The organism is Carboxylicivirga caseinilyticus (assembly GCF_050589785.1).
Classification (GTDB): domain Bacteria; phylum Bacteroidota; class Bacteroidia; order Bacteroidales; family Marinilabiliaceae; genus Carboxylicivirga; species Carboxylicivirga caseinilyticus.
In genome coordinates this window covers 115,344-171,787 of the sequence record NZ_JBNGOX010000008.1, presented here as the reverse complement: position 1 = coordinate 171,787, position 56,444 = coordinate 115,344, and the positions used below count along the sequence as shown (strand labels likewise).

The 56,444-nt window shown below is 36.0% G+C and carries 32 protein-coding genes and 3 tRNA genes (1 of these 35 only partly in view); 8 read left to right on the top strand and 27 right to left on the bottom strand.

Annotated elements, in window-relative coordinates; genetic code table 11:
• Nucleotides 1-435: 435 nt before the first annotated feature.
• Nucleotides 436-2,604 (top strand): catalase/peroxidase HPI, encoded by a 2,169-nt coding sequence (gene katG / locus ACRD62_RS06570; protein ID WP_430819336.1) that lies wholly within the window; start codon nucleotides 436-438, stop codon nucleotides 2,602-2,604.
• A gap of 175 nt (nucleotides 2,605-2,779) precedes the next feature.
• On the opposite strand, the gene ACRD62_RS06565 is transcribed toward katG, so the two are convergent.
• The 9 genes from ACRD62_RS06565 to ACRD62_RS06525 all read right to left on the bottom strand — a co-directional run bounded on the left by ACRD62_RS06565 (nucleotide 2,780) and on the right by ACRD62_RS06525 (nucleotide 22,814).
• On the bottom strand, nucleotides 2,780-4,432 hold the full coding sequence (locus ACRD62_RS06565) for a C2 family cysteine protease (protein WP_430819335.1): 1,653 nt from the start codon (nucleotides 4,430-4,432) through the stop codon (nucleotides 2,780-2,782).
• 287 nt (nucleotides 4,433-4,719) lie between these two features.
• Nucleotides 4,720-7,056 (bottom strand): GH92 family glycosyl hydrolase, encoded by a 2,337-nt coding sequence (locus ACRD62_RS06560; RefSeq protein WP_430819334.1) that lies wholly within the window; start codon nucleotides 7,054-7,056, stop codon nucleotides 4,720-4,722.
• Between the two features lie 167 nt (nucleotides 7,057-7,223).
• Nucleotides 7,224-8,672: a basic secretory protein-like protein gene (locus ACRD62_RS06555; protein WP_430819333.1), complete on the bottom strand. Its 1,449-nt coding sequence runs from the start codon at nucleotides 8,670-8,672 to the stop codon at nucleotides 7,224-7,226.
• 174 nt (nucleotides 8,673-8,846) lie between these two features.
• Nucleotides 8,847-10,238 (bottom strand): discoidin domain-containing protein, encoded by a 1,392-nt coding sequence (locus ACRD62_RS06550; RefSeq protein WP_430819331.1) that lies wholly within the window; start codon nucleotides 10,236-10,238, stop codon nucleotides 8,847-8,849.
• Nucleotides 10,239-10,346: 108 nt separating this feature from the next.
• On the bottom strand, nucleotides 10,347-12,143 hold the full coding sequence (locus ACRD62_RS06545; RefSeq protein ID WP_430819330.1) for a RagB/SusD family nutrient uptake outer membrane protein: 1,797 nt from the start codon (nucleotides 12,141-12,143) through the stop codon (nucleotides 10,347-10,349).
• A 51-nt stretch (nucleotides 12,144-12,194) separates the two neighbouring features.
• Nucleotides 12,195-15,305: a SusC/RagA family TonB-linked outer membrane protein gene (locus tag ACRD62_RS06540; protein ID WP_430819329.1), complete on the bottom strand. Its 3,111-nt coding sequence runs from the start codon at nucleotides 15,303-15,305 to the stop codon at nucleotides 12,195-12,197.
• A gap of 984 nt (nucleotides 15,306-16,289) precedes the next feature.
• Entirely contained in the window at nucleotides 16,290-17,453 is a 1,164-nt protein-coding gene (locus tag ACRD62_RS06535; RefSeq protein WP_430819328.1) for a glycoside hydrolase family 76 protein, read from the bottom strand.
• Nucleotides 17,454-17,467: 14 nt separating this feature from the next.
• A complete protein-coding gene (locus ACRD62_RS06530) occupies nucleotides 17,468-20,383 on the bottom strand; it encodes a GH92 family glycosyl hydrolase (protein WP_430819327.1) in 2,916 nt (971 codons plus the stop codon).
• A 118-nt stretch (nucleotides 20,384-20,501) separates the two neighbouring features.
• The gene (locus ACRD62_RS06525; protein WP_430819326.1) at nucleotides 20,502-22,814 is read right to left on the bottom strand and encodes a GH92 family glycosyl hydrolase; all 2,313 of its coding nucleotides are present in this window, start codon (nucleotides 22,812-22,814) and stop codon (nucleotides 20,502-20,504) included.
• A 363-nt stretch (nucleotides 22,815-23,177) separates the two neighbouring features.
• On the opposite strand from ACRD62_RS06525, the gene ACRD62_RS06520 reads away from it, so the two are divergent.
• The 3 genes from ACRD62_RS06520 (at nucleotide 23,178) to ACRD62_RS06510 (ending at nucleotide 29,593) form a co-directional block, all read left to right on the top strand.
• The gene (locus tag ACRD62_RS06520; RefSeq protein WP_430819325.1) at nucleotides 23,178-27,230 is read left to right on the top strand and encodes a hybrid sensor histidine kinase/response regulator transcription factor; all 4,053 of its coding nucleotides are present in this window, start codon (nucleotides 23,178-23,180) and stop codon (nucleotides 27,228-27,230) included.
• A gap of 208 nt (nucleotides 27,231-27,438) precedes the next feature.
• Nucleotides 27,439-28,554, top strand: coding sequence for a basic secretory protein-like protein (locus ACRD62_RS06515; protein ID WP_430819324.1), 1,116 nt, complete (start codon nucleotides 27,439-27,441; stop codon nucleotides 28,552-28,554).
• Nucleotides 28,555-28,666: 112 nt separating this feature from the next.
• Nucleotides 28,667-29,593, top strand: coding sequence for an endonuclease/exonuclease/phosphatase family protein (locus ACRD62_RS06510; RefSeq protein ID WP_430819323.1), 927 nt, complete (start codon nucleotides 28,667-28,669; stop codon nucleotides 29,591-29,593).
• A 420-nt stretch (nucleotides 29,594-30,013) separates the two neighbouring features.
• Here the strand turns inward: ACRD62_RS06510 and ACRD62_RS06505 are convergent, their stop codons facing one another.
• The 15 genes from ACRD62_RS06505 to ACRD62_RS06435 form a co-directional block, all read right to left on the bottom strand.
• The gene (locus ACRD62_RS06505; protein ID WP_430819322.1) at nucleotides 30,014-33,223 is read right to left on the bottom strand and encodes an alpha-mannosidase; all 3,210 of its coding nucleotides are present in this window, start codon (nucleotides 33,221-33,223) and stop codon (nucleotides 30,014-30,016) included.
• A gap of 356 nt (nucleotides 33,224-33,579) precedes the next feature.
• Nucleotides 33,580-35,220 (bottom strand): RagB/SusD family nutrient uptake outer membrane protein, encoded by a 1,641-nt coding sequence (locus ACRD62_RS06500; protein WP_430819321.1) that lies wholly within the window; start codon nucleotides 35,218-35,220, stop codon nucleotides 33,580-33,582.
• A 22-nt stretch (nucleotides 35,221-35,242) separates the two neighbouring features.
• Nucleotides 35,243-38,455 (bottom strand): SusC/RagA family TonB-linked outer membrane protein, encoded by a 3,213-nt coding sequence (locus tag ACRD62_RS06495; RefSeq protein ID WP_430819320.1) that lies wholly within the window; start codon nucleotides 38,453-38,455, stop codon nucleotides 35,243-35,245.
• A gap of 611 nt (nucleotides 38,456-39,066) precedes the next feature.
• The gene (locus ACRD62_RS06490; RefSeq protein ID WP_430819319.1) at nucleotides 39,067-41,358 is read right to left on the bottom strand and encodes a GH92 family glycosyl hydrolase; all 2,292 of its coding nucleotides are present in this window, start codon (nucleotides 41,356-41,358) and stop codon (nucleotides 39,067-39,069) included.
• A 368-nt stretch (nucleotides 41,359-41,726) separates the two neighbouring features.
• Nucleotides 41,727-42,965, bottom strand: coding sequence for a methyl-accepting chemotaxis protein (locus ACRD62_RS06485; protein WP_430819318.1), 1,239 nt, complete (start codon nucleotides 42,963-42,965; stop codon nucleotides 41,727-41,729).
• On the bottom strand, nucleotides 42,958-43,365 hold the full coding sequence (locus tag ACRD62_RS06480; RefSeq protein WP_430819317.1) for a response regulator: 408 nt from the start codon (nucleotides 43,363-43,365) through the stop codon (nucleotides 42,958-42,960). The genes ACRD62_RS06485 and ACRD62_RS06480 overlap by 8 nt, the downstream gene beginning before the upstream one ends.
• Nucleotides 43,366-43,496: 131 nt before the next feature.
• On the bottom strand, nucleotides 43,497-44,147 hold the full coding sequence (locus tag ACRD62_RS06475; RefSeq protein ID WP_430819316.1) for a response regulator: 651 nt from the start codon (nucleotides 44,145-44,147) through the stop codon (nucleotides 43,497-43,499).
• On the bottom strand, nucleotides 44,144-45,730 hold the full coding sequence (locus ACRD62_RS06470) for a PAS domain-containing sensor histidine kinase (RefSeq protein WP_430819315.1): 1,587 nt from the start codon (nucleotides 45,728-45,730) through the stop codon (nucleotides 44,144-44,146). The genes ACRD62_RS06475 and ACRD62_RS06470 overlap by 4 nt, the downstream gene beginning before the upstream one ends.
• Before the next feature lie 123 nt (nucleotides 45,731-45,853).
• Nucleotides 45,854-45,928: transfer RNA gene (locus tag ACRD62_RS06465), tRNA-Pro, on the bottom strand.
• Between the two features lie 54 nt (nucleotides 45,929-45,982).
• Nucleotides 45,983-46,057, bottom strand: a tRNA-Pro gene (locus ACRD62_RS06460).
• A 14-nt stretch (nucleotides 46,058-46,071) separates the two neighbouring features.
• Nucleotides 46,072-46,158, bottom strand: a tRNA-Ser gene (locus tag ACRD62_RS06455).
• Between the two features lie 210 nt (nucleotides 46,159-46,368).
• A complete protein-coding gene (gene floA / locus ACRD62_RS06450) occupies nucleotides 46,369-47,358 on the bottom strand; it encodes a flotillin-like protein FloA (RefSeq protein ID WP_430819314.1) in 990 nt (329 codons plus the stop codon).
• Nucleotides 47,355-47,831: an NfeD family protein gene (locus ACRD62_RS06445; protein ID WP_430819313.1), complete on the bottom strand. Its 477-nt coding sequence runs from the start codon at nucleotides 47,829-47,831 to the stop codon at nucleotides 47,355-47,357. Before ACRD62_RS06445 ends, floA begins: the two co-directional genes overlap by 4 nt.
• A gap of 6 nt (nucleotides 47,832-47,837) precedes the next feature.
• Nucleotides 47,838-48,113: an ATP-dependent Clp protease adaptor ClpS gene (locus tag ACRD62_RS06440; protein WP_430819312.1), complete on the bottom strand. Its 276-nt coding sequence runs from the start codon at nucleotides 48,111-48,113 to the stop codon at nucleotides 47,838-47,840.
• Nucleotides 48,114-48,163: 50 nt separating this feature from the next.
• Nucleotides 48,164-50,629 carry a hypothetical protein gene (locus tag ACRD62_RS06435; protein ID WP_430819311.1) on the bottom strand — a complete coding sequence of 822 codons (2,466 nt, stop codon included), beginning with the start codon at nucleotides 50,627-50,629 and terminating at the stop codon, nucleotides 48,164-48,166.
• A gap of 270 nt (nucleotides 50,630-50,899) precedes the next feature.
• On the opposite strand from ACRD62_RS06435, the gene bcp reads away from it, so the two are divergent.
• Nucleotides 50,900-51,364: a thioredoxin-dependent thiol peroxidase gene (gene bcp / locus ACRD62_RS06430; RefSeq protein ID WP_430819310.1), complete on the top strand. Its 465-nt coding sequence runs from the start codon at nucleotides 50,900-50,902 to the stop codon at nucleotides 51,362-51,364.
• A 46-nt stretch (nucleotides 51,365-51,410) separates the two neighbouring features.
• Nucleotides 51,411-52,430, top strand: a complete 1,020-nt coding sequence (recA, locus tag ACRD62_RS06425) for a recombinase RecA (protein ID WP_430819308.1) — start codon at nucleotides 51,411-51,413, stop codon at nucleotides 52,428-52,430.
• Between the two features lie 65 nt (nucleotides 52,431-52,495).
• On the opposite strand, the gene ACRD62_RS06420 is transcribed toward recA, so the two are convergent.
• The 3 genes from ACRD62_RS06420 to ACRD62_RS06410 form a co-directional block, all read right to left on the bottom strand.
• Nucleotides 52,496-52,990, bottom strand: a complete 495-nt coding sequence (locus ACRD62_RS06420; RefSeq protein WP_430819307.1) for a hypothetical protein — start codon at nucleotides 52,988-52,990, stop codon at nucleotides 52,496-52,498.
• Nucleotides 52,991-53,190: 200 nt separating this feature from the next.
• The gene (locus ACRD62_RS06415; RefSeq protein ID WP_430819306.1) at nucleotides 53,191-53,634 is read right to left on the bottom strand and encodes a DUF4395 domain-containing protein; all 444 of its coding nucleotides are present in this window, start codon (nucleotides 53,632-53,634) and stop codon (nucleotides 53,191-53,193) included.
• A gap of 215 nt (nucleotides 53,635-53,849) precedes the next feature.
• The gene (locus ACRD62_RS06410) at nucleotides 53,850-54,206 is read right to left on the bottom strand and encodes a hypothetical protein (protein WP_430819305.1); all 357 of its coding nucleotides are present in this window, start codon (nucleotides 54,204-54,206) and stop codon (nucleotides 53,850-53,852) included.
• 87 nt (nucleotides 54,207-54,293) lie between these two features.
• Here ACRD62_RS06410 and ACRD62_RS06405 point away from each other — a divergent pair, with 87 nt between their 5' ends.
• Both ACRD62_RS06405 and ACRD62_RS06400 read left to right on the top strand, forming a co-directional pair.
• A complete protein-coding gene (locus ACRD62_RS06405) occupies nucleotides 54,294-55,463 on the top strand; it encodes a metallophosphoesterase (protein ID WP_430819304.1) in 1,170 nt (389 codons plus the stop codon).
• A 59-nt stretch (nucleotides 55,464-55,522) separates the two neighbouring features.
• Nucleotides 55,523-56,444, top strand: the 5' end (the start) of a protein-coding gene (locus ACRD62_RS06400) for a TonB-dependent receptor plug domain-containing protein (protein ID WP_430819303.1). Its footprint extends 1,487 nt past the window's final position; 922 of the gene's 2,409 nt are visible here — the first part of the coding sequence; the start codon lies at nucleotides 55,523-55,525; its stop codon lies off the right edge, out of view.

Below are 56,444 nucleotides of genomic sequence, written 5' to 3'. Positions count from 1 at the left end.
GAATCAATATATTATTATGAAAAACAAAGAGGCTAATCGGTAAAGATTAACCTCATATATTTTCCTTTTTAAGTATTACTTCTGAAATCGCCTAACTAAATTACCTAGAACAGTCAATAACCTTATTAAGCGTTGGTCTTATCTTAAATTTAAAAGGTTAAAGCCCAACACCATTTAAAGGCAAAGAATAGGAAGTAAAGAATATATCAGGTCTTTCTCATTTTGCCTTCCTCCCTTCTTATAGTATTAAAGAGGTCTGTAATCATTTTTCTATATCTATTGTACAAATTTTCATCAACATTTAAGCTCAATCACTGGAATTAATTGACTCATAGATATTACCAATATCACTATAGATATTTTCAATTTTACATTGCCTTTCATTTGCCATACATTTACATTATAATCAAAAACAATAATTTAATACTCAATAACATGGATAGTAAAAACAATCACGGTGGCAAATGTCCGGTAATGCACGGAGGCAACACATCTGCTGGTTCTTCAGTTATGGATTGGTGGCCCAATGCTCTTAATCTAGATATATTACATCAGCACGATACAAAAACAAACCCAATGGGTAAGGATTTCAACTATCGTGAAGAATTAAAAAAATTAGATGTTGAAGCCTTAAAAAAGGATTTGAAAGAATTAATGACTGACAGTCAGGATTGGTGGCCTGCCGATTGGGGTCACTATGGTGGCCTGATGATTCGGATGGCCTGGCATGCCGCCGGTTCCTATCGTATTGCCGACGGACGTGGTGGAGGTGCAACGGGTAATCAACGCTTTGCTCCGCTTAATTCATGGCCTGATAATGTGAGTTTGGATAAGGCTCGTCGTTTGTTATGGCCTCTTAAAAAGAAATATGGCAACAAAGTAAGCTGGGCCGATTTAATTATTCTGGCAGGTAATATGGCCTATGAAAGTATGGGTCTTAAAACTTTTGGTTTTGCTTTTGGTCGAGAAGATATCTGGCATCCCGAAAAAGATACCTATTGGGGAGCAGAGAAAGAATGGCTGGCACCAAGTGACGAACGTTACGACAACGTTGAGAAACCCGAAACCATGGAAAACCCTTTAGCTTCAGTTCAGATGGGTTTGATCTATGTAAATCCCGAAGGTGTTAACGGCAAACCTGATCCTTTGAAAACGGCCATGCAAATGCGTGAAACATTCCGCCGAATGGCAATGAATGACGAAGAAACAGTAGCATTGACAGCTGGCGGTCATACAGTAGGAAAAACACATGGTAATGGTGATGCCAGCTTATTAGGACCCGATCCGGAATCAGCCAATGTGGAAGAACAAGGTTTAGGTTGGTCAAACCCTCATAAATCAGGTAAAGGTCGCTACACCGTAACCAGCGGATTAGAAGGAGCCTGGACAACTCACCCAACCCAGTGGGATAATGGTTTCTTTAAAATGCTTTTCAAGCACGACTGGGAATTACGCAAGAGCCCGGCAGGAGCCTGGCAATGGGAACCTGTAAACATTGCAGATGAAGATAAGCCTGTTGATGTGGAAGATTTTTCCATTCGTCATAATCCTATGATGACAGATGCTGATATGGCATTGAAAATGGATCCTGAATATCGAAAGATATCTGAAAAATTCATGAACGACTTTGATGCCTTTTCTGATGCTTTTGCAAGAGCTTGGTTTAAACTTACACACCGCGATATGGGACCAAAAGTTCGTTACGTTGGTCCTGATGTACCAGATGAAGATTTAATATGGCAAGATCCTGTGCCTGCTGGTAAAAAAGATTACGACGTAGAAGCTGTTAAAGCAAAGATTGAAGCTGCAGGTTTAAGTGTTGCCGATATGGTTTCTACAGCATGGGATAGTGCAAGAACATTCAGAGGATCAGATATGAGAGGAGGTGCCAACGGTGCGCGTATTCGACTGGCTCCTCAGAAAGACTGGGAAGGCAATGAGCCTCAGCGATTGGCAAAAGTACTGGCCGTTCTGGAACCCATAGCCGCTGAATTTGGTATTAGTGTTGCTGATGTAATTGTACTCGCCGGTAATGTTGGTGTAGAACAAGCAGCGAAAAAGGCTGGAATCGCCATTCAGGTACCTTTTGCTCCCGGAAGAGGCGATGCAACTGATGAAATGACAGATGCCGAATCTTTTGCTCCTCTTGAGCCATTGGCAGATGGTTTCAGAAACTGGATGAAAAAAGACTATGTAGTTAGTCCTGAAGAGTTATTACTTGACCGGGCTCAATTGATGGGACTTACAGCTCCAGAAATGACCGTCCTGGTTGGTGGTATGCGAATGATGGGAACTAACTACGGCGGAACTTCACATGGTGTATTAACACAAAATACCGGAGCATTAAGCAACGACTTTTTTGTGAATCTGACTGATATGGGCAACTACTGGAAACCAATCAGCAAAGATCTTTATGAGATTTGCGACAGAAATAATGGCAAGGCTAAATGGACAGCCACCCGTATCGACCTTGTATTTGGATCCAACTCAATATTAAGATCTTATGCTGAAGTATATGCTCAGGATGATAATAAGGAGAAATTTGTAAATGATTTCGTTAAAGCCTGGGTTAAAGTTATGAATGCTGACAGATTTGATTTATAATCAATATAACGCTATAATTTTAAGCGGTTTGGTAATTATATCAAGCCGCTTTTTCTTTTGTACCAATAAGGTTTGTTAATGCATGATGAATGTTTTAATGAAAAAACGCCCATATATACAAATCATATACAGGCGTTCAACATACACATTTATGCTTCAATAATCTATCAGTCAGCTACAATGCATCACCCCACAAATTTACTTCTCCAATATTTTGAACAGCAGCACTAGGTGGAATGTATGCATCTGTTCTACCTTTTGTACCGGCAATTCCCGGATCGATAACACGTAAATCGATTGTTGCCGGTACATCACCCGTTGAAGGTATATCCAGAACTCCATCTTTGCTTGATTCATAACCACCGGTTGTATATGGATTCACACCCCAGGGATTTCTCATACCAAATAATGCTGAAGGATCGCGGGATATAAGTAGTGCATATCCATGAGCTGTAACAGTATGCACATTACCAATATTTTTCTGAGGGCTAAAGCCTCCTGAGATAAACTTACCATTTGCTAGTCCCCATCGTACTACACGAGCAAGCTCATTAGCAGTTAGTTTACCTCTATCAAAAGAAAAACTACTGCCTTCACCAGTAAATAATGGAGTAACATGTTCTGATCCAATTCCACCGATATCAGGATTTGCCTGATAGATAACATTGTACTTCATGATGGCTTTTTCAAGAATAGTACCCCATGTAGCCACACCATTTTTACCAGTACACGCCTGAATTCCGGAAGAGTTACACAAAAACTTGTTATCCACTGTAACTGTTATTCTTTTTCCTTGCGGATCAAACATTTTGATAGTATACGTCTTGTCTCCATTATCCGTAATGATAGACTTAACAAAATCAGATGCCAGATACGACATACTTGCTAAAGCTGTTACTCCATTACAATCACCTATTGCATGTTGATTAAGGTCTGCAGGTACAGGAGTGCCATAAGGGTATAAAGTTACTGGTTGATATTCCCATGAAAGACTTTCTAAACCATTCGGATTTGGAGGTTGATTATTGGCATCATTCAAATATGCTAAATCAGCATCTGTAGTTACATGCAGATTTTCGAAATGCCTTCCCATTGGAGTATTATTTGATTCGGTAAAACCACCTGCTTTACTCATAAGATCATCAATATTCTCTGAAGCAACACTTAAGGTGGTTACTGAAACTTTAGCTGTCTTTTGCGAAACACCTCCCAGACTTTCAGCCGAGACTTCAACAGAATATGTTGTATTAATCGTTAATTCGCTAACCTCAACACTTGTAACATCGGCATCTGCAGTAATAGTTGATATTAATTCATCATCCTGATCATAAACCAACACATTAAATATTAATTCATCATCAGAATTATCTGTCCAGCTTACTCCAATTCGGGTGTCGGATTTGGCTAACACAATTACCTCACTTGGAGCTGATGGAGGATCTAAATTTTCATTTTTCTCAATAATCAACGATGTTACCCGATCATTTAAATCTGAACTTGATAAACAATTCGTCTGACCAATTTTGACAACTGATTCACCTGAAAAATTATCCTCATCAAAAAAAGTAACAATGTAGCCACTATTTACCTTTACGGATGATATTTGATCATTTCTTAGTCCCTTCTTTCGCAGCTGAGCTAATTCATAAGTACCAACCGGCAAACTGGCTGTAAACCCATCATAATTACAGCTTTCAAAAACTGTTGCTACATTTTCAAGGATTACTTCTTCCTCTGGTTCTTTGGTATCACCTTCACAACCATGCAAAACCATGACCAATAGAGACAGTGAAACAAATGATAAGAGATTTGATTTACTAAATTTCATAGTTAGATTTTTATTCAAATATTAATTCAAAGAATTGAGATCATCGATCAATCATACAACGTTATCAAACCTAATTGTAATGAGAGTAAATACCTAGTGTTGAAAAATCAAATACAAATAATTGGCAAAATAGCATACTAATTAGTCACTATTGAACAATTAATCCATGTCGATCCTCCAACAAAATCATAATGCTCAAAAGTGAATATCATTACATGATAGATCTAAAAAAACACTCCCTATAACAGTTGTCATAAGGAGTGCGAAGTATGAAAGTGTTGAAATTGCTATTTTGTTGTTGATAGTGGAATGGAACTTTCATCCGATGCCCATTTGGTATTCGGTCTTTTACTCATTTTGAAGATTAACTCTCCTCCATTCATAACATCCTCTACATTCAGGTAATTTTTATCCCACTTCTGTCCATTCAAAGTAACTGATTCAATATAGATTCGATCTTTAGAATAGTTTACTGCTTCAATCTTAAATTCCTTTCCGTTTTCGAGTTTAATGATTGCTTCTTTCACTGAAGGTGCACCAATCGCATATTGTCCTGAGGCCGGAGCAACCGGATAAAAGCCCAGTGAAGAAAAGATGTACCATGCCGACATCTGCCCACAATCATCGTTACCACATAAACCATCTGGTTTATTCAGATATTTCGATTTCATAATTTCATGAATCCTCTGTTGTGTTTTCCATGGTTTACCAGCCCAGTTATACATATAAGCCACATGATGGCTGGGTTCATTTCCATGAACATATCCCCCCATAATACCTTCACGTGTTACATCTTCGGTATGTTCGAAATATTTATCCGGAATGTACATGGTAAATAAAGAATCAAGGTGATCAGTGAATTTCTCATTTCCACCCATCTTTTGTATCAATCCTTTTACATCCTGAGGCACATAAAGAGAATAGTTCCATGAATTACCTTCTATAAAACCAGCTGAGTGAGTATCAAGCGGATCGAAAGGTGAAATCCATTCTCCCTTCTTATTTTTAGCCCTGACATACCCCAAATCCTCATCAAACAGATTCTTCCAATTCTCAGAGCGATTCCTATACTCTTTCTCAATTTCTTTTTTGCCCATTTTGTTAGCCAACTGGGCTATAGTCCAGTCATCGTATGCATATTCCAGTGTCATTGATGCTCCCACACTACTTCTGTCATGCGGTACATAGCCATACTGTTTATACTCTCCAATACCATCATACATATCGTAATTGGCACTTGACAAACAAGCCTCCAAAGCTTTCTCCTGATCAATTCCTTTCAGACCACTCACCAAAGCATCGGCAATAACAGGTACAGCATGATAACCGATCATACACCAGTTCTCATTTCCAAAGTGGCTCCATATCGGTAGAATCTTATGCACACTTTGATCATAGTGAGCAAGCATAGAATTAATCATATCCGCTGATCGACTCGGTTGAATAAGCGTCATCAAAGGATGCTGAGCACGGTAGGTATCCCACAAAGAGAAAACAGTATAATTAACAAAACCATCTGACTGATGTATATTATGATCCAAACCACGGTATTGTCCATCCACATCTGTGTACTCAACCGGATTAATGAATGAATGGTACATTGAGGTATAAAAAGTAATTTTCTTTTCTTCTGTTGCATCCACTTTAATCCGGCTTAACTCATTTTGCCAGGCTGCTTTGGTTGCTAATCGGGTTTTGTCAAAATCGAAGTGAGGAACTTCTGCTTCCAGGTTCTTAATTGCACCCAAAGTACCTACAGCTGACAAGGCAAACTTCACTTTTATTTCTTCACCTTCTTCGGTATCAAAATTAAAATTGGCTATTAAAGCTTTTCCTGCCATTTCAGGGAAGTTTTTCGTTTGGTCGAACTTCCTCCAGAAACCATTATACAATACTTTTTCATCGTTTTTACAACCATAATCTTTTATAGGCTTTGAAAAAGTCATGGCAAAATACAAATAATTGGTTCTGGCCCATCCTCTTGTAATGCGGTAACCAGTAACAAGTGTATCGTTCTCTACCCGAATGGTTGACCAAAGTACTTTTCCATCATAATTATAAATTCCATGGGTAAGATCAAGCATTATATGTGCATCATCACTTTGAGGGAATGTATACTTATGAAATCCCACACGCTGTGTAGCTGTTAACTCAGCTTTTATCTTATAATCATCCAGTTCAACGGTATAATAACCGGGTTCTGCCTTCTCTGTTTCTTTTCTGAACTTTGAACGATAGCCTTTTGATGTATCATCTGAAGTTCCCGGATTGTAATGGACCTCTCCAACAGTTGGCATAATCAGAAAATCGCCTAGATCGGAATGTCCTGTTCCGCTCAAATGGGTATGACTAAAGCCAACTATATTTTCATCTTTATACTGGTAACCGGCACAATAACGATATACATTTTTATTGTATTTACCATTATCCAGAAACTGAACACTGTCGGTTTCTGGACTCAACTGAACCATACCAAAAGGTGCACATGCTCCGGGGAAAACATGTCCCATTTCATCGGTTCCGATAAAAGGATCAACATATTGTGTCAGATCCTCCTGAGCCAACATGCTGTTACCACCAACTACCAATACACTCATCAGAAGTTTAATAAATCTACATTTCATATATTCTTTCAATTTTATCTCAGCAATTACGAATCCAATTAACTATTCTACAACTTTACTGATTACAACACTCAGTAAATTTATGTATTGATATTCTGTATGATTGTAGAACTTTATATCATTCTATCTTCATTACTTAAAAGACAGGAAATAAATTTCTGAATTGATTAAATCTGAGAATCACCAAATAGCAAAATATCAGCTACCTGCAAAATAGGACCATTATGATTCTTCATCTCAATTTTGTACTTAGAATAGGCCTTTTTACCTGATATGTCAAAATCAACAGTTTCAAAACGTTTTTTGAAATTGACTTCTCTTTGCATATCAATTATTTCCCATTTCTTGCCATCATTTGATCCTTTGATTACTATCTCTTTGGGATCTCTTTCAGGAGAATCATTTGCTGATACGATGCAATATTTATTCAATTTAAATTTCTCATTGGATTTTAATCTGAAATCTATCCAGGCTGAATTATTGTAAGTAAGATATTTAGAATCACTTGAATTATCAAATACATTCGCTACTCCTTCACCTTCGGGAGAATCTTTATATTGAGAGATTACTTCTTTATCCAAATCAGAGAATAATACTCCGGATGGATTTTTACCAACAACCAAAAATTGCTTTTTATCAACGGTGGCATTACCAAAGGCACTTCTAACCTTTAAGGTTACTGAGTAGGTACCAGGATCTTTATAAATTACCTTAGGATTTCTTTGATTGCTTTCATGCGGAATTCCACCTTCAAAGGTCCATTCCCACTCAAAAGGATCTCCTTCTGAATTATCTTTAAAGGCTACTCTTCTATCGGTAATATTATCTTTTGTATTCACTTCAAATTTGGCCACCGGATTTTTACCTTCAGGATTTAGCTCTTTCTGATAGGCAATCCATAAGTCAGCAACCGACTTATTCATAATTTGCTGAGTTGCTTTTTCCCAACTCCAGGGTATAATGGATAAAGTACTTTGGTTGAATTGATAAAGAAAATCAGGATTTTGTTCCATCATCCAACCAATAAAAAATCCTGTTGTTTTATAACCATCATTCCAATGGCCGCCTGGTTTACGAAATTTCTGCTCTATATAACCAGTGGTTAGTCGTGTTGCATCTGCCATTCCTTCAATACAGCTAAAATGCTCTGAACCTCCAACATATCCGCCTGCTCCAATGGGAGAATGTTGATAAGCATGTGTCAGTTCATGAATTAACACCCCAATAATTTCAGTAAGTGTTTCCTTTTTATCTTTATTATGACTTTGATAGAAACCAGCAATATAGTTTGTATTTAGAAACATATCTATGATTGAATCGTTTCCACCAGTTGCTGCTACCCCCTGAGTATTTCTTAAATGAAATTCAAAAATTTTCTTTTGCGGTATCTCAGATTGTTCTTTATATAGTTTCTTACAAACCTTCAGAATACAATCATTAAACAATGAATCAGTATTAGGAACTAACTCATTAAATAACAGAGCCCCTTCAGATGTCGAATCCTCCGCTATATATTTTATTTCAGGATATTGAAAATTATTCCATTTACGATCCTGATTACATCCAATAAAAATGACTATTGAAAATAGTAATGCTGCCAGTACTTTCATATGCATTAATACTCCTTTAAATATTTAATTACTTCAACTGAACACCCTAAATACAATTCAAATTCAGGACGATATTTACTCATTCGTCAATCAGTGGTTTAACTTAATGAAAAGGAGATATTGGAAAAAACCAATACCTCCTTTTACGTCCCATTTATCAACTTAAACCATAGAATTTAATTATTGCTGAATCAATCGCAAAACCTTCAATCTCCATTCAGCACATTGGAATAATCCATCACCGTTATTCTCAGTAATATTCATACGATAATATTTATAAGCTACATCATTATCGATTATATACTCATTTGTTTGGTATCTGGAACCAAACACCTGATTAGTACGGGAATCTAATTGTGTCCAACCAATACCATCATTTGAACCTTCCAACGTCCATGTTTTTGGATCCCTTCCGGAAGCATCGTTTGCAGATGTAATGGTATAACGATTAACAACCTGTCCATCAGTAAAATTCTGTTGCACCCAGAAACCAGTATGATAATTAAATATCAGGAACTTAGTACCTATATTATCATCAATTAATTTTTGAGAACCTTCACCAGCAGTTGGACCACCAGGATTTTCATCACTAACTGTAATTGTAGCAAAACCTGTCAGGTCAACAATTTCAGATGTTGGTTCAAATGGATAGTCCACATTTGGAAAATCAGATCTTGCCTGAAGCAACTCCGTATTCCATTCATCATTCCAGCCAAAAGCGGTTTCTGCCAAAGCCTGAATATCATCACCTGTGGCTGCAGAGAAGAAGTGTACAAATTCTCCCATATTTAACTGATGATCATAGCTAATTCCAAGATCATCCAAAGGAAAATTGATAGATACAGTTTCAAAGAATTTTCCAAGAGTAATACCTCCCTCATATGTTTCGTAAATAGATAAAAACCAGTTTTTAAACCAATAAGTATCTGCCGAAGGGTAAGTTACAGCTAAATCAAGATAAGTATCTTTAATTCTTTGTGCATCTTCATCCATATTCAATACGCTGTAAACATCGTACATAAATATTTCTTTCCATTGAGCTTGCCAAAGGTCCGAAGCAGGTGAAGTATTAACACCAAAAGCAGATTTTTGTACTATTTCGCTAATCATTTCAATGATTAGATCCTTGTCTGCATCACTTGCTTCTCCTTCATGAAGTGTTATGTCAAACAAATACTTATTGGTCGTTGACTCATCATAAATATTACCAACAAATGGTGTAACTTCAGTACTATGAAATACAGCATAAACAAGGTTAGATCCTAATTCATATCTATCTCTTGCATAACCCCATACCTGGCTGGTAAAACTTCGCGTCCAGGTAATATCGCGATCAACATTTTCATCATAATAGATTCCTACATTCGAATCAAAATATTCGCGATACAAAGGTTGTTCCTGACCATTCCATTGCTGGGTTAAAAACCTTTCTGGTGCATAATCATAATTAAGGTCTGTATCTATAACCGAATCCGGCCTATCGGTCACAATAGATGAATCTTCATCACCACAGGATGAAATCAATCCTGCAATCAAGAATATCCAAACCAGTTTTAAAGAATATCTTTTCATAATTTTATTTTTTTAATAACAAACTATTTCTTAACAGACAACCAAACAAAATAATACATCAATTCATTACTACTATTTCATGGTTGTCTGCAAGACTCTTGTTACAACTTACCATCCTGGATTCTGAAGAATATTTGGATTCGCATCAATTTCATCTTGAGGAATCGGCCATAAATAGTGTTTAGTATCAAAAACCCTGTTTTCAAATACTACTCTATTATAGAAATCAGCTTCCGAGGTAGCATTGATATCCATTCCATACATTGGTCCACCAAATTTTTCTTCAGCTGTTAACCATCTTCTGGCATCGAAATAACGAACAGATTCGAAGGCTAACTCAACTCTGCGTTCTTTGCGAATTGCAATTCTCATACCTTCCTGTGTTGAAGGAATCTCAAGGTCTCCTTCTCCATATTCAGGTATACCAGCACGTTCTCTTATTTTATTCAAATACAATAAAATATCAGGGTTCCCCGAATCATATTCATTTAACGCCTCAACGTAATCTAAATAGATTTCAGCCAAACGAATTACAGGAATCGCAACACCTGTTGCATTTCTGTTTCCGGTAATCATCTTCTTTCTTACTACATAACCTGTAGGAGGATAATCGTTACCACCAACCTGACGTCCTGAATTACCACCATACCATGTTTTAGTAATAATATTTCCATGATCGCGGTTTAACCAAAGACTTCCGTTATAGGTAATACCAACATAAAACCTAGGTTCTCTGTTAGTCCATTGGTTATACGTTGAACGCTCCTCAAAATCGTATGGTGCCTGAAAATTAGAAAATCCGCTTTCTCTATATCCTGATGCAGGATCATCAATACTACGACCATTACTTGTAAAATAAGCATCAACCATACTTTGAGTAGCACTTAAACCACCTGCTCCTTTTACTTCACCATTTTCTCCGTTGTGATAAGGTGTAACATCATAGAAATAATAGTTGGTACCTCTTGGACGTTCATAAATCATTTCTTCATTCCACTGAACGGTCATTACATTACGGCAAGAAAGATAGGGGTCAAATTCACCACTGGCATTGTTTTCTTTATATAGTGAAAATGTTCCCGGAACATATTCATCAATAAAGCTCTTCGCTACATCAGCAGCCTCTTTCCATAAAGCAACATCGTATGATTGAGGAACTAAATCTGCTCCTTCTGAAGTTTTCAAACCCTCCATATTAGTGTTACCATTGTACAATGGACTGGCAGCAAACAAGAGTACTTTTTCTTTTATAGCCAATGCAAAAGGACGACTCATGCGCCCCGCATTTGTACCTTTAAAGTTAACACCTTTCAAACCTTCAGCTCCCAGATCCAACTCTGCTGTAATATAGTCAACAACTTCTCCAATTGGACGTCTTTCAAGATCTAATGCTGACAATTCATCATCAGGTGCGATAGTTTCGTCTCCCATCAGTAAAACAGGGCCATAAAGACGCATCAAGTTATAATAAAAATAAGCTCTTAAGACTCTTGCTTCCGCAATATACTGTGACTTTAGTGCCGGACTTATTTCCTTGCAAAGGTCAATATTATTGATAAAGGTTGTTGATTTTCTGATGCCTCGATAGAAGTTAGACCATAAAGTACTAACATATCCGGTAGTAGGGTCCCAACTTCCGGTATTGAAAGAGTTTCCTAAATGAAACGACCAAACATACTCGGCATTGTCTGAAGCACATAACCATGGGCCAGAATTTTGGACTGTATAACGTTGTCCGTACTCATTAGGAATTACAGAGTAAACATTCGCCAAATATTTTTCTAAGGTGTTTAACTTTGAGAATGTTTCTTCAAAAGTTAATCGATCATCGGGTACCTGATCTAAATAATCGTCGTTACAGGAAAAGAGTACAATTCCTATAAATAATATTAATAGTTTCTTCATTACATTTTAAGTTTAAAATTAAACATTAACATACCACATCTAATTAGTAGTTTAGAAACTAACATTAACACCAAGAGAAACAACCTTGGTAGTTGGATAAGCACTACCATTTCTAGAGTTAGTCAGTTCAGGATCCCATAAGTCGAAATCTGAGAAAGTCAATAGGTTTGTTCCTCTCATATAAATACGCACATTGTCAATGCTTAATTTTGATGTCAAACTGTTTGGTAAAGTATATCCAATTTCGGCCGTTTTCAATCGAACAAAATCAACATCACGCTGCCACCATGTACTAGCCTGTGTATTACTCACCTGACCAACATTTGAAGCTCCATATGACAAACGAGGATAAAGTGCATTTGGATCATCGTTTTCATTCGTCCAACGATCAGTTACTACAGAATATAAGTTTCCTCTACCTCCGTCACCAATGAACGGTTGAATACTCTGACCACTCATTAACATCGTAGCTCCCTGTTGTCCCTGGAAGAACATACTCAAATCAAAGTTCTTGTAACGGGCAGTGATACCAAATCCATAAGTTAAAGGAGGAACATCTCCATTACCAATTCTCTTAACATCGTATGAATCAATAACATTATCACCATTCAAATCGGCATATTTGATATCCCCAGGTTGTACAGGACCAAATCCGGATGTCGGAATGCCATCCTCTTCGTAGGTAATCATATCATCACCATTAACATCATCGGCCAGTGTATATAGTCTCTCAGCAACCAAACCATAGCTTGAATTTAATGGATCACCTCTATGATTCATCCATGGATATACTTGCTCAGGTCTGCCGTCCTCAATAATTTTACTCTTATTATAAGAGAAGGTACCGCGGAATGACATACTGAAATCGTTATTGAACTGTTTGTTATACTCTAGTGAGCCGTCAAAACCTTTATTTTCAGTTTTTCCAATATTTCCCCAAGGATCTGTAGTTAATCCAACGTAATTAGGTATTGTACTTAACTGGCGAAAAGCACCTTCTGTACTTTCTTTAAATAAGTCGAAGATCAATCTTACACTGCTGTTAAAAGCATTTAATTCAACACCTAAATCCTGCTTCCGCGATGTTACCCAGGTAACATTTACACCATAATATGTTTCCGCGATACCACCAGGATTTGAAACACTGGATTCACCAAAGTCAAATCCATCTACTCCATCTTCTACTCTACTTAAATATGCAAAACGGCCTGCACCTGAAGAAGCTCCCACTTCACCATCGGAATATCTGAATTTCAAATAGTCAACAACACCTTTTAAAGGTTGAAAGAAGTTTTCATTTGAGACAACCCAACCAACAGCCATTGAAGGGAAGAAACCATAGCGATTATCTGGTGAGAAGTTTTCAGAACCATTATATCCGGCATTCGCTTCAATAAAATAACGGTTGTCATATCCATATGTTAGTCTTGCTGCAACCCCTTGGTTTCTATATGGAATTGAACCAGTAAAATCACCTGCAAAAGCATCTACTCTGTCTGTTCTGTTAAACAAAAACATACCACCAACAGAGTGTTTCTCAAAATCGCGGTTGTAGTTAAAGGCTGTTTCCAGGTAGAACCTTCTGTCTCCACCGTTGGCACGGTCATATCCTAAATAATTATTTCCGTTATATGTTTTAACCAGTAATAATTCTCCGTCCCTTGTATAAGGAGTATTTTGATTTACAAAATATGTATCTTCTCTTTTTGAGCGAGAGATATCGTGTGAGTTATTTGCATCAAATGAGAACATTCCAGTCCATGTTAAACCTTTGGTTAGTACCGAAAGGTCCTGAGTAATTCGAAGATTGGAATTAATCTGGTTTCTAATTTCATCTTTATAACCGCGTTTGGCTACATCAGCATATGGATTTCGAAGATCACCATTAGCACTTCTTCCTGGTACGTAACCTCCGGGGTATAATACTGGATATTCAACCGGAGACACTTCCATAGCTGAAGCAAAAATGGTTGAGACACCTTGAGAAGGGTAAGTTCCATCAGAAAGAGAACCTCTGATTCCGAGATTAACTTTTGTTGATTTTGTAATTTCTACAGATAAATTACTGGTTACATTGTACCTTCTGTATCTGGTATCGGAGTCATAACTTTCCAATCCATCTGTTACAAACAATCCAGTTTCATCATAGTAACCTAATGACACGTAATATTGAGCTGATTGTGAACCTCCTGATAAATTTACCGTACCTTTTCTGTTTCGTCCAAAATCATTAAATACTTCATCCATCCAATTTACATTTGGATATAATAAAGGATCATAATTAGTTGCCGTACGCTCAATGTATTCATCTGAATAAATTTGCTGACCTCCACGGGTCATGCTTGCTTCATTGGCTAATCCCATAAATGTAACTCCATCAACCAAATCAGGCATTTTGGTAAAACTGGTTAATCCTTCAAAATAGTCAACCATAATTTTAGGTTTACCTACTTTACCTTTCTTCGTTTCCACCAATATTACACCATTCGCACCACGAACACCATAAACAGCAGTTGCTGCAGCATCTTTTAAAATAGAAAATGATTCAATATCAATCGGATCAATTTCACTTAACGAGCGCTCAACCCCGTCAACTAAGATTAATGGTCCGGCATGATCAAAAGTACTGATACCCCTAATCCAAATATCAGCATTATCATGACCTGGTAATCCTGAACGCTGAACACCAGTTAAACCAGAAACTCGACCTGCCAACATGGTAGTTATATTTGCCGTTGGCTGCTGAAGTTCAGCAGTCTTAATGGTCGATTGTGCACCCACCACACTAATTTTCTTTTGTTCACCAAAACCAACAACCACCACTTCATCTAAACCTACCATATCAGATGTTAGTGCAATGTCGAAACGACTTTGGCCTTTTACAGGAATCTCCTGCGTATCCATCCCAATGAATGAAACAACCAGAATGTCTTCATTTGAAACACCTGGTAATGAAAAGTTACCATCAATATCTGAGATGGTTCCGATTGTAGTTCCCTTAATCGAAATTGATGCTCCTGGGATTGGTTCTCCCTGATCATCGGTAATTGTACCAATTATTGTTTTGGTATCCTGTTGCATAACATCTTTCTCAACTTCACCTGAGGATGCTAATACATCATTAATAGATGCCATTGAGAAGCATACGCTTAAAAACAACATTATTAATGTTTTTGATTTAATTGGCTTACCTCTAAAACAATAGAGATAAAAGTTGTAATAATTAAAATTCATAGATTTATATTTTACATAACAATTACAATGCGTTAAAATATTATTATCTCATTAGTATTCTACTTATATAAAAGGCAATGCATTACTATACCATAGAGTGTTTATGACATCTATCGTTAATAATTAACTGTATTAATTATGGATAATTACCGGATTAAAACTGATTCAATTGAACTTTAGTCTTCCAATAATAAACCGGTTTGAACTATGGCATTGTATGGCTAATCTTAAACAGAAATAATAATTGAGAAAGAGAAAATTATTTTAACTCTATTTATTTTGATTATCCGAATCATCAAAAGTTTTACGAAGTATTATTCATAGATATATTTTAAGGGTTAATAGCCAATTGCTAAATCATATTAATGATGTAGCTCTGGAGTAAGTTAAATTATCACGGTTTTATTTATCATATTAATGGTTCGAACTTTAAAGTCATAAAACCATTAACATGGACTGATTTAAGAATTGTTGATTACAAAATTTGATGCATCAATTTTGAATAATCCAAACATACAACTTAATAAACCTGCTGTGTTATACATACAAACCGAATGAGTTTAAATGTCACGTATGGATACAACTCTGTCATAAAAATATACCTAACCCGAAAGCTGAATAATAACAATACCAAACCTATACAACTATAGTGGATCATGGAAGAGATTAACAGCATTATCAAATTCAATAATTAATTGAACCAGCCATACGATTTATCGCAGTAATATCTGGATACTTTAGTTAGCTTCGTGTTTTGAATTACTTTATAAGAAGATAAGTTGACTCCTGATAGAATCTATGAAAGGAAAAGTTCAAACAAAAAAAGAGACCCCGAAACAGGATCTCTTTCTACACAACACTTAATAATAACTCATCACAACAAAAGTCATGAAAACCTATGAAAATATTTTATTAAATCTTTGCCAGTCGGGCATACATCTCAACCATTGCTGCCTGAGTTAACAACCATTTTTTTCCTTTGGATACCTTAATCAAATCGTCTCCAAACAGTCCGTGGACATCTCTTCCTTTTTCCCACGCCATATCCAGACTTTTCTTAAAGGCATTAATATACTTTGGATTGCCATCGATATGATACAACTCAATAAAACCTCTTAACATTACAGCCGAAAACCAGATATCCCGGTTCTTCAATAACCTTATTTTCTCTTGATCGCTGGTAACAAACTCATAAAAAAACTGATCAAAACAAGCTGATGCAATCCTTTGGGCTTCGGTTAAAAACAAGGAATCTCCGGTAAGATTATATTGAATGGCTGCCGATTGAAGCATCTGTCCACTATTGTATGCATATTTAGCCTTTGAAACATGCCCTTCAGTACTGATATTATCAAAATAAAGAGCATCTTCTTCATCCTGAAGATTTTGTTTAGTCCAACTATATAAATCTTTACCTTTTATCAGAAAGTATTGATTATCTGTTGCCTGATATAATTTAAGAGCCAAGACAGAAGCCGGAGCATTGGAACAAGTATTTTTAGATGCCTTTTTTTGTTCACACCAATAGATACCACCTCCTAAGATTTCATCTTCACCACTCTCAACAAATTTCCAGATTAACTTAGCTTTCGAAAGATATTCCGAAGAACCGGTAAGAAGATATAAATCAACAAAATCGATCCCCAACCAAATATTATCATCATAAAATCGATCACTTGGTAAAGCTTCATTTATATAAGAAGAATAACCATACGGAAGTCGTGACGTATCGAAATATTTTTCTAAACCTTTTAAAACCTTATCATTCAGAATTTCATTGTATTTACTTTCTTCACTGAGTTCCATTATAGCACTTAACGCCGATAATGTTCCTGAAAAAGGCCATAAATATGCATATCGTTCTGATCCTGAATTTTGATCCTCCGCAGCCAAATAAGTCGCTGAATAATCTTTATCAAAAGGATAATGTTCTTTTAAAAGAATACTTTCTTCCACAGAATAATGAACATAGATAGAATCCAGCGTATCAGTTGCTCTTTTACTATTAATTTGTTTATTATCGGAACAAGCCATCAGACACCCCAACAAAACAACACTCAAAATGATTAATCTCATATCCTCAAAATAAATTAATGAAATAATTGTCTGGCAGGAACATACGACAATTTCTCACCAGGAACCTTCCATTTAAAATCCAACTCAATTTCATTGGAACACTGGTAAAATCCCAAATTAACAGTATGCAATCCTTTACTTAACCACACCGAACCATGTTGTTTCATGGCCTTTTCCTTACGCCCATCACTTTCAAACAATTCTGTATTATCAATTTTCAATGCTCCACCATCATTCATTACCACTTCGAAATGATAGAGTCCTTCTTTTTCAATCTTAATGAAACCATTGAAATTCATTGCTATCCACTCATCTCTGTCAATACACGACAAGTTAAAGTTGGATACTACTTCCTTTTTAGTTGGATTATCCAAAGCAAAATCATAGATAGAGCGATAAATCCCCTCATAATATTGGCACGCTAATCCTCGTTCTAAGTTTTTTGATTTTTGACTCTCAGGACGATCACTTTTAGTAAATGCCACCTTAGAGATATAGCCGGGATTCAATCCTTTACCATAAGCTCTTGTCTTTATAACAGTTGATTCATTTATCTTAAATGGTTTGGTATATTTTAAGCTGTTTGGATCCGGATTTGAACCATCCAAAGTATAGTAAATTTCAGCATTAGGCGTTGAACAGTATAATTTAACCTCAGTTTGAGATAGAAACACCTGATCGCCACTTTCAACATAAACATTTCCTGTTATTTCTTGCTCAATATTTTTTGATGGTAAAGCAAAATTACCAGCTCTATCTCCTGTCTTAAATTCAACAACACCCCCATTAAGAATTGTAGCATGTGTAATCATACTCTCTACTCCCTCTTTTCCATTAATGGAGTAGGATACAGGATATATTCCATTATCCTTAAGAGTGGCACCATCCGTATCAATACGAAAATGATTACCATTATCCAGATGAAAATCAACACTCTTAAACAAAGGCAAACCCAAAACATAATCCGTTCTTCCCGGACAAACAGGAAACATGCCTGTCGAACTCATCACATACCAGGCCGACATCTGGCCACAATCCTCATTACCAGCAATACCGCCCGGAACCGGAGCATATTGAGTTGTTATTATCTGCCTTATTCGATCAGTTAATTTGGTATAATTGCCCACCCATGCATACATCCAGGCTATATGATGACTTGGCTCATTCCCATGAGCATAATTACCAATCAATCCTGACACATCTGAATTTTCGTGCAATTCTTCCACTATCTCTGTTTCAAATAAACTATCCAACCAATTTTCAAAAGCATCTGTTCCTCCTTTTAGCTGAATTAATCCATATACATCGTGAGGAACAAAGAAACTATACTGAAATGCATTTCCTTCGGTATAATGATAACCTACAGTTGTACGATCAAAATCACTCACCCAATTTCCATTATTTTCTCGGCCTCTCATAAATCCACTGGTTGGATCAAAACAGTTTTTATAGAAAAGCGAACGTCTTAAAAACTCATAATAAACCTCTTCGTTACCAATTGATTTGGCGAATTCAGCAATACACCAGTCATCGTAGGCATATTCAAGCGTTTTTGAAACAGCCTGACTACTTTTATTAGCCGTAACAAAACCTTTTTCACGATAGTCTTTCATGCCGCGCCAGTCCTTGTTGGCTGTTGCCAACATTAAATCCAAAGCCTTTTCATGATCAAAATCGCGTATACCTTTTTTGAATGCATCTGTTATAATTGAAACCGCATGATAACCAATCATACAGCGTGTATCATTACCTGCCAGTTCCCACATCGGATAGGTTTCAAACTGTTCTCCCTTATCTATGAGACTACAAATAAAATCTCTGGTTTCCTCAGGGTGAGTAATGGTTAATAATGGATGTAATGTTCTGAAAGTATCCCATAAAGAAAAAATGGTATAATGAGTATAGCCTTCCGCCTGATGTATCTGATCATCCATTCCCCTATAATTTCCATCAACATCGGAATAAACATTTGGTGAAACCAAACAATGATACCATGAGGTATAAAAGTTAGTCAGATCTTCTTTATTTTTTGCTTCCACATCAATCTTACCCAAATTTTCATTCCACAGTTCATGTGCCTGTTTACGAACTGCATTAAAGTCCCAACGATCAAGCTCTTTCTTCAGATTCTTAAAAGCTCCTTCTTCACTAACAGACGATAACGCTGTTTTAACCTGAATATCCCGGACACCTTCTGGAAAAGAAAAAACAGCCTGTACTCCACCTTTTCCATCAGTAATATTTTGAACCTCTATCCCATTCTGATAGAATTGCACCTTATTAAATGGAACGGAAAACTGAGTTGAAAAGAATACCTTTTGCCGGCCTGCCCAATCTTTTGAAAATCGATAACCTGATATACTACTTTGATCCTTAATATTAATTGCCGAATTGATTACTTCATCCCGATGTATGAGATCCAGTAATATTTTGGGTTGAGAATCTCCATTGAAACGATATCTCTGTAATCCAACACGTGTGGTTGCTGTTAACTCAACATCAACTTTATAATCATCAAGAATTACCTTATAATAGCCAGGTTCAGCCACTTCAGAGCCGTGTTGATAATATGAGCGATAACCGGCTCCCGGATTTTCTCTGGTTCCTGCATCAAGTGATATTTCTCCGGTATGCGGTAAAAAAAGTATATCACAATATTCAGGAACTCCAACTCCTGAAAGATGGGTATGACTAAAACCAACAATCGCACTGTCACTGTAATGATAACCCGCACAACCGTCCCAGCTATTGTCATTTCGCGTATCAGGACTCAGTTGAACCATACCAAAGGGAACTACTGCCCCAGGATAGGTATGACCATGGCCACCTGTTCCAATAAAAGGATTCACCAATTTAGTATAATCCTTCTCCTGACAGGACACCAGCATAATTATCAATACGACAAAAAGGACATATTTAATTTTCACCATTATATATTCAATAATCAGAAGGATCAGATTAAATCCAATCCCCTATAAATTAGCTCATTTAAAAAGTTCCGCAAAAATGATGTAATGAGGAACTTTATCATTCAATTTTAGAACAACTTTACCAAACAAGTGACGGAGGTATAGCCTCTTCTCCAATTCCAAAACCCTCTTCAGGCGTTGATGACATTTCAAAAACTAATTCTCCCCCACTCAATACCTCTTCAACAGAAATCCAGCTTCTTTTTAACTCCTCTCCATTTAAGGATACCTTTTTGACGTAGTAATTCTCTTCACCGTAATTTTCTGAAACGACCTTGAACTGCTTTCCATTAGATAGATTCATTGTCACTTCAGGTAATTCAGGACTTCCCAGTACATAATATCCCGATGAAGGTGCCACCGGATAAAAGCCCATGGCTGAAAAAATATACCAGGCCGACATCTGACCACAATCATCATTACCACATAACGAGTTGGGTTTATTACCATATTGTGTATTGATGATCTCACGAATCAATTTCTGACCTTTCCAGGGTTTACCAATATAATTGTAGAAATAGGTAATATGATGACTGGGTTCATTACCATGCCAGTATTGCCCAATTCTTCCTTGAATATCATCCGTCCCGTCATATTCTTCACCATGACTAACCGTGAATAACGAATCTAGTTTAGCTTCAAAAATATCAGCTCCGCCAAAACAATTGATTAACCCATTTACATCATGCGGAACGTACCATGAATACTGCCATGTCGTACCTTCAGTAAAGGCTCCTAAGTGTTGAAAATAAAACGGATCGAAAGGTTCCATCCAATTTCCCTGACTATCCTTCGGGCGCATCCAACCAATTTGCTTATCAAACAAATTCTTATAACCTAAACTACGTTTTGAGAATCTTTCATAGATTTTATCTTTACCCAAAGCTTTAGCTAAACGGGCAATACAATAATCATCATAAGCGTACTCAAGTGTTTTTGATACCGACTCATTTTCCAGATCATAAGGGACATATCCTAATTGCTCGTAATCTGTTACTGCATCATATTCTTTATGGGTTGCTGATTTCACGCAGGCTTCCAATGCCTTTTCCCAATCTACTCCCTGAATACCATTAAAATAGGCATCGGTGATAACCGGCACCGCATGATAACCAATCATACACCAGGTTTCGTTATTCCAAAATGACCAAATTGGCAACAAACTATCAACACTTTGATCGTAATGAGAAAGCATCGAATTGATCATATCCGCATTTCGTTCAGGTTGAACAAGACAAAACAAAGGATGTGTAGCTCTATAAGTATCCCACAACGAAAAAACAGTATAGTTATTAAATCCTTTTTGTTGATGAATGTTCTGATCTAATCCCCTATACTCATTATTGTAATCGCTATACTGAACCGGTGCCATAAATGCATGATACACGCCAGTATAAAAAGTCTCTTTTTGTACATCTGAGCCTTTCACATCGAACTTTGATAATTCTTTATTCCATAAATCTCTTGCAGCCAACCTGACCTTATCAAAATCCCAATCGAAAATCTCTTCATCCAGATTATTAATTGCATTATCAGTGCTAATGGCTGAGATACCAACTTTAACCTGAAGATGCTCATCTGAAGTCATATTAAAATATTCACTTACCACCTGAATATCCTTTCCTGAGGCTTCCTTACTACTTCTAAAACGATAGTTTTTATATGAATCGTAACGTACTTCTTTTTTGTCTGAGAATATGCGACAATCATCAAATGGCTTTGAAAAACGCGCAGCAAAATAAACATACCTTTCTTTTGCCCAGCCTTTTACCTGATGCATACCAACAATAGTCTGATCGTCCAGAACACGTACATTAGACCAAACAACATCCCACCGAAGAACATGACTTAAATCGATCAACACGCGTGCAGTATCCACTTCAGGATAAGTAAAGCGCATCATTCCTGCCCGATTCGTAGATGTCAACTCTGCTCTAATATTGTAATCGTCGAGAAGAACAGAATAATATCCAGGTGAGGCTTGTTCATTAGCATGACTAAACCCAGATAAATAACCTTTATTTTTTTTATCCTTACTACCTGAATGTAACTTTAAGTCACCTACAGTTGGCATAATCAGAATATCGCCCATGTCCGGAATCCCGGTGCCATGTAAATGCAACATCGAAAAGCCATAGATTGTACTATCTGAATATTCATATCCGGAAGCTGCTCCCCATTCCCACTTTTCGGTATCAGGACTAATCTGAACCATTCCAAACGGTACTTGCGCTCCGGGATAGGTATTTCCTTCCCCAAAAGTTCCCACCAATGGATTTACATATTGACTATAGTCTTCTGATGGACTACAATCATCTGGTTTGATATTTGTTTGACATGAGATAAGAGCAATATTCAAACATATACCAAAACCTTTTAACCACTTTTTCATCTACTAGTTTTTAATACATAATTCAATCATTACATTGTTTTACATATTATTCTATCTATAGATTTTATAAGATTTTTTTACCCGTCCCAAAAATGTATATTTTTTTTTACAGACACAACATAATTTTTAAATATTATTTGATTTAATTTGAATTTTTCATTTTTTGACGTATTCTTTGCATTAAAATTTATGTCTGATAATTCATTGGGTTTATGTGAAGGGATAATGAAAGAATCAGAAGATATGGAAAGTGTAAAAGAGGAACTTAATTTCTAGTTTGATCTAAAGTGCTCCTCCATACTGAATTGAAGTATATCAAGAAATTGAATGCTTTATTTTATAACAACCTGAATATCTGTAAATATGATCAGTTTTAATAAAATAAACGATTCCTTATACAACATTAGAGCTTTAATTCTATTGTTCATCTGCGGATTTATTGCAATTACAAAAAACACCAATGCCGAAGAACTAAAGCTATATAAAGCAGAAAATATAGATATTTCAAATAAGGCGATATTATGTCTGCATCAGGATGATAACGGATACCTTTGGATCGGAACTTACGATGGATTAAATCTTTACAACAGCAAAAACATATTCGTATATCGATTTGATTTACAAATTGAAAAATCACTCTGCAGTAATATAATCCACAAAATTACACCAGCAGAGAAGGACTATCTTTGGGTATCAACTTTTCTAGGATTAAATAAATTCTCCATCACAAACAAAGAAGTAACGGAATCTCATCCTGAATGTCCTGAAGCAAAACTCATCTGTAGCGATAACAAAGGTAATACATGTGTTATTTTAAAAGACAATCAAATACAATATTACACACCAGATACCAAACATTTTACACCTATTGAAATTGACAACATTATTAAAGATGATGTTAAAACCATTTATAGCACAAATAATAATCAGTTTGAACTTTTATTGAGCAACGGAGAAATTATACATATTGAATTAGACAGCAAAACAAAAAAAATAATAAGCAACACCACTCAAACGTTACATAAATACCCTGTTACTTATGCTACTATCGCAGCTAATACTCTCTATTGGATAGACTCCAATGGATGGATTTACAAAAAAATAATTGAAACTGATCAAACTGTTTTTATTTCTGATATCAGTTCTTTAATTGAGAAATACGGTAAAATCTCTCAGATAACTCCTTTTCAAAATGATATCTACATAGCTTTTATTAGTAATGGTGTACTAAGATTGGAAAGAAATAATCAGTATAAAGCAAAAGAGGTTAATATGAACATTGGCGTTTTTTCTCTCTTGAGTGATATACGTCAGAATATTTTATGGATTGGAACCGACGGACAAGGAGTTCAAATGTATTACGACAAACCTGAAAACTTTCAAGATATTACACTCAATCAGCTTCCTTTTAATTTGCAAAAACCAATCAGAACCATTTACACTGAAAACAATGACATGTGGATTGGAACCAAAGGAGAAGGAGTTGTATTTATAAGCGATTACAACGAATCAAGCGATAACCAGATTCTGAGCCAACAGGTGAAATCATATACAACAAGCAATGGACTTTCCAGTAACCTGGTATTTTCAATATCAAAAAGTATTTACAGAGATATTTTATGGATAGGAACCGAAGGCCCAGGGCTTTCGTATTACTCATTCGACAAAAAAAGAGTAATTACACCAAAAAACGATGCCAACTTTGAAATACAAAAGGTTCACTCCATTTGCGAAACAGACGATCAAACATTATGGGCTGCCACAGCAGGTGTTGGGCTGCAAAAAATACAATATCACAATGCGAATAATGAGCTCGTTATAGACTCTGTTAAGAATTTCTCTTTCAACAAAAATGGAAGAGTTTGCAATGAATTTCACGCCATTAAATACATTGGCAATTCAACTTTGTTAATAGGAAGTAGAGGAGGCTATGGCCTGATTAAATTCAACATTAACACATCAGAATACAGCTTTATTCCTATGAATAGTGCAGATTATTCAGCAATTGGTGATGTTCTGTCCGTTTATCAAAGTAAAGATTCGATCTTCTATATTGGAGCCAGTTCCGGCTTAACGAAAATGCAATTGCTTCCCAATAATCAAACCCGTCTTATCAAGCAGTTTGATCGCAAGGACGGACTGGTAAACGATATGATTCATGGCATATTGGAAGACACAGATGGTTGCATCTGGTTAAGTACCAACAAAGGGTTAACCAAATATAATCCACGCAATGATTATTTCCATAATTATGTGCAGGATCTGAAAGTTACAGAGTTTTCTGACGATGCTTACTTTCAGGATCCGGATTCAAAAAAGCTATTTTTCGGCGGAATAAACGGATTAGTTTGGATTGATCCTCACGATTTCAACCACATCAACACCTCCACCAACCTAACTTTCTTCGACCTTAAATTTTCGGGTGAAAAAGTGAGATGGACAGACCATTTTGATTCTGAATCGAATGAAATCACAATACCGTCATCAGTTAATGCATTTTCTGTTTCATTCGTCACTGTAGACAATTACAGTGCTGACAACTACGAATATTCATTTATGATGGAAGGTTTTGATACAGCCTGGATCAATCTGCAAAAAAACAATGAAGTTCAATTTGGAAGATTGCCTGCAGGAGAATACAAGCTCCATATTAAATACAATAATGATGTATTTAACTCCGAATTCAACGAAAGTTCTATTCTAATTAAAATACTGCCCCCATGGTATCTTACTAAATACATGAAGGTGAGCTACACCCTTCTGGGCATACTGATAATAATTTTATTTCTCAAGTACCTAAATGCAAGATCCAGCAAAAAGCAAAGAGCTCTGACTCAAAAAATTGAAGAAGAACAACGTGAGAAGTTACTGGAATCAAAACTTAACTTCTTCACCAATATCACGCATGAATTATGTACACCACTAACTCTAATCAATGGTTTAACAGATCAAATTGATACACATTCCGATAAAAATCAAAGCCTTAGAAAACTAACATCAGTACTTAAAAGTAACGTAACCAATCTGAATGATTTAATACAAGAGATACTTGACTTTAGAAGAATCGAAGATACCGGTTTTGACATGCACCACATTACATCGGTTTGTATTAGTGATTTAATAAAAGATGTATCCGAATTATTTACACAGCAGGTCAAAGACAACAATATTAGATTCAAAGTCATTTATCCCGATTCACTATATTGGCATACTGATTCTGCTTTTTTAAAGAAGATACTAAACAATCTAATTTCCAATGCATTTAAATATTCCGAAAACGGTGCAACCATTGAGGTGGAAGCTACAGTTAAAGACGAACAATTACTATTAAGAGTTTACAATACAGGTATTGGAATTGAGGAATCGCAAATTCCTAAGTTGTTTAACCGATTCAAGATTCTAAATGACTCTAATCAACAAACTAACATTTCGACTGCCTCACGCAACGGACTGGGCTTATCAATTTGCAAAAGTCTCGTTACCTCTTTAAAAGGTACCATTGATGTAAAAAGTAAGGTTGGAGAATATGCCGAATTCACTATTTTATTACCAAATCAAACAGATCAAAACACTGAAACTGACATACAATCAGAAACGGATCAATTAAACAAAAACCTCTTATTAACAAGCAATAACACACAACAGACCATTCTATTGGTTGATGACAACAAAGACATTACCTGGTTAATAAGCCGGAATTTATCAGAAGAATATAATATTCTTGAGGCCAGCAGTGCTATTCAGGCTTTACAAATAATCAAGGAAAAAACACCTGATTTAATTATAACAGACATTGTAATGCCCGGAATTTCGGGCCTTGACTTTGTAAAAGAAATTAAGAGTGGCAATTACACCAAACACATACCTGTAATTATTGTATCTGCGAAGATTACCAACAACGAACAATCTGAAGGATATGACATTGGTGCAGATGCCTACCTCACTAAACCTTTCTCACCTCAACTTTTGGTTTCAATCGTTAATCGATTACTCAAGAATAAAATGGAACTCAGAGAGTATTATAAATCTTCGAAAAGCACTTATGAAGTAACGGATGGAAAACTGATACACTCTGAGGATCAAGCCATTTTAAAGAAGGTGATTACAATTATTAATGAGAACATTGAAAGTGAAGACTTGAAACCCGGATTTATTGCCGATAAATTAAATATGAATGTTAGAAGTTTCTATCGTTATTTTAAAAATGTTTCAACTCTTTCTCCAAGTGATTTTATAAAAGACTTCAGATTAAAGCATGCAGCAAAATTATTACTGACCACAAAGCTATCTGTTCAGGAAGTCATTTACAAAACAGGTTTTTCAAACAAGTCATATTTCTATCGCGAGTTCAATAAAAAGTTTAACATGACACCAAAAGAATATAGACAAAAAGAACAAATGAGCGAATTGGAATAAAATTCTCCGGGATACAATTAAACCATATTTTCACTAATCAACCTATCTTTTTCTTGATTAACAAGCTCACGGCTTGCCAAAACATTGTTATTTTCTGCCATAGACAAGTATTGACACTAATTTGACACACACAGCAAAACAATATTTTGCTATCCATTTTATACTTGCAAAAGAATTCTATTTGTAAGAAAGAAACTATTTAAAACCTATGGCACTAAGAGTCTTATTTTTCCTGATACTAGCTCAATTAACCTATGCGTGCAAGGAAGAGATGATTAATTTACCTGCTCTTTATGACCAAAATCCGGAAACAGCGGCTATTGGTAAAACAGGGAGCAACGAACTTATCATACTATCTCCTTTGCAGAAAAAACCTTTAAGTTACCATATCTATTCATCAGGTAGTGACCCAAAGCACGATCCATATAAATGGACTCTTAAAGGCAGCAATAATGGCATCGATTGGACAGTAATAGATGAAAGAGCACACCAATATTTTTGCGCCCGATATCAGGAAAGATCCTATACTATACAAAATCCCAAAAGATTTGATCAATACCTAATAATCGCAGAAACTCAAAACAGAGATACGCTGAAGATTGGTGATATAGAGCTTTTTTCGGGCAACACAGTGGAGTTATGGAAAGATTTCGCTTATCCTGCAATTCAATTTGAGAACAAAGCTCAAAACACACTGGGTAGTCAACAATACGAAGAATTGGTTCAAAATCCCGATAACTTCATTCGTTACCATGCTCAAAAAGTAGCAGAAATACTCTTTTATACCGATAAAGATACAATGAACGATATCCAAAAAATAGCCTATCAATTAAGTGACTATAATGGAATATCAGCAAAAAGTGGTCAACCACCAGTAGTATCAATTGTATTTAGCACTCAACACATTGAGAAATCAGCTAATGAATCGTTATTTAAACTAAACTATGAAACCAGAGGGGTTCTTTTTCATGAACTAACACATGCTTATCAATTTGAACCCAGTGGAATAGGCAGTTACTCAACCAACAAAACATTTTGGGCCTGTATCGAAGGACTTGCTGATGCTGTCCGTGCCGAAGCAGGCTTTTTTGATATTAATAAACTTAGAAAACCAGGTGGACATTGGTTAGACGGTTATCAAACCACCGGTTTTTTTCTTCAATGGTTAACCACGAAGGATCCGGATGCAATTAAAAAGTTTCATTTAACTGTGAGAGACTTACCTATTTGGAGTTTTGACATGGCTATGAAACAAGTTTTCGGACCTGACTCTGGCATTGAAGTTTTATGGAATGAATATCAAAACTTTTTAAATAAGAACTAAGAAATTAAAATTTACCAATCTTAACCCTTTGTTTTTTATATTATTCTAATCTGGATTTTTTTAGACCTACCGGACTGCTTTTAAAGTAGTCCGGTTCCCTTAAATCATCAAAATGAAAACATTGAAAATCTTTACCTCCATAGTTATTGTACTTCTGTTCATTCAATGTCAATGTAGCAAAGAGAGTTCATTAACAGTGGCCACATTTAACATCCGTTACAAAAACCAATCCGATTCAATAAATGGGAATGGATGGTTCCAAAGAGCGCCTGTTATTTGTGACATGATTCATTACAATGATTTTGATGTATTTGGCGCACAGGAAGTACTGCATACTCAACTAAACGATATGCTTGACAGACTGCCTGAGTATTCATTTGTTGGTGTAGGTAGAGATGACGGTAAAACAGCTGGAGAATACGCCCCAATCTTTTACAAGAGAAGCAAGCTAACACTTATAAATTCTGGACATTTTTGGTTGTCAGAAGTAACAGATAAACCTAACAGAGGATGGGACGCTGCACTTCCCAGAATATGCACATGGGCACAATTCATCATTACAGATAGCAACCAAGATTTTTGGTGTTTCAATCTTCATATGGATCATATTGGAGTGGAAGCCCGAAAGGAAAGCGCCAAGCTGGTACTTAAAAAAATTGAAGAAATGTGTGGCAAAGAGTCTGTTATTCTTACCGGTGATTTTAATGTTGATCAATCAAGTGCTAACTATGCTATTTTAGCAAATTCTTCCATACTAAATGATGCTTACGAAATAAGTAAAACCAGATTAGCACTTAATGGTACATTTAACAATTTCAACCCTAACTTAAAAACAGACAGTCGAATTGACCACATCTTTGTAAGCTCTGACATATCTGTTAATCAGTATGGTATTTTAACTGACACTTATAGAAGTGAAATTCCTGGTTATAAAATGGTAACAACACCTAATTCACCTCAGGAAATAAAAATGAAAGAATATATTGCCTGCACTCCTTCCGATCACTTTCCGGTTCGGGCTGTAATTACTATAAAATAACTTTAGGCTGAAGGACACTTTTTAATACTAGTAAAACTGAGAGATTTTACCTTTTTATTTCCTTCAGCCTATTATTTAATATTATTTATTTTATTTATTACAGTTTTAGATAATAAAGACTCTATTATCATTCCATTCTATTATATATAATTTTTATTTTATGTAATTTTTAGTTCTGTATACAAACTATCTAATTATTTATTTTGTTTTATTATATACGCTAAGACATTGTCTTTTTCTAGCCACAATGCAAAAGTGAATCTGATGCAATTTGTTTGTCAATTGTATGATCCTTCTTTAAAGAATACACTATACATCAATTCAGCCGTACAAAAAATGAGATCCCTATATACAATAATTGGGAAGAGATTCATATCTCTTCCCAATTGTTACTCGAATTGGTATTAATCTAACAGGGAATCATTCATATTTGAAATCATCAGTCAATGCCTGTAAACATTCGACATCTGATTGCTGATTGGCTACTGTTATTGCCATAATCTTAATTCGATCATTATCCGGCAACACTAGTTTTTTAGCTCCAACTGGTATATCCAGTTCATATTTGTACATATAGCTATACTGGTAAGCCTCATTTTCTGAAGGATAAGCCTTATGTCTGTGAGAAGCAAACCATGCTATGTTACTATCTTTATAATAAGCATCTTCAAGATTAGTTACAGTCACATTATCTTTTGCAAAAACACGGTTATAATACTGACCAACATATCCGGTCCATCCCTGAATATCAAGTGTATGAGCGGTTCCATCCACTTTAAAACTGCCAGTTTGATCATTAACTGCACAAGCAAGCACATAGATTTTATTATACTTACCTTTGGGTAAGAGAATCTCTTGGTTGTTACAAGTCATTGCATTCATCTCAAGATCAGACTTACTTCCCATTTGAAATTCAATTCCTTCACTCACAATTTTATCAGGAACCAATTCAGCAGGATAACTTCTTCTCCACGCAAGATTTCCATCATGTCTGTTGGTATCAAAACTCATTACATCAGTATTGTAAGGTATTGAAACAGAAACCTGATCAATATGCGACAGTTGCTGTGGTGTTGCAAGTTTTACGGCAAAACTTCGAATGGTATTATGAGACAAATCAAAAGTCAGCTGATTGGAAGAAAAATCTGCTTCTCCTATCTTATTTTCTTGACCATCGACTTCAAAAGCATCAACAAGTTTCCATGGGAAAGTCAATTGTCCCTTTTTCAAATCACTTCCGCAAAGCTCATTTACCCGAACAATATAATAATCTCCTCCTTCTTGTTTCTTAAGAGCCATCACTCCTATTTCGTCTTTATTGGCAGAGATTAAAGAAAAATCTTTACCAACAGTCCCTTTGTGGGCATCCACCTCAAAAGCTAATAAAGGCTCGTTAAAGTATTTACCCTGCCAGTCAGAACCCGCTTTTTCCCAGCTACCTTCGTGACCATAAATTCCATACTTAAATTCGTGCATACCCCAGTCCTGAGAGTTCTGCAGTGGATACCACGAGTGTGTCTTTGGAGTAAATAAAAGAGTTAATCGCAATGTATTATCAGAGGGTTTATCTGAACCGTATTTACAATCTTCCAGAATAGTAACTCCATAGTCACCTTTTTCATTAGTAAGGTCAAACCATTGCTTTGAAGGAACCTCAAATTTATTACTGGTATTATTTCCTCTTTTAATTGTTCCTACACCAATGTTATACGTTGCATTTTCATTAGAAACAGTTAATGGGAATGCGGCTTTTAAACTAACGCCACTTGAATGCCAGTTAACTCTGTTAAAAACTTCAACAACTTTTCCGGCTTCTCCGGCAGACAGGCGGATATATTGTTTAATGGTTGAATTTCTACCTTCGCGACTCACCTCAATTGACACACGCACAGGTCCATTTTCAACAATTTTGATTTCCGGAGCCTCAGCCATAAAACCAATAGGAGGATTCTTTCTATCGTTCCAGTCCATATTCCATGCTGGCCATTGGTCCGGCTCTTCATACAAAAATTCAAGACGGGCAGGTTCTTTAAGTAATTCCTTTCCAACCTTCTTATCAAAAACACTTAGAATGTCACCATTGGCAGCCAGAGTAACTTTATAAAATTCATTTTCAAGCGAAGTATCAGAAATACTCAATGATGAAGAAACAGATTGTTGTTTATCAGACTCCCTGATATCATACACAGCCATTCCCATTGAAGGAACATTAGCAACAAAAAGTAATTCTGCCTCTTTGTCTCCAGCCTTTACAATTTGAGAAGGAACCTGAGTTCCATCCGGTGAGAAAACAATTATATCTGCCGGCATTTTACTATACTGTAGTTTTACTGAAACAACACCCTGACGTTGGTGAGAAACCGGATTGTAAACCACAACCGAACGACCTTTACCTCTGGTATCCAACAATTCACTAACAGCTCCAACAGAACTTTTTAGAACATTAGTAAATCCATTTGCAGCGATAAATTCATCATTCCAGGCATACTCGTATGCTTTTGGAATTGATGTACCTGGCAGAATATCATGAAACTGACTACCTAGAACCAAATCCCATGAATTGTTTATCTTTTCATAAGGATAATCAATTGCACCAAGCATATCTGCATAACTGGCAACTTGTTCTGCCCCTTTGGCAAGCAATTCATTTTTACGGTTCATCTTCTTCATATATGCTTGCGAAGTAAGTGAACCTGCACTATGCTCAATCAACATTAAATCACCTTTATACACAGGCAACTTAGCTCTTAATTCAGGGGTTACATCTTTGTACATCTGATCTGATGAAGTAGCAATAACCTTTATATCACTGGTGTTATCAGCCAGCACATCTTCCAGGTTTCTAACATCGTTTTCGCGGGGAGCACCACCTTCATCTCCTACACCATAGTAACGGTAATCGAATAATATTCCATAATCATTCTCTACCTTATTTAACCTGTTAACCCAGTACTCCTGATTGTTAAACTGAGGTTTAATATCAGCAGTATAACTTGTTGCATTTAAAGCTGCAATAATTCCTTTATCATCAGGCCCGTTCCAAACACCAACATTAAAAGGAACGCCAACTGCTGAATGCCAGGTCAGTTTTTGAGTTGAAAAACCCAATAGACCGCAATGATTCCAGATTGAGGGTAGATTAGCTAAAAAGCCAAAGCAGTCTGGTAACATATAATCAGCACTTACTACACCAAACTCATCTTTAAAATACTGATTACCATACAGAACCTGCCTTATCAATGATTCCGAGGAAGATACATTCACCTCACCTTCATCCACTGATGAACCAGACACATACCATCTACCTTTAGAAATATAGTATTTGACTCTTTCATATAATTCAGGATAATACTCCTTCATCATTCTGTAACGACGTGATCCGGTAAAATTGAACACATAATCAGGATACTTTTCAAAAAGATAAAAGTTCTCCGTCATTGTATTTCTAATACAGGTATTGATTGTTGTAGGGTAATCCCAGTTCCATTCTGTATCCAAATGGCTATAACCGATGGTATACAGTACCTTTTCCTTTGAAATGTCGTAGTCTTTAATCCTTTCCTTTGGTTGAGCCAGCAGCATCAACGGACAAAAAACAGCAATAATAAACCACTTAAATTTTAAATTCATTTAAACCAATTTAGTTCCTATTCAGGCATTAATAACAGTACACAGTTTTCTCTATTCCTGTTTTGAAAAATAAGAGTAAGCCATCAAGGGGGAATATGGCTTACTCTTTCATTGTACAAATATCGGCTTAACCGAATTTGTACCACATCATGTTGATTTATCTATATCAGATACAACTAAAGGATAAGAAACACTTACTTTAAGTTAATGTATCTGTTTAAAGTAATTAGAGTTAAAATATCGAACAGCTCAATAAAATATTAATGATTCAGATTCGACAACTCTTTAGCTCTTTTAGAAGAAGCTGTCCATTCAAAGACAGCTTCTTTTATATTAATTCATTCAATAACTATAGTTTAGTTCCATCCGGTATTTTGATCTTTCAATGCAGGGTTAGCTTGCATCTCGCTCAATGGGATAGGCCATAGTAAAGCATAATCAGGAATAACACCAACTTTTGTGTTATCACCATCAGGCTTATTCTGAATTGTTGCAGTAGATAATGATACCCACTCTAAAGTACCAGATTGAAGACCATCAGCCTGTGGATAAAGGCGTGTTCTACGAATATCATCCCAGATTTTAAATTCTAATGGGAACTCATGCAAACGTTCGGTTAATATCGATTTAATCAATGCATCTCCAGTAGCTGTTTCATCGCCTAAACCAGCACGATTACGAACCTGGTTCAAATAGCCTCTTGCTTCAACTTCTGATCCGGCACCCTGACGTGCAAGACCTTCTGCTGCAATAAGCAATACCTCAGCATAACGAATCATCGGCATATTATAATCACCATTGGAACCGCTTGTTAAGCTTTGTTCATCAAACCACGCCCAGTTACCAACATTGTTTAATGTATGTGAAACACCTGTAGCATCAGTATATTCACGGAAGAAAAATTGTTTCTCCATGCCACGAATATCACTTGCAGCATAACTATTAAGCAACATATCGCAAGGTAAATAAGCATTGTATAAAACATCACCACCTGGACGGAAAATAGTATTACCATTCGCATCTGTCCATTGAAAAGCATCTGTTCCAATAGATCTAACAGCATAAGAGTTACCAATATTATAGCTGGTTTGATTGTACTCCTTTGCATAAATTATCTCATTCGACGACTTCGTTGTTTTGATAATGTTAAATGCTGAGTTAAGATCATTGGTAGTTCCATCTGGGTGGATTAAAGCATGTTTTCCGCCAGAAATAACTTTTTTAGCCATATCAGCAGCTTTCGCATAAATAGCATTACCTCCATTTACAGGCGCACCTGCCCATTGCAGATATACCTGAGCCAATAAGGCTTGTGCCATAGGTTTGGTTACATAGCAACCATTATCGTAAAAGGCTTTATCAGGCAAAGCACTGCCCTCTACAATATCAAGTAAATCTTGCTCGATATTCGCGTAAATTTGTGCAGCCGACGTACGCTCAATATATATACCATCAGTTGAAGTATATGGTTCTGAAATATAAGGAACATCACCAAAATCTTTTACTAAAGAGAAATAAGCCAATGCCCTAAAGAATTTTCCCTGAGCAACATAATTAGTTATAGTTGCCTCATCTAACACACCTGACATTGCCGGCACATTGGCAATTACAAAATTAGCTCTGGAAATGCCAATATAATATTCACTCCACAACTTACGAGCAGTAGAATTGAATGATTCAATATTAAATGTTGCATTCTCAGAAGCATTGGTAAACGTTCTGTCTTTACGCTTATCAACATATAATCCAGACATTACACCACCCCACATAGTTGCTTTGGGAGTCCAGCCTCCATCAACATCGATGTTGTGAAGATATGGTACACCTCCAAAATAAAGTCCGTTAACAGCCGATTGTGCATCGGCTTCGGTTTTCCAAAACTGACTGGACACTTTTAAGTCCAATGGTTTCTCTTCCAAAAAATCGTCACATGAACTCATCAATAATGAGCCTGTTAACAAGCAAAAGAGACCTATATATTTTATATTTAATTTCATACGAATAATAATTTACAATGAATTAAAACGTTACGTTAACACCAAATGTGAAAGTTCTTGGTCTTGGATAAGTAAAGAACTGACGGTTTGCACCCCATTTGTTATCACCCAAACGTGATGAGTTATCCGGATCAAAACCTAAATAGTCTGATGATGTAACCAGAAAGGCGTTGTTCACATTCGCATAAACACGTAATGCAGAAAGACCAATTTTCTTAGCTGATGCTGGTGTGAAGTTATAACCTAATTGAATTAGGTTACCTCGAAGGTATGAACCATCTGCAACCCAGGTATCATCGGCATTTGCATTGTTACCCATTCCAAAGTTAGACAAGCGAATTGCCTGTGCTTCACCGTTAGGATTTAAAGTTGGATGCCATGCTTCCTGATGAAGTCGGTCAAGTCCACTGGTTAAGAAACGTCCCTCTGTTGAGTGGAAAAATTCCTGCATAACCTGTACTCCCCAGGTAAATTGCAAATCTACAGTCAGGTCAAAACCTTTATAATTAAAGGTATTAATAAATGAACCCATCCAGCGAGGTAATCCATGACCGATAATCTGACGTTCTTTATAGGTTACTTTCTCACCAACAGTATTAGGTATATTCATTGTTTCTGCATCCCAATTGCCTGGGTTACCATCATAAATACCGGCACGTTTATATCCAAAGAAAGAAGAAAGTTCTTCACCTTCGCGGATTAAGATGTCATAACCAACAAAACCATCTGTTGTAATTTGTCTTTTTCCTGAAATTGGATCAATAGAAGCTCCTTCATCCAACTTTTCAACACGGTTTTTATTATAACCCAAATTAACAGTTGAAGTCCACTGGAAATTGGCATTGCGCACAGGATGTGCAGTAACTAAAATATCCAATCCTCGGTTCGATACCGAACCAATGTTATCCATTACAGAAGAGAACCCTGTTGAAAGTGGCAAAGGACGGTTAAGTAAAAGGTCAGTAGTATACTTATAATAATACGAAAGTTCTAAATTAAGTCTATTATTAAGCACTCCCAGATCAACACCCATATCCCATTGAGTGGTTTTTTCCCATTTAAGGTTTGCATTAGGCATATTACTCAAATAAGAAACAATTCGTAACTGATCACCAACAATTGTTTGCGATTGTCCAACACCAGCAAGAGAGCGGAATGTACCAATTTCAGAGTTACCAGTTACACCAATTGAAGAATGTAATTTCAACTTACTGATTGTTGAATTATCTTTCAAAAATCCTTCGTTTGAAACTAACCAACCCAAACCTAAAGATGGGAAGAATGCATATTTATTATTCTGTCCGAATTTTGAAGAACCATCATAACGTCCAGTAATCGTGGCCATATACTTATTATCATAAGAATAAGCTGCACGAAGGAAATAAGAATTCATTGCCCATCTGTCCCAGTCATTACCTACCGAAGGACGATTGGTTCCATTACCCAGGTTATAATAACCAAAGTAATCATCGTCATATCCAGTTTCAGAAGCTCCGAAATAAGTATAATTATATGCCTGCCATGACATACCAGCCATTAAATTTAGTGAGCTTGCACCAAATAATTTATTATAGTTCAGGTACGTTTCTTCCTGCCAGTAAAAAATATTTGAGTTACCTGCTCCAACTCTTCCCTCTGAGCTCTGATTAATCATTGGACGAGGAGTAACAGGAGTATAACTAGCACTGCGATTATTGTTATAATCAACACCAAATTGCGTTTTAATATCCAAATCTTTTGCCAGATGAAAGGTTAAAGCTGCGTTACCAAAAATTTGAGTTCTCCACTGATTAGCCTCTAATCTTTTAAGTAACTCAACCGGGTTACCAACACCTTCTGGACTAAAGTTTTGTGTACCGCTGTTAGGATCATCCTTATCTCTAAGAATGGCTGTTGTTTGAATAATATTAGTCTGTGTATAAACGCCATCCAACATTACTGGTAAAAATGGCAATTGTTCAATCATTGTACGAAGAGCACCTTGCCCGTAAGGGTTATCAGATGTTCTGTTTCCCCAGGTATGATTTACCAATAAGTTAACACCAGTAGATAACCATTTAGTTGGTTTATCATCATAAGTCATCTTGGCATTCAACCTTTTAAAGTATGAGTTAAGCAGAATACCTTGTTGATCAGTATAGTTTAAGAATGCTCCTACTGATGAATTTTCGCCACCACGCTGAATGTTTAATTGATGATTGTGAGAAATAGCGGTTCTTGAAGCTTCTTTCTGCCAGTTGGTATTGTAAATTGGTGAGCCATCAGAATTGAATAAGCGAGGATCTGTAAATAACTCAGATAAATCTGTGGTGAAATTACGACCTTGCCATGCGTTTGCATTTTCCAGACCTTGTTTAAATGTAGCCATCCACTCATTGGAATCCATCACATCCATATAGCGAGCCATTGTTCCAACTGATAATGAACCGTTATAAGAAATAGAAGAACCTCCTGCATCTGTTTTTCCGCGTTTGGTTGTAACTAAAATTACACCGTTGGCACCTCGTGCACCGTAGATTGCAGCCGATGAAGCATCTTTCAAAATTTCAATTGATTCAATATCATTAGGGTTGAGGTATTGGAAATTCTGCATCACAACTCCATCCACCACATACAAAGGATTTGCCGAAGCATTAATGGTTGCAATACCACGAATGATTACACGATTTTCACCACCTGGCTGACCTGTATTTGAGAAAATGTTTACACCTGCAGCTTTACCTTTTAACCCATCTAATGCATTAAACGATTGGGTTTTTAAAATATCAGCTCCTTTTGTCGTAGAAATAGATCCGGTCACATCTGATTTTCGCATCGTACCATATCCGACCACAACAACTTCATTGATTCCAACAACATCTTCTTCCATTGTTATATCATAGAAGTCCTTAGAATCAACAACAACTTCTACTGATTGCATTCCAATAAAAGAGAATAGTAATGTTTGGCCTTGAGCTACACTGATGGAGAAATTTCCGGTAACATCGGTTATTGTTCCATCGGTTGTTCCTTTTATTACAACCGAAACGCCGGGAATAGCTTTCCCGCTTGCATCAACAATCTTACCTTTTACCTGTTTTTGAGCTTGTTGCATGCTGGTTAAATCTTCTGAGGATTCTGAATCTCCTTTTTCAGAAGCAAATGAGTATCCACTAAATAAAAGGATAACCATTAAAAGGACTGTGGTTTTAAAGGCATATTCCTTCCACAATCCTGTTTTTGGATTAAATTTCATAATTTTGTAACGATTAATTGTAAAACAATGGGGGTTTGAAAGTTGCCGCTTTCTGCCCCTTTTTTAATTTAAACGGATTGGATTCTTTAACACGAGTTTACTTCCATAGATTATTGATTTAGTTAGAAATAGATTTATTGAATTGATCCTTATCAAATACTTTTAAAGTGACTGCATTGCAAATATTACCAGCCTAAACCTTTTCAATTCATATCATATGGTTTCATGATTGAAATAGAAAATCCATAAATAATGGTATATATTATTCTGCTTGTAATCTGAACACATCATTCTTGCTGTTATAATCAGTTTGGTGTAATACAATCCATCAAACACTATTCGTTTAACAGTATATATGTAATACAATATTATAAACTCACATACATTACAGGGTTGCTATAATTGACAAGAATGAATACTATACTGCCTATTTAAAACTCTTTTCACCCCTATATCAACAAAAGCTTAAATCATAGAAATTTTAATATCAACGAATTATCATAGAAACTTCAATTTATCAGATAGTAAATAAAGAAGATTATTTGTTCAATTAGAGTTCAAACAAAAAAGGTGTCACAAACTGCGACACCTTTTCTTTTATGATAATAATATTATTTTGAGAAGGAATAAGGTCTGTCTTTATCTTTTACTCCTCTGCTTTTATTTGGAACATCACTCATTTCAATATCAATTACAACACCTTCTTTAATTGCACTAATTGAAAAATAGTTCTTTGTATACTCTTTCCCATCAATCTTAAGATCCCTGATATATGCAGTTTCCTCATTATTATCCGGGGCATTGATAACAACATCATTTCCATTCTCAAGATGCAAAGTAGCCTTTTTAAATAATGGAGTACCCAAAGCATATTGATCGCTACCCGGACAAACAGGATAGAAACCCATAGCAGAGAAAACATACCAAGCCGAAGTCTGACCATTATCCTCATCGCCACAATATCCGTCTGGTGTTGGTTTATACAGCTTATCCATTGCATCTCTTACATGCATCTGTGTCTTCCAAGGCTGACCTGAGTAGTTATACATATAAATCATGTGCTGAATAGGCTGATTTCCATGCGCATAATTACCCATATTCATAATCTGCATTTCCCTTATTTCATGAATGGTTCCGCCATAGTAACTATCATCAAAAATCGGAGGCAAAGCAAAAACAGTATCCAGCATTTGATTGAAGGTTTGGTCGCCTCCCATCAGGTTAATTAATCCCTGAGGATCGTGAAACACAGACCAGGTGTAGTGCAATGAGTTACCCTCTGTAAAATCGCCTCCCCATTTGAAAGGATTGAATGGATCGCTCATCTCTCCGTTTTCTTTACGACCACACATTAAATTAAAATCCTTACGAAACAGGTTCTTATAATTTAAAGATCTTTCAGCATACACCTCAATTTCTTTCTTTGGTTTACCCAAGGCTTTTCCAACCTGGTAAATACACCAGTCATCGTAAGCATATTCCAATGTTCGTGCAGCACTCTCACGGATATCAACATCACAAGGAACATAACCCAGTTTGTTATAATACTCATGGCCCAATCTACCTGTTGAAGAAACATGAGGATGTACATTATTTGCACCATTTACTAATCCATCCCATAAAGCCTCTGTATCTTCCACTTTTAAACCTTGCAAAAATGCATCAGCCAGTATGGAAGCTGAGTTATTACCAACCATACAACCTCTGTGACCCGGACTGGCCCATTCTGGGAAGAATCCACTTTCTTTATACGTATTGATTAATCCTTCCTGAATCTCCATATTTACCGATGGATACATTAAATTCAAAAAAGGAAATAAACAACGGAAGGTATCCCAAAATCCTGAATCAGTATACATATACCCCGGCAAGACCTTGCCATTGTAAGGGCTATAATGAACTACATTACCTTTTTCATCTAACTCATAAAACTTACGAGGGAATAGCAATGAGCGGTATAAGCAAGTATAGAATGTTCTGTATTGATCAATACTTCCACCTTCCACTTCAATCCTGTTAAGAGATTTATTCCAAAGCTCTTTCCCCTCTTGTGCAATAGCAGTAAGATCTCTATCACCAACTTCTTTAAGATTAATCAAAGCCTGCTTATAACTAATAAAGGAAGAAGCAACCCTGGCTACAATTTTTTCTCCACGTTTGGTTTTAAAACCAATCACTGCACCCACATGATCACCTTGCTGCTCTTCAACACCCTCCAACAACTTATCATCAGAGAATAAATCAGCTGAAGTAAACTTCTGATCAAACTGAATAACGAAATAATTTTTAAAATTCTCTGGAACACCACCACTATTGCGGGTTGAATAACCAATAATTCTGTTTTTCTCTGGCTCTACCTTCACAAATGAACCTCTGTCAAAAGCATCAATCACCACATATGCCTCATCTGTTTCAGGATATGTCATTTCAAATATACATGCTCTGTCAGTTGGAGCTAGGTCCACAGAAACATCGTAATCGGCAAGATAAACACTGTATTGATAAGCTTTTACCTTTTCTGCTTTATGCGAAAACCAGCTGGCACGGTCTTTTTCAATAAATACTTTTTCGCCTACTACAGGCATTATAGAGAATTGTCCATAATCATTAATCCATGGACTGGGTTGATGGGTTTGTTTAAAACCTCTTATTTTTTGCTCAAATCTTCCTCCGGGATAAACACCTCCATAAGTATAAGTCCATCCATCTCCCATTTTTCCCATTTGAGGGGTCCAGAAGTTCATTCCCCATGGACGGGCAATAGCAGGGTATAAATTACCATTTGAAAGCCATACATTAGACTGCGTACCCATTAATGGATTCACATATTCAACCGGATCTTCAACAGCCCACAGTTTAATTGAACACAGCAATAACAGAAAAATTATAAATTCTTTTTTCATCAAAACGAATTGTAATAGTTATTAATAAATTATTGAATAACAAAAATGTAATAACCTACATTTAGGTATAAGAAAGATATCCAAATACATTTAAACGGGACTCATTAAGTTCCAAAATAATTAGGAAAACCAGACCCTTTGAATTCTTTCAATACAACAATAATCTACAATTAGAACATAGAGGTTGCTAAATATGACAAAAAAGTATCATCCTTGAATAATCTATGATCTTTACTAGTCCTATTGCATCATTTACAAATACGCTTATAAAAAAAAGCCATCCCGTTGGATGGCCGTAATTAAACACTGTCAAGGGGTGACCATTTAATTACTGTCTGTCTAATTGAGAATATATAGATCTATCTGCGTTAAAACTTTTCATAGGAAAACAATTCTTCTTCAGCAATTGCAATTTCAGAGTTAACCTTTGGTTCTTTGCCTGTAAACACTTTTGTTTTAGGTTTCATCCGTATAATACTTGTTAATTTGTGATCACCTGATTCAGTGCTAAAAAAGGATACGATATCTCTTAACTGACCCGCTTGTCCGGCAAGTTCTTCTGCACTTGATGCCAGCTCCTCACTTGAAGATGCGTTTTGCTGAGTAACGCTGTTTAATTGCTGTATCGCATTATTAACCTGTTGAGCTCCATTATTCTGCTCCATACTGGCTGCAGAAATCTCCTGAATTAAAAGCGATGTATTTTCAATTTTTGAAATAGTATCCATCATTACTTTACCCGTATCTTCAGAGAGTTGTAAACTAACCTGAGCCAATCCAACAATTTCTTCTGCCGCTTTTTTACTATTTTCCGCCAGCTTTCTTACTTCTGAAGCAACGACAGCAAAACCTTTACCATTTTCACCGGCTCTGGCAGCTTCCACTGCAGCATTTAAGGCGAGAATGTTTGTTTGAAAGGAAATATCGTTGATAATCGTAATTTTTTCTGAAATAATCTTGTTGGCATCAACAGCTTTTTGTGATTTTTCAGAAACTAGTTTCATACTATTATATGCATCTACCGATGTTTGAGCAGTTTGCTTGGCATTCTCTGTATTCTGAGCAATATTGGAGATTATTTCCTCCATGGTTGAAGATACTTCTTCAAGAGAGCTAGCCTGTTCTGTTGCTCCTTGAGACAATTGCTCTGATGAGCCACTCATTTGATTACTTGCTGTAGCTAATTGCTCTGAATTAACGATCACATCGCCAATAATTCCTTTCAATTTCTCGATTAAATTATAAAGTGAATTATTTAATAGACCCAGTTCGTTTGATGAGTGCGATTTCTCTACTTCAAGATTAAGGTTTCCATTTGACAATTCGTTTACCTGTTGAATTGATTTTTCTAAGGGAGTCCTGAGGATTTTATTAATATAAATAAATACACCTGCTCCTATAATTACATTTAATGGCGTTACAATAAACTGCCATACACCCTCGTAATAAAATTCAACTGACTTTGCCATCACAACAAATAATGTAAAAGACACAGTTATCATACTGAATTGAAACATGATCGACTTCTTAAAAATCAATCTTAGGATCAAAATGGCTACCGGAATTGTAGCGGATGTTTTTAATAATTCCAAAACTAAATTATTCATATTCTCCTGTATTAGTTATAATCTTTTTAGACAAAACACGCTCTATCACAGTAAACAGTCTTTTTGATACATGAGGTTTATAGATATACCCATTAAACCCCATGTCAATAATGGGTTGGATCACGACACTTTCGAAATGCATTGTTAGAGCAATAACCGGAATTTTGGGATAGATTATTCTTACTTGCTTAATTGCATCAACGCCATTCATATCGGGCATATTAAGATCAGTAATAATCAAATCCGGTTTTTTGGCTCTACAAGCCTGCACTAATTCGATTCCATTATAGCAGGTATCAATAACCTGGTATTGATTATTCTTACCAAGCATCAACAACAATGCTTCTAAAAACTGAGCATTATCTTCGGCAATAACAATTCGAATCTTTTCGTTCTCCATCTGTTCATTTGTAACACTGATATTTACGGCGATGGAAAAAGGAGGTTGGTTGTGTTTACTTCAAAAATGAATGTGTAAAACACTTCAATTTAAATGTGGTAAACCACATTTTATAACGAGGTAGTATAATGTCAGATGGATACAATCTTGTTTTTGATAGCCCAAATGATCAGGCCTGCATTATTTCGTTGTTTTGTTTTCTGCATCAAACGCGATTTGGTTGTTTCAACAGTTCGCAGACTTACAAATAAACGGTCAGCAATTTCTTTATTACTCAATCCCTGACAAATCAATTGAATTATTTGCGTTTCCCTGTCGGTAAGTTTAAGTAGTTCTTTCTTTTCTTTTATTATCTCTTCTTCAATACCCTGCATTTCAACAATCACTGTTCGCAGTATCTCTTGCGAAAAATAACTACCCCCTTTATATACTTCTTCTATGGCAGTTTTTAAAACGCCGGCTGATGATTGCTTCAACACAAATCCTCTGGCACCCGCTGTAACCATTTTATAATAGAATTTACGATCAGAAAACATGGTCAATGCAATAATCTTCAATTCCGGATTATTTGACAATGCCATCAGTGTCATTTCGATACCATTCATCACAGGCATATCAATATCGGTAAGTATAATATCAGGCTCAATGGAATCCATTTGATCGATAAACTCTTTACCATTACTAAACTCCCCAATTACATTAAAATTCTCAACCCTGTTTAGTTGCAGCTTGAGACCTTCCATTACAATTGGCAAATCTTCTATGATGACTATATTAATCATTGATAATTCGTTTTGATCGACAATTCAACTTTAACCCCTTCACCAGGTGCAGTATAATAACTGGAACTCCCACCCAGTTGTTTAATCCTGTTTTGTAAATTTAATAATCCAAAGCCCTTTTTATTGATTAGCGCCTGAGCATAATCAAAACCATCTCCGTCATCAGAAAACCTGACCTTTAAATATCCATCTTCATAATCGAAAAGAATTGAAATACATTTTGCCTGTGAGTATTTAACTGAATTATGGATTAATTCTACTAATATGCGATAAATTGTAAATTGAATGAGTTCTTCAAACGTACCTTTAAGGTTTGATTTGAGAACAAATTTAATATCTGAAACCTGCTGCAATTTTTCAATAAACGAACGTATGGCACTTACAGTACCATATTCGGTTAAAATCAGTGAACTCAGATTATTTGATATTTCTTTTATTGTATTAGTTGCATCTTCCAAGATAGAGTAGGTTCTTTCACTGTATTCCTTAATTTTAGTCATATCACCTTCCTCCTGGATGGCATTCACATATATCAAACTTGTTGATATTAATGGCCCCAGTCCATCATGGAGCTCCTTTGCATATCGTTCTCGTTCTTTCTCCTCAGACTGAATCATAGTTTGAAAGATCTCACGCTCCAATTTCTTCCGCTCTCTGATATCCCTGATAATCACCCAAAAACCACCATCAGGCACATTGCTTCGATATGCACTGGCTATCACAGGTATTAAGGTCTTATTCTTATGAACAAGAGCAATTTCCTTGATATCATTTTTAGAAGTACCTTCTATAAATCCTTCCCAGTTATAATTTTTATTGTCAAGTAAGTAAGTATAATTTTTCGCTAATAATTCATCCAACTCATACCCAACTAACTTTAAAAAGCTTTGATTACAAGCTGTAATGGACAGTCTATCATCAAAGAATAGAAAACCATCTTTACTGTTTTCAAAGATATCCTTGTATTTCTTTTCTGATAATTGTAAAGCCTCCAACGATTGAGACAGCTCATCAGATTTTTTATTTAACTCACGGATAGATTTTACAAACAAACTATAAAATACATGCGTTGATATTATAACGACTACCAGAACAAAAATATATGAAGATCCAACAGCTAACCATGTTGATGTATAATTCTGATATTCATCAAGATTGATATTTATATTAATAAAATCATGGTGGTGACCAATAAATATTAAAGCGTATAAAACTATGAATATAACCGAATAAATAAAACTTATTCTTTTACCATAAAGCAATGTAGCCAACGACACTACAACCAATATATAATAACCTGCATTAACTAATTTGAAGTTAATCATTCCCATAATGGCAATGGACAAATAAATTAGGAAAAGTGCATGTGTTTTATACTTCAATGGAATAAAACCTCTGAATAAATATAAGAGAATAATAACAGCCGCATCAATAATATGAACAAGATAAACAGGTTGCCAACCTGTATCCAGTAGACGTAACAGTCCGGGAACAAAAGCTATTATCATAAATATCGCTGTCGATGATAAGGTGATATTTATAATCTGTTCACGAATCCTATCTATTTGATTCTGAAGATGCATATTAGCTATTTATAAAAGAAGATTGTATCATTTATAAATGTAACGATTTTTGACTACCAACAAGAATCAATAAAAATAAAAAAGCTCATACGTCATTTGACATATGAGCTTATACTTTACTTGTCGGGGTACCAGGATTCGAACCTGGGACCCCCTGGTCCCAAACCAGGTGCGCTAACCGGACTGCGCTACACCCCGAAACAACATTCTAAAAAAACAAAGAACTTTATCATTACAAAGTTCTTAAAGTAGTCGGGGTACCAGGATTCGAACCTGGGACCCCCTGGTCCCAAACCAGGTGCGCTAACCGGACTGCGCTACACCCCGAAAACAATATTGAGCGGAGAGTGGGGGATTCGAACCCCCGGTACAGTTTCCCGTACGTCAGTTTAGCAAACTGGTGGTTTCAGCCACTCACCCAACTCTCCATTTTTACCTCTCACCTTTTGAGAGTAGCAATTACATCAAAACTCCTCTATCGTACGCCCCATTTGCAATTGCGTTTGCAAAAGTAGTAAATAGAATCATATCTCCAAAAACTTTTTCAAAAATTTCCGCACTTTTTATTCTTCAATATTATTGTCCGGAATTAACTAATTAAAAGTCAAAAAAAAAGCTCCCGAAGGAGCTTCAAAAAATTAATTATCTTTTTTAGGAGGTTTCTGTCCGGGCTTCGCAATTGAATCGCGCATGGCCGTATCAGCCTCAATATTCTTATATTTCAAATAATCCATCACGCCCAAATTTCCACTTCTGAAAGCTTCAGCTAAGGCCTTCGGAACGTCAGCTTCAGCCTCAATCACCTTAGCTCTGGCTTCTTGTGCTTTAGCTTTCATTTCCTGCTCAAGAGCAACAGCCATAGCTCTACGCTCCTCTGCTTTTGCCTGCGCAATATTTTTATCAGCTTCTGCCTGATCTATTTGTAAACCAGCACCAATGTTTTTACCTATATCAATATCTGCTATATCAATAGAAAGAATCTCAAATGCAGTACCGGCATCCAATCCTTTTTCCAAAACCACTTTAGAAATAGAATCAGGATTCTCCAACACAGCTTTATGAGAAATAGAAGAACCAATAGAGGATACAATACCTTCACCAACACGAGCAAGCACTGTTTCTTCACCAGCACCACCAACTAATTGTTTGATACTGGCACGAACCGTAACCCTGGCTTTAGCAATCAACTGAATACCATCTTTTGCAACAGCAGCTACTGGAGGTGTATCAATTACCTTTGGATTTACTGACATTTGAACCGCTTCAAATACATCACGACCTGCCAGGTCAATAGCCGTAGCCATTTGAAAGTTCAGGTCTATATTGGCTTTATTGGCCGAAACCAAGGCATGAACAACGTTCTCGATATGACCACCAGCCAGAAAGTGAGCTTCCAGTTCATCACGTTTTATTTCTTTTAATCCTGCTTTTGAAGCCTCAATCAGAGCTCGAACAATAACCCCTGGAGGCACCTTACGAATTCGCATCAAAACAAGCTGAATAAGCGAGATACGAACTCCTGAAACTAAAGCTGAAAACCAAAGTAAAATAGGAACATAATAAAGAAATAAAAAGACAACGACTACGACCGCCGCTATCAATAATATTGGAGCGAAACCTTCCATCATAAGTTTAATTTTTTAGGTTTTACAATTACGTATGTTTTATATACTTTTTGAACTATAACTGACGTGTTTTCATCAACAAAATGACCAGGGCAACGACCTTCAACCAGTTCGGAATTAACACTTACTTTTCCAATTGGATTTAAACGGGTTACTGTAACACCCTCGTCACCCTCTTTTATAACATCCTGCTTCACTGTTTCTACTTTACCATCAATATTTGACTGAAGCATGAGACGATTCCATGTATTTGACCGAAAAGCCATTACCAAAATAACTATACCCACAATCAAGGTACCAACCAGGGCAATATTACCCGATGATGTTCCATATTTGTCATATACCAAATAAATACCACCTGCTGCAAATAAGAACCCTCCTATTCCAGCAACCGTTACTCCGGGAAAAACAAAAAACTCTAGAACTAAAAGAAATAATCCTAAAAGGATTATTAAGATAATAACAGTTAATGACATAGTGATTTAATCAATGGTAACTAAAAGTTTTTCCTGAACCATTTGCTCTTGTATCGTTAAAAGTTTGTCAACTGCCCCAACCATAACATCGCACGATCCTTTGTAGTGAGTAATGAGGGCACATTGTTCTGCCTGAATAGCATCGTGCTCACAAACCTCACATAACACATCGATAACATGATCAAATGTATTAACATCATCATTATGAAGTGTAAGAATTCGCTTTTCACTATTACTTCCATCCTTCTCAGGAAGCTTGCTTCTTTTACTAAATGCAACCATAGGCCAAATGTTTCTTTAAAATAAACAGTTTTTTTGTAAAAAACCAATTTCTATTTTTTTAATTCATCTGTAAGATTAATTTGTTTGCCATCCTTAAACACAACAACAAATGCCCCACTAAATCCGGCTGCCCGCACTTTATCTAATTCTTCTGAAGCTTTTATATAACTTGGATATCTGCCTGTAAAATATTTTGTAAGATCTTTTGATGGAATTTCAGTTTTTGTAATCTCCGGTAATTGGCTTAATGCCTCAGCATTTGGTTCGTTTCGAAATACGCCAATCTGAATGCGATATTCATATTCTTTCTTAAAAGCTGCCTGAACAATTTCCTGAGGTTTCTTAACCTCCTCATCCATCCCTTGTAACTCCTGATATGTCTTTTGTACATTTCCCACAACCTCTTCTTTTTCCACCAACTCTTCAGCAACTTCACCACCTTCCTTCTTCTCAAGATAAGTAAACAATGCTTTCTCTTGCTCCTGTACTCCTGATCGCTTCATCGCACCTGCTTTTTCGTAGGTTTCCACGTCATACCCCAATACAGGGTTTAACATCTCTTTAGCATTTTTAAAGTAGGTTGAAGCATCGATCTGCGGTTGTTCTATATAAGAAAAATCTGCGGTTGAATTTGACTTTACCACATCACTTAACTTTTGACCATAAATCTTATATTTCTGATCGAGTGACTGATGGTACAATTCCAGAGAAATCTCCTTCAATTCCTTTGATTTATTGATCATTTCCTGAGCTGGCGAAACAACATTCTCTTCCTCTTCTTCATCCTGCTTTTTAAATGGATTAGATACAACCGGAACCTTTACCGACTGCTGATTATCAGCCTCCTCCAGCAGTTTAGATGACTCCAGACTAAGAATATTTCCCCAAACGAATAAAGAGTCTGCTTTTTTCAACTGAGCTACCTCTGATGGATCAAAAACCTGTTGATACATCTCATCTAACTCATTCAATTTCCGTTGAAATTCTTCGTTGGTATAATAGGTATATTCCGAAGGTATAAGAATCTCCTTCAACTTTGTTTCCGACTTCTTTTCAGTTTTTACCTGATCAGGTGCAATATACCTTCCTTGTCGAATCAATTCTTTAATTCTGGTCAGTTCGGTATATCTTGCATTATTTTGCGTTTGTTCAATATTGCCATCTAAACCATAAACCTGTTTTTCAAGCAAAAGAATATCTTTCACCAACATATCACGTTCGGTATCAGAATTAGTTCTTGCATACCTAATACGCTGACCTTTCATTAAGTTTGACAAACTATCTTTCTGATGAATCAACTGCTGACTCTGACGAAAATATTCCAATGCCTCCTGACTATTAAAATGCTCTTTTTTAGTGTAAACCAATGTGTCAGCAATCATAAAACGAAATTCAAAGCTTTTCTTTTGTTGATCAACAGATCCATTCTTATCCGTTTTACCGGTGGTATTGAAACTCTGATCAGAAAGAGGTAAAGCAGCTACCTCCTTGACCACATTCATATCTGTAACCAGATTTTTAACCACCTTACTATTCCATTTTATGGTGTATACAATCAAGGTACTATCGCTTGTTTCACGATTAGAAGCAAACCATCCCTTATCATTAAATTCATCCGTTACAAATAAGAAATCATCTTTAGGTGAGTTAAATGGTATGCCCACATTAACAGGAGTAGAAAACGTTTTTGTTCCGGAATCATATGTTGATTTATAGATATCAAATCCTCCCATTCCTCCTTCTCGATTTGAAGAGAAAAACAGGGTTTGTCCATCAATAAGTAAATACGGATACATATCATCAGCTTCTGAATTCAATTCATTCAAAAGTTTACTATCACTCCATCCATCCAGAAGCTTTTCCATTTTATAAAGATCCCTGTTGCCAGCTTCGTTTAGCAAGGCAAAATAAACCTGATCTCCCCGCTCCGTCAGATAAAGCACTCCCTCAGGGTCAACACCGGATTCAAAGAAATCACTATTCCGCATAATCCGTCCCACATCTTTCACCGGATGATAGTAATTAATGAAGGTTTTCTTCTGCACTGTATCTCTTGATAATACATCAAGATGATATACTTTGGCCGCTAAATCCACACTCACCTTACATTGCCGCACATACATCTCAGCTTTCTCATTACGGATATCTGAAGCTGCAGCATATTTTAAAAAGCGATTAAATTGCGAAATAGCTTCTTCAAAATTATAATTCAACTGATAAGCTCTTCCCAAATAATAATAGGCATCTCTACTAATCCCTTTTAATGCTGCAAATTTCAATCGCTTTACAGCTTCTGAGATATTCTCATTATTCTGCAACAGACATATTCCATAGTAATAATTGTATTTAGGCTCCCGATCGTACTTAGTCAATAAATAAGCATATGCTTTTTGAGCCTCTTTATAATCTCCGTCCTTAAAAATATCATAAGCTTGTTTTGAAGAATAAGATTCCTGTGCATTTATCTTTAGTGAAACAAATGCAATCATTATCAAAACAATGTATTGAATTTTCATACGTGTTAAAATCATATTTTTCTTGTGTTGGCAGCTTCAAAATTAAACAAACCTATCGATTTTGCAGCCTGCTTATCAGAATAACTAAGGTTAATCAATAATATTAAATGCAATGTACCAGCATTGAATAACATACAAATAAGCACAATAATATTACGATTAACAAAATACTTACAGCATTGAACTATTGCATGTTAATAACTTTTGAACCAAGCCTGAGCATATTCGTTGTATATTAAATATATTTGTAACCAATTAATTTCATTAGCTATGTCAGTACTAAAAGAAGGCGACAAAGCCCCTGTTTTCAAAGGAATCAATCAGGACAACAAAACAATCACCCTGGAGGACTTCAAAGGCAAAAAAGTCATTTTATATTTCTACCCAAAAGACAATACACCCGGCTGCACAGCTGAATCGTGTAATCTTAGCGAGAACTATGACGAACTTACCAGTAAAGGCTTTGAAGTAATAGGTGTTAGTCCCGACAGTATTTCGTCGCACCAGAAATTTATTGCCAAACACAATCTTAGATTCAACCTAATTGCAGACACTGAAAAAGAGATTCTTGAAATGTACAATGCCTGGGGAGAAAAGAAGTTGTATGGCAAAACTTACATGGGTGTTTTAAGAAAAACGTTTATTATTGACGAAGAGGGAACTATAACAAAGATCTTTGAGAAAGTAAAAACAAAAGATCATACAAATCAGATATTAAGCGAGTTAAATTTATAACTCTACTACCCTGACAAATTGAAGAAACAGCATAAAACAAAATAAAATGGCAGAAAAAGAGAAAAAAGAAAATAAAGTAAACCAGGAAAAACTGAAAGCCCTTCAGCTTACCATGGATAAAATTGATAAAACCTATGGTAAAGGAACCATTATGAAGATGGATGATGCATCCATTGAAGATGTTCCGGTTATACCATCCGGTTCCATAGCACTTAACCTTGCTTTAGGTGTTGGCGGTTTACCTCGCGGAAGAATTATTGAAATCTATGGTCCTGAGTCATCTGGTAAAACAACTCTTGCTATTCATGCCATTGCGGAAGCCCAAAAACAAGGAGGCATTGCAGCATTTATTGATGCAGAACATGCCTTTGATCGTTTTTATGCCGAAAAACTAGGGGTTAACCTGGAAAACCTTTTAATATCCCAACCCGATAATGGCGAGCAAGCTTTAGAAATTGCTGATCAGCTTATCCGATCATCAGCTATCGACATTATCGTTATTGACTCTGTTGCCGCTCTAACTCCAAAAGCAGAAATAGAAGGCGATATGGGTGATTCTAGAATGGGATTACAAGCCCGTTTGATGTCTCAGGCACTACGTAAATTAACTTCAACTATCAATAAAACCAACACAACCTGTATTTTCATCAACCAGTTGCGTGAAAAAATTGGAGTAATGTTCGGAAATCCGGAAACAACAACAGGTGGTAACGCATTAAAATTCTATGCCTCTGTTCGCTTGGACATTCGTCGTGTTACCCAAATTAAAGACGGCGAAAACGTTGTAGGTAGTTTAACCCGTGTTAAAGTTGTTAAAAACAAAGTAGCTCCTCCATTCAAAAAAGCCGAATTTGAAATTCGTTATGGCGAGGGAATCTCCAGAATTGGTGAGATCCTGGATTTAGGTGTTGAACTTGAAATTGTTAAGAAAAGCGGATCATGGTTCAGCTATGGCGAAACAAAACTCGGCCAGGGTAGAGAAGCTGTTAAGGAAGTAATTAAAGACAATCCTGAATTAGCGGAAGAACTGGAACAAAAAATTATGGAAGCCATTAAAGCGAAGTAATTCCAACACATACAAGAAACGGGTATTCTAAATCGAATACCCGTTTTTATTTATCTCAATTCTCACTATTTCTGCAGATAAGCCGATAAAGTTCCTGCTTCAATCACCTCTTTAAGATTCTTCATCTCCTTAGTAATCTTTATTTTATTCACAGGATTTTCGCAAAAGTCAACAACACCTGTTAATGCTTTCTGAACTAATTCTTCCTTGCCTATCCCACCTTCATTTTCGATATATCGTAAAGCATAATAAACCAGAAACATCTCATTCAGCTCCTGACGCTCTTCGGTTATTGTATTAATCTTTTCATTCAACAGTACTTCCTTGTCAAATTTAGCATCTACCCATTTCGAAACAAAGTCGGTAGCAACAATGCGCTGTTCATCGTTTTTATTATATCGGGCAGCTACCAGATAATAACAACACTCCAATACATCCTCTTCAGCTGATTTAAGCTGATTGTTATCATTAAGTTCAATTTCTTTCACATAAGAAAAATCCTGCGAATACATTAATGAAGCCATCAATAAGGCAAACACAGTTGTAATCAGATATTTCATAACACACAATTTTAATTATCACTTTTTAAAAGTGTTAATAATTACGGTTAAGCATCTGAAAGTGAGCATTCTTTTGACGAATGATTAAATATTATAGACTAAATTACAAATGTGATCGATAAACAGAATTCAATAAAAGGTTAAAATGCAGATTTACAACAACTAAAAGTCGTGCCAAATTTACAACCAAACACATACCATCAATAACTTTTTAACATGGGTATTATAAATAATGTATATACATAACAACCCACACAAAAATTTAAAAAACACTCAACGGAAGCAAATATCATTAATGCAAAGGCAAAACCCAAAGCCCAGCTGGTCAAATTAAATAAGCTCAAAACAATTATAAGAGCACTAAAAACCATACCCAAACGAGCGGCAAACATTTTCGGAGCCTTATCTATTTTTAACCCATCAGCATAATATTTAATTGCTAAAGTCTTTGAAACATAGGCAACAACACTGAATTTTCCATTCACATACCCCCTTAATAGAAAATCGACAAACAAAAAAACAGGAATCAACCATAATTGCGTAAACAAATACAATCCCAACAATACCACTACTAACAAGGCAGAAATTCGTGGTTGAGCTTCCAACACTCGATCAGGGGATACCGGACACACTAAATTCTTCATCTTTTGTTCTTTATTTAATGATCAATTCATTTATCAACACAACAAAGATATGAGATATAGAAAAATGAGCCTACTTTTTTAATATATATAATCCTATTAATTTAATATAAATCTATTATAACATTTATATATCAATATATTATATTTCATTTTATTTTAGTATGTTTTATTTATATGATATATTTATACAACCCAAAACTACTAACATAGGGTATTCATTTACGCAATTTTTGTCGCCTAACGAAAATGACTAAAAATGAGACTTTACAAATGACCCCAAACAAAATAAACCAACGATATAAATGATCAAATGCAGAATAGTTTTTAAAAAATACCCCCATCATTACCAATGATACTCCAATAAATAGCAATATTATCTCCCAGCCTATTTTTAATATTTTTCTACTGACACCTATCACCAGGTAGATAACCTTCAAACTACCTCCGGCAGCAAAAAAAACAATTGACCAATCAAACAATTCCGCCTGCATCCTAAGAAGAATACCCAGAAGAATAAAAATTCCACCTAGAATAAGTAGCCATTTCGATGGTTTATTTATCATTTTAGCCATAAACATTTTATTACCCTGTAAGGTTATAAACAAAGACATTTGTATTTAATAGCTTTATTATCTTTACAGCCATTAAAGACCCAATTTATGAAAACGGCAAGTATAATCATTTTCTTAAGCATTGTATTAAGCATTCATTTTTTTGTCAACTTTTACATTTACCAAAGAGGAATGCAATGGTTGGAGAATACTACCACCTTAAAATCTACATTCAGAATTTTAATGATTGTACTTTTTTTAGCTTATCCAGCAGGACGGTTTCTGGAAAAAATATGGTATGCTCCCCCAGCAACCACCCTTCATTGGATTGGAGCCTTCTGGTTTGCAGGCATGCTATATTTTACACTTAGCCTCATAACTGTTGATCTAATCAGATTATTGAACTGGATATTCCACTTCCTCCCTTCGAAAGGAAGTGCAGCTTATGATCAGTTAAAGACAATAACCGGCATCATAATTTTTTCAGGAGTTCTTTTAACCATACTCATTGGCTTTTTAAATGCCTGGCATCCAAAAATCAACCAACAAACAATTAATATTCACAAGAATGCAGGATCAATGCAATCTTTGAAAATTGTTGCAGCCTCAGATATACATCTCGGAACCATTATTGGTCCAAGAAAAACAAGCAAACTGGTTGAAACTATCAATAGCCTTCATCCCGATATCATACTTCTGGCAGGAGACGTGGTAGATGAAGATGTACAACCCGTTATCAAACAAAACTTAGGCAAAAACCTTTTGGAATTGAAAGCTCCCATGGGAGTTTATGCTTCGACAGGTAATCACGAGTATATTGGTGGCGTTGAAAGAGCTGTAGAATATTTGATCGATCATGGCATTACTGTTTTACGTGACTCCAGCATCACCATAAATGATTCGTTTATTATTGCCGCCAGAGAAGACAGAGATAAAAACAGAACCAATAACCAGCGTAAAAACCTTGAGGAATTGCTTGGAAATCTTGACCATTCAAAACCTATCATTTTACTCGATCACCAACCTTATAATTTGGATGACGCAACAAATGCAGGTGTTGATTTGCAAATATCAGGGCACACTCATCATGGTCAGCTTTGGCCTTTTGGATACATCACGAAAAAAATATTTGAAGTAAGCAGGGGTTATAAGCAAAAAGGCAATTCTCATTTTATTGTCAGCACAGGCTTTGGCACCTGGGGACCTCCTATCAGAACAGGAAACAGACCAGAGATATTAGAAATCAATTTAAACTTTGTCGGTGAAGTTAATGAATAAACTCTATCTTTGATTCATATATCAAAGATGTAACCTAATATTCAACCCGGCTCAATCTTATGATCCGAATATCTTTATTAATTGCATTTGTTTGCACCATATTTATAAGTAATGCTCAGACTATCTCTGTGCGCGATGCTCAGAATCTGCAACCACTTGAACTGGTAACTATTTTTACTTCAACACCAACCATTAGTACCGTAACTAATACCAATGGGAAAGCATCTTTGGAAGAATTTGCCGATGTAGATAGTATTTTTTTCAGACTAATTGGTTATGAATCAAAGATTCTTAGTTACCAACAATTAAAAAAACTAAACTGGGTATTATTGCTGGAGCCAAGCGAACTCTCTTTGGATGAAATAATCGTTTCTGCAACAAAGTGGAAACAAGGAAGAAGAGAAACCCCTTCTAAAGTAACCATCCTGAAACCCAAAGACATTACTTTTTTAAACCCTCAAACAGCAGCTGATTTAATCGCCAATACCGGAGATGTATATATTCAGAAGAGTCAGCTTGGAGGAGGCAGCCCTATGATAAGAGGTTTTGCAACAAACCGTGTATTAATAACCGTTGATGGAGTAAGAATGAATAATGCTATCTTCAGAAGTGGTAATCTGCAAAACATTATTTCGCTCGATCCGTTTTCCACAAACCGGGCAGAAGTAATTTTTGGTCCTGGTTCAGTAATTTATGGAAGTGATGCCATTGGTGGTGTAATGGGATTTTTAACCTTCGATCCAATAATTGGCCATGGCGACAAAACACTTATTAAATTAAGAGCTAACACTCGTTATTCATCAGCTAACAATGAGGCGACAGGACATTTTGATTTAAACCTGGGATTTGAAAAGTGGGCTTCATTTACAAGTTTCACCTATTCTGATTTTAGTGATTTAAAGATGGGGTCAAATGGACCCGATGAATACCTACGACCTGAATATGTGATTACAAAAAATGGTGTTGACCAGATTATTAAAA

Coding starts and splice junctions, on each gene's coding strand:
- katG (WP_430819336.1), top strand. CDS start 436: ATGGATAGTAAAAACAATCACGGTGGCAAATGTCCGGTAATGCACGGA.
- ACRD62_RS06565 (WP_430819335.1), bottom strand. CDS start 4,432: ATGAAATTTAGTAAATCAAATCTCTTATCATTTGTTTCACTGTCTCTA.
- ACRD62_RS06560 (WP_430819334.1), bottom strand. CDS start 7,056: ATGAAATGTAGATTTATTAAACTTCTGATGAGTGTATTGGTAGTTGGT.
- ACRD62_RS06555 (WP_430819333.1), bottom strand. CDS start 8,672: ATGCATATGAAAGTACTGGCAGCATTACTATTTTCAATAGTCATTTTT.
- ACRD62_RS06550 (WP_430819331.1), bottom strand. CDS start 10,238: ATGAAAAGATATTCTTTAAAACTGGTTTGGATATTCTTGATTGCAGGA.
- ACRD62_RS06545 (WP_430819330.1), bottom strand. CDS start 12,143: ATGAAGAAACTATTAATATTATTTATAGGAATTGTACTCTTTTCCTGT.
- ACRD62_RS06540 (WP_430819329.1), bottom strand. CDS start 15,305: ATGTTGTTTTTAAGCGTATGCTTCTCAATGGCATCTATTAATGATGTA.
- ACRD62_RS06535 (WP_430819328.1), bottom strand. CDS start 17,453: ATGAGATTAATCATTTTGAGTGTTGTTTTGTTGGGGTGTCTGATGGCT.
- ACRD62_RS06530 (WP_430819327.1), bottom strand. CDS start 20,383: ATGGTGAAAATTAAATATGTCCTTTTTGTCGTATTGATAATTATGCTG.
- ACRD62_RS06525 (WP_430819326.1), bottom strand. CDS start 22,814: ATGAAAAAGTGGTTAAAAGGTTTTGGTATATGTTTGAATATTGCTCTT.
- ACRD62_RS06520 (WP_430819325.1), top strand. CDS start 23,178: ATGATCAGTTTTAATAAAATAAACGATTCCTTATACAACATTAGAGCT.
- ACRD62_RS06515 (WP_430819324.1), top strand. CDS start 27,439: ATGGCACTAAGAGTCTTATTTTTCCTGATACTAGCTCAATTAACCTAT.
- ACRD62_RS06510 (WP_430819323.1), top strand. CDS start 28,667: ATGAAAACATTGAAAATCTTTACCTCCATAGTTATTGTACTTCTGTTC.
- ACRD62_RS06505 (WP_430819322.1), bottom strand. CDS start 33,223: ATGAATTTAAAATTTAAGTGGTTTATTATTGCTGTTTTTTGTCCGTTG.
- ACRD62_RS06500 (WP_430819321.1), bottom strand. CDS start 35,220: ATGAAATTAAATATAAAATATATAGGTCTCTTTTGCTTGTTAACAGGC.
- ACRD62_RS06495 (WP_430819320.1), bottom strand. CDS start 38,455: ATGAAATTTAATCCAAAAACAGGATTGTGGAAGGAATATGCCTTTAAA.
- ACRD62_RS06490 (WP_430819319.1), bottom strand. CDS start 41,358: ATGAAAAAAGAATTTATAATTTTTCTGTTATTGCTGTGTTCAATTAAA.
- ACRD62_RS06485 (WP_430819318.1), bottom strand. CDS start 42,965: ATGAATAATTTAGTTTTGGAATTATTAAAAACATCCGCTACAATTCCG.
- ACRD62_RS06480 (WP_430819317.1), bottom strand. CDS start 43,365: ATGGAGAACGAAAAGATTCGAATTGTTATTGCCGAAGATAATGCTCAG.
- ACRD62_RS06475 (WP_430819316.1), bottom strand. CDS start 44,147: ATGATTAATATAGTCATCATAGAAGATTTGCCAATTGTAATGGAAGGT.
- ACRD62_RS06470 (WP_430819315.1), bottom strand. CDS start 45,730: ATGCATCTTCAGAATCAAATAGATAGGATTCGTGAACAGATTATAAAT.
- floA (WP_430819314.1), bottom strand. CDS start 47,358: ATGATGGAAGGTTTCGCTCCAATATTATTGATAGCGGCGGTCGTAGTC.
- ACRD62_RS06445 (WP_430819313.1), bottom strand. CDS start 47,831: ATGTCATTAACTGTTATTATCTTAATAATCCTTTTAGGATTATTTCTT.
- ACRD62_RS06440 (WP_430819312.1), bottom strand. CDS start 48,113: ATGGTTGCATTTAGTAAAAGAAGCAAGCTTCCTGAGAAGGATGGAAGT.
- ACRD62_RS06435 (WP_430819311.1), bottom strand. CDS start 50,629: ATGAAAATTCAATACATTGTTTTGATAATGATTGCATTTGTTTCACTA.
- bcp (WP_430819310.1), top strand. CDS start 50,900: ATGTCAGTACTAAAAGAAGGCGACAAAGCCCCTGTTTTCAAAGGAATC.
- recA (WP_430819308.1), top strand. CDS start 51,411: ATGGCAGAAAAAGAGAAAAAAGAAAATAAAGTAAACCAGGAAAAACTG.
- ACRD62_RS06420 (WP_430819307.1), bottom strand. CDS start 52,990: ATGAAATATCTGATTACAACTGTGTTTGCCTTATTGATGGCTTCATTA.
- ACRD62_RS06415 (WP_430819306.1), bottom strand. CDS start 53,634: ATGAAGAATTTAGTGTGTCCGGTATCCCCTGATCGAGTGTTGGAAGCT.
- ACRD62_RS06410 (WP_430819305.1), bottom strand. CDS start 54,206: ATGGCTAAAATGATAAATAAACCATCGAAATGGCTACTTATTCTAGGT.
- ACRD62_RS06405 (WP_430819304.1), top strand. CDS start 54,294: ATGAAAACGGCAAGTATAATCATTTTCTTAAGCATTGTATTAAGCATT.